The organism is Burkholderia sp. Bp9015, assembly GCF_003853505.1.
Lineage (GTDB): Bacteria > Pseudomonadota > Gammaproteobacteria > Burkholderiales > Burkholderiaceae > Burkholderia.
The window spans coordinates 1-57,671 of sequence record NZ_QTPZ01000042.1 but is presented as its reverse complement, the minus strand read 5'-3'; the positions used below and the strand labels follow the sequence as shown (position 1 = coordinate 57,671).

The 57,671-nt window shown below is 60.4% G+C and carries 51 protein-coding genes and 2 pseudogenes (1 of these 53 running past the window's edge); 16 read left to right on the top strand and 37 right to left on the bottom strand.

All coding sequences use genetic code 11. From position 1 onward, the window contains the following. From DIE12_RS38795 to DIE12_RS32130, 21 genes are all read right to left on the bottom strand, one after another. Positions 1 to 1,498, bottom strand: partial view of a conjugal transfer protein TraG N-terminal domain-containing protein gene (locus DIE12_RS38795; protein ID WP_260429061.1) — the beginning only. The gene continues 2,951 nt to the left of window position 1, outside the view; only the first 1,498 of its 4,449 coding nucleotides appear in the window; the start codon lies at positions 1,496 to 1,498; its stop codon lies off the left edge, out of view. A 12-nt stretch (positions 1,499 to 1,510) separates the two neighbouring features. Next, on the bottom strand, positions 1,511 to 2,992 hold the full coding sequence (locus DIE12_RS32225) for a conjugal transfer protein TraH (RefSeq protein ID WP_124551489.1): 1,482 nt from the start codon (positions 2,990 to 2,992) through the stop codon (positions 1,511 to 1,513). A 10-nt stretch (positions 2,993 to 3,002) separates the two neighbouring features. Beyond that, positions 3,003 to 3,959, bottom strand: a complete 957-nt coding sequence (gene traF, locus DIE12_RS32220) for a conjugal transfer protein TraF (protein WP_260429060.1) — start codon at positions 3,957 to 3,959, stop codon at positions 3,003 to 3,005. 34 nt (positions 3,960 to 3,993) lie between these two features. Further along, positions 3,994 to 4,521 (bottom strand): signal peptidase I, encoded by a 528-nt coding sequence (gene lepB / locus DIE12_RS32215; RefSeq protein WP_124551487.1) that lies wholly within the window; start codon positions 4,519 to 4,521, stop codon positions 3,994 to 3,996. Beyond that, positions 4,521 to 4,952 (bottom strand): hypothetical protein, encoded by a 432-nt coding sequence (locus DIE12_RS32210; protein WP_124551486.1) that lies wholly within the window; start codon positions 4,950 to 4,952, stop codon positions 4,521 to 4,523. Before DIE12_RS32210 ends, lepB begins: the two co-directional genes overlap by 1 nt. Further along, positions 4,949 to 7,531, bottom strand: coding sequence for a TraC family protein (locus tag DIE12_RS32205; RefSeq protein ID WP_124551485.1), 2,583 nt, complete (start codon positions 7,529 to 7,531; stop codon positions 4,949 to 4,951). The genes DIE12_RS32210 and DIE12_RS32205 overlap by 4 nt, the downstream gene beginning before the upstream one ends. A gap of 74 nt (positions 7,532 to 7,605) precedes the next feature. Beyond that, a complete protein-coding gene (locus DIE12_RS32200; protein WP_124551484.1) occupies positions 7,606 to 7,995 on the bottom strand; it encodes a hypothetical protein in 390 nt (129 codons plus the stop codon). A gap of 13 nt (positions 7,996 to 8,008) precedes the next feature. Continuing rightward, positions 8,009 to 8,722 carry a TraV family lipoprotein gene (locus DIE12_RS32195; RefSeq protein WP_124551483.1) on the bottom strand — a complete coding sequence of 238 codons (714 nt, stop codon included), beginning with the start codon at positions 8,720 to 8,722 and terminating at the stop codon, positions 8,009 to 8,011. Further along, on the bottom strand, positions 8,722 to 10,080 hold the full coding sequence (locus DIE12_RS32190; protein ID WP_124551482.1) for a TraB/VirB10 family protein: 1,359 nt from the start codon (positions 10,078 to 10,080) through the stop codon (positions 8,722 to 8,724). The genes DIE12_RS32195 and DIE12_RS32190 overlap by 1 nt, the downstream gene beginning before the upstream one ends. Next, positions 10,080 to 11,030 carry a type-F conjugative transfer system secretin TraK gene (locus DIE12_RS32185; RefSeq protein ID WP_124551481.1) on the bottom strand — a complete coding sequence of 317 codons (951 nt, stop codon included), beginning with the start codon at positions 11,028 to 11,030 and terminating at the stop codon, positions 10,080 to 10,082. Before DIE12_RS32185 ends, DIE12_RS32190 begins: the two co-directional genes overlap by 1 nt. A gap of 5 nt (positions 11,031 to 11,035) precedes the next feature. Then, positions 11,036 to 11,635 carry a TraE/TraK family type IV conjugative transfer system protein gene (locus DIE12_RS32180; RefSeq protein WP_124551480.1) on the bottom strand — a complete coding sequence of 200 codons (600 nt, stop codon included), beginning with the start codon at positions 11,633 to 11,635 and terminating at the stop codon, positions 11,036 to 11,038. Further along, complete coding sequence (locus tag DIE12_RS32175) at positions 11,628 to 12,014, bottom strand: hypothetical protein (RefSeq protein WP_124551479.1); 387 nt, start codon at positions 12,012 to 12,014, stop codon at positions 11,628 to 11,630. Before DIE12_RS32175 ends, DIE12_RS32180 begins: the two co-directional genes overlap by 8 nt. Further along, positions 12,004 to 12,489 carry a hypothetical protein gene (locus DIE12_RS32170; protein WP_124551478.1) on the bottom strand — a complete coding sequence of 162 codons (486 nt, stop codon included), beginning with the start codon at positions 12,487 to 12,489 and terminating at the stop codon, positions 12,004 to 12,006. Before DIE12_RS32170 ends, DIE12_RS32175 begins: the two co-directional genes overlap by 11 nt. A 35-nt stretch (positions 12,490 to 12,524) precedes the next feature. Further along, positions 12,525 to 13,022: a TrbC family F-type conjugative pilus assembly protein gene (locus DIE12_RS32165; RefSeq protein ID WP_124551477.1), complete on the bottom strand. Its 498-nt coding sequence runs from the start codon at positions 13,020 to 13,022 to the stop codon at positions 12,525 to 12,527. Positions 13,023 to 13,033: 11 nt separating this feature from the next. Continuing rightward, positions 13,034 to 14,059: a TraU family protein gene (locus DIE12_RS32160; protein ID WP_124551476.1), complete on the bottom strand. Its 1,026-nt coding sequence runs from the start codon at positions 14,057 to 14,059 to the stop codon at positions 13,034 to 13,036. Further along, on the bottom strand, positions 14,056 to 14,724 hold the full coding sequence (locus DIE12_RS32155; RefSeq protein WP_124551475.1) for a conjugal transfer protein: 669 nt from the start codon (positions 14,722 to 14,724) through the stop codon (positions 14,056 to 14,058). Before DIE12_RS32155 ends, DIE12_RS32160 begins: the two co-directional genes overlap by 4 nt. Further along, positions 14,724 to 15,248 (bottom strand): lytic transglycosylase domain-containing protein, encoded by a 525-nt coding sequence (locus tag DIE12_RS32150; protein ID WP_124551474.1) that lies wholly within the window; start codon positions 15,246 to 15,248, stop codon positions 14,724 to 14,726. The genes DIE12_RS32155 and DIE12_RS32150 overlap by 1 nt, the downstream gene beginning before the upstream one ends. Continuing rightward, positions 15,245 to 15,481: a hypothetical protein gene (locus DIE12_RS32145; protein ID WP_124551473.1), complete on the bottom strand. Its 237-nt coding sequence runs from the start codon at positions 15,479 to 15,481 to the stop codon at positions 15,245 to 15,247. The genes DIE12_RS32150 and DIE12_RS32145 overlap by 4 nt, the downstream gene beginning before the upstream one ends. 13 nt (positions 15,482 to 15,494) lie before the next feature. Further along, positions 15,495 to 16,265: a DsbC family protein gene (locus DIE12_RS32140; protein WP_124551472.1), complete on the bottom strand. Its 771-nt coding sequence runs from the start codon at positions 16,263 to 16,265 to the stop codon at positions 15,495 to 15,497. A gap of 10 nt (positions 16,266 to 16,275) precedes the next feature. Next, positions 16,276 to 16,533, bottom strand: coding sequence for a hypothetical protein (locus DIE12_RS32135; protein ID WP_049096374.1), 258 nt, complete (start codon positions 16,531 to 16,533; stop codon positions 16,276 to 16,278). Between the two features lie 147 nt (positions 16,534 to 16,680). Continuing rightward, a complete protein-coding gene (locus DIE12_RS32130; protein ID WP_124551471.1) occupies positions 16,681 to 17,013 on the bottom strand; it encodes a DUF5658 family protein in 333 nt (110 codons plus the stop codon). Between the two features lie 260 nt (positions 17,014 to 17,273). On the opposite strand from DIE12_RS32130, the gene DIE12_RS32120 reads away from it, so the two are divergent. Together DIE12_RS32120 and DIE12_RS32115 are read left to right on the top strand one after the other, a co-directional pair. Next, entirely contained in the window at positions 17,274 to 18,506 is a 1,233-nt protein-coding gene (locus tag DIE12_RS32120; RefSeq protein ID WP_260429059.1) for a zeta toxin family protein, read from the top strand. A 55-nt stretch (positions 18,507 to 18,561) separates the two neighbouring features. Then, complete coding sequence (locus DIE12_RS32115; RefSeq protein WP_124551470.1) at positions 18,562 to 19,788, top strand: DUF1173 domain-containing protein; 1,227 nt, start codon at positions 18,562 to 18,564, stop codon at positions 19,786 to 19,788. An 816-nt stretch (positions 19,789 to 20,604) separates the two neighbouring features. Here DIE12_RS32115 and DIE12_RS32105 read toward each other — a convergent pair. From DIE12_RS32105 to DIE12_RS32065, 9 genes are all read right to left on the bottom strand, one after another. Further along, positions 20,605 to 21,786, bottom strand: coding sequence for an SGNH/GDSL hydrolase family protein (locus DIE12_RS32105; protein WP_124551469.1), 1,182 nt, complete (start codon positions 21,784 to 21,786; stop codon positions 20,605 to 20,607). A gap of 251 nt (positions 21,787 to 22,037) precedes the next feature. Beyond that, entirely contained in the window at positions 22,038 to 22,484 is a 447-nt protein-coding gene (locus DIE12_RS32100) for a hypothetical protein (protein WP_124551468.1), read from the bottom strand. A gap of 10 nt (positions 22,485 to 22,494) precedes the next feature. Then, positions 22,495 to 22,956, bottom strand: a complete 462-nt coding sequence (locus DIE12_RS32095; protein WP_124551467.1) for a hypothetical protein — start codon at positions 22,954 to 22,956, stop codon at positions 22,495 to 22,497. A gap of 484 nt (positions 22,957 to 23,440) precedes the next feature. After that, positions 23,441 to 23,944 carry a hypothetical protein gene (locus DIE12_RS32090; protein ID WP_124551466.1) on the bottom strand — a complete coding sequence of 168 codons (504 nt, stop codon included), beginning with the start codon at positions 23,942 to 23,944 and terminating at the stop codon, positions 23,441 to 23,443. Positions 23,945 to 24,016: 72 nt separating this feature from the next. Next, a complete protein-coding gene (locus tag DIE12_RS32085) occupies positions 24,017 to 24,355 on the bottom strand; it encodes a hypothetical protein (protein ID WP_124551465.1) in 339 nt (112 codons plus the stop codon). A 62-nt stretch (positions 24,356 to 24,417) separates the two neighbouring features. Next, positions 24,418 to 24,675, bottom strand: coding sequence for a hypothetical protein (locus tag DIE12_RS32080; RefSeq protein ID WP_124551464.1), 258 nt, complete (start codon positions 24,673 to 24,675; stop codon positions 24,418 to 24,420). Between the two features lie 93 nt (positions 24,676 to 24,768). Beyond that, positions 24,769 to 25,119, bottom strand: a complete 351-nt coding sequence (locus tag DIE12_RS32075) for a hypothetical protein (RefSeq protein WP_185641252.1) — start codon at positions 25,117 to 25,119, stop codon at positions 24,769 to 24,771. 158 nt (positions 25,120 to 25,277) lie between these two features. Beyond that, positions 25,278 to 25,565: a hypothetical protein gene (locus tag DIE12_RS32070; RefSeq protein ID WP_124551462.1), complete on the bottom strand. Its 288-nt coding sequence runs from the start codon at positions 25,563 to 25,565 to the stop codon at positions 25,278 to 25,280. Positions 25,566 to 25,625: 60 nt separating this feature from the next. Then, the gene (locus tag DIE12_RS32065; RefSeq protein ID WP_124551461.1) at positions 25,626 to 26,816 is read right to left on the bottom strand and encodes a twin-arginine translocation pathway signal protein; all 1,191 of its coding nucleotides are present in this window, start codon (positions 26,814 to 26,816) and stop codon (positions 25,626 to 25,628) included. 484 nt (positions 26,817 to 27,300) lie between these two features. Between DIE12_RS32065 and DIE12_RS32060 the strand changes: the two genes are divergently transcribed. Beyond that, positions 27,301 to 30,234: a Tn3 family transposase gene (locus DIE12_RS32060; protein ID WP_124551460.1), complete on the top strand. Its 2,934-nt coding sequence runs from the start codon at positions 27,301 to 27,303 to the stop codon at positions 30,232 to 30,234. Positions 30,235 to 30,508: 274 nt separating this feature from the next. Here DIE12_RS32060 and DIE12_RS32055 read toward each other — a convergent pair whose 3' ends face one another. After that, the gene (locus DIE12_RS32055; RefSeq protein WP_124551459.1) at positions 30,509 to 31,819 is read right to left on the bottom strand and encodes a substrate-binding domain-containing protein; all 1,311 of its coding nucleotides are present in this window, start codon (positions 31,817 to 31,819) and stop codon (positions 30,509 to 30,511) included. A 260-nt stretch (positions 31,820 to 32,079) separates the two neighbouring features. Between DIE12_RS32055 and DIE12_RS32050 the strand changes: the two genes are divergently transcribed. The 6 genes and pseudogenes from DIE12_RS32050 (at position 32,080) to DIE12_RS32025 (ending at position 40,836) form a co-directional block, all read left to right on the top strand. Beyond that, on the top strand, positions 32,080 to 33,285 hold the full coding sequence (locus tag DIE12_RS32050; RefSeq protein WP_124551458.1) for a porin: 1,206 nt from the start codon (positions 32,080 to 32,082) through the stop codon (positions 33,283 to 33,285). Between the two features lie 18 nt (positions 33,286 to 33,303). Next, positions 33,304 to 34,647: an MFS transporter gene (locus DIE12_RS32045; RefSeq protein ID WP_124551457.1), complete on the top strand. Its 1,344-nt coding sequence runs from the start codon at positions 33,304 to 33,306 to the stop codon at positions 34,645 to 34,647. A 128-nt stretch (positions 34,648 to 34,775) separates the two neighbouring features. Then, entirely contained in the window at positions 34,776 to 36,269 is a 1,494-nt protein-coding gene (argH, locus tag DIE12_RS32040; protein WP_124551456.1) for an argininosuccinate lyase, read from the top strand. A gap of 188 nt (positions 36,270 to 36,457) precedes the next feature. Then, positions 36,458 to 37,930 carry a glucose-6-phosphate dehydrogenase gene (gene zwf, locus DIE12_RS32035; protein ID WP_124551455.1) on the top strand — a complete coding sequence of 491 codons (1,473 nt, stop codon included), beginning with the start codon at positions 36,458 to 36,460 and terminating at the stop codon, positions 37,928 to 37,930. 72 nt (positions 37,931 to 38,002) lie between these two features. Beyond that, a pseudogene (locus DIE12_RS32030) lies at positions 38,003 to 38,986 on the top strand (glucokinase); the annotation flags it as partial. A 180-nt stretch (positions 38,987 to 39,166) separates the two neighbouring features. Continuing rightward, positions 39,167 to 40,836, top strand: a pseudogene (locus tag DIE12_RS32025) (phage integrase family protein). Positions 40,837 to 41,173: 337 nt separating this feature from the next. Here DIE12_RS32025 and DIE12_RS32020 read toward each other — a convergent pair. From DIE12_RS32020 to DIE12_RS32010, 3 genes are all read right to left on the bottom strand, one after another. Continuing rightward, the gene (locus tag DIE12_RS32020; RefSeq protein WP_124551454.1) at positions 41,174 to 42,406 is read right to left on the bottom strand and encodes a replication initiation protein; all 1,233 of its coding nucleotides are present in this window, start codon (positions 42,404 to 42,406) and stop codon (positions 41,174 to 41,176) included. A gap of 1,137 nt (positions 42,407 to 43,543) precedes the next feature. Continuing rightward, on the bottom strand, positions 43,544 to 44,581 hold the full coding sequence (locus DIE12_RS32015) for a ParB/RepB/Spo0J family partition protein (protein WP_124551453.1): 1,038 nt from the start codon (positions 44,579 to 44,581) through the stop codon (positions 43,544 to 43,546). Next, a complete protein-coding gene (locus DIE12_RS32010; RefSeq protein WP_124551452.1) occupies positions 44,581 to 45,234 on the bottom strand; it encodes an AAA family ATPase in 654 nt (217 codons plus the stop codon). The genes DIE12_RS32015 and DIE12_RS32010 overlap by 1 nt, the downstream gene beginning before the upstream one ends. Positions 45,235 to 46,060: 826 nt before the next feature. Between DIE12_RS32010 and DIE12_RS32005 the strand changes: the two genes are divergently transcribed. Beyond that, positions 46,061 to 46,507, top strand: coding sequence for a hypothetical protein (locus DIE12_RS32005; RefSeq protein ID WP_124551451.1), 447 nt, complete (start codon positions 46,061 to 46,063; stop codon positions 46,505 to 46,507). A gap of 102 nt (positions 46,508 to 46,609) precedes the next feature. On the opposite strand, the gene DIE12_RS38290 is transcribed toward DIE12_RS32005, so the two are convergent. Together DIE12_RS38290 and DIE12_RS32000 are read right to left on the bottom strand one after the other, a co-directional pair. Then, entirely contained in the window at positions 46,610 to 46,771 is a 162-nt protein-coding gene (locus tag DIE12_RS38290; RefSeq protein ID WP_185641251.1) for a hypothetical protein, read from the bottom strand. A 242-nt stretch (positions 46,772 to 47,013) separates the two neighbouring features. Then, positions 47,014 to 47,457, bottom strand: coding sequence for a hypothetical protein (locus tag DIE12_RS32000; protein ID WP_260429058.1), 444 nt, complete (start codon positions 47,455 to 47,457; stop codon positions 47,014 to 47,016). 253 nt (positions 47,458 to 47,710) lie between these two features. Here DIE12_RS32000 and DIE12_RS38285 point away from each other — a divergent pair, with 253 nt between their 5' ends. The 6 genes from DIE12_RS38285 (at position 47,711) to DIE12_RS31975 (ending at position 56,885) form a co-directional block, all read left to right on the top strand. Further along, entirely contained in the window at positions 47,711 to 47,869 is a 159-nt protein-coding gene (locus DIE12_RS38285; protein WP_185641250.1) for a hypothetical protein, read from the top strand. 417 nt (positions 47,870 to 48,286) lie between these two features. Next, complete coding sequence (locus tag DIE12_RS31995; protein WP_124551449.1) at positions 48,287 to 48,595, top strand: hypothetical protein; 309 nt, start codon at positions 48,287 to 48,289, stop codon at positions 48,593 to 48,595. Between the two features lie 44 nt (positions 48,596 to 48,639). Beyond that, positions 48,640 to 49,611 carry an abortive infection family protein gene (locus DIE12_RS31990; protein ID WP_124551448.1) on the top strand — a complete coding sequence of 324 codons (972 nt, stop codon included), beginning with the start codon at positions 48,640 to 48,642 and terminating at the stop codon, positions 49,609 to 49,611. 94 nt (positions 49,612 to 49,705) lie between these two features. Continuing rightward, positions 49,706 to 50,518: an FRG domain-containing protein gene (locus tag DIE12_RS31985; protein WP_124551447.1), complete on the top strand. Its 813-nt coding sequence runs from the start codon at positions 49,706 to 49,708 to the stop codon at positions 50,516 to 50,518. Positions 50,519 to 50,531: 13 nt separating this feature from the next. Further along, on the top strand, positions 50,532 to 52,358 hold the full coding sequence (locus tag DIE12_RS31980) for a site-specific integrase (RefSeq protein WP_124551446.1): 1,827 nt from the start codon (positions 50,532 to 50,534) through the stop codon (positions 52,356 to 52,358). A 30-nt stretch (positions 52,359 to 52,388) separates the two neighbouring features. Beyond that, positions 52,389 to 56,885 (top strand): lipopolysaccharide assembly protein LapB, encoded by a 4,497-nt coding sequence (locus DIE12_RS31975; protein WP_124551445.1) that lies wholly within the window; start codon positions 52,389 to 52,391, stop codon positions 56,883 to 56,885. A gap of 398 nt (positions 56,886 to 57,283) precedes the next feature. On the opposite strand, the gene DIE12_RS31970 is transcribed toward DIE12_RS31975, so the two are convergent. Continuing rightward, the coding region (locus tag DIE12_RS31970; protein WP_221624285.1) for a hypothetical protein at positions 57,284 to 57,671 on the bottom strand (388 nt) is incomplete at its 5' end.

The window sequence follows — 57,671 nt, the reverse complement described above, 5'->3', positions numbered from 1 at the left end:
ATGCGACGCTCGTCATGGCGGACGACTCACCGAGGCTGAAGATGATGCTCATCAGAACGGGCAGACTCGCCATGATGTGCGAGCCGACACCGATCTGCAGGCTCAGCTCCTTGTAGGCGGCATAAGTAGTCGCTTGCGACAACCAACCTCCCTGGCGCAACGCCTGGAGGAAGTTCGCGATGTCGATCGAGATCATTCCGTTGACGATCTCGGCGCCGACGTTGTTGACCAGCAAGGGCCACACGATGATGTGCGCGGCGGTCTTGACCGACTTCCCCGCCTCGACACCGGCGAACATCATCAGCATGATGATGACCGGGCCGAGGCCGATGATGAGTGCGATGAGGTAGTTGCCGAACGCGCCGGCGTAGCGCATTGCCGGTATTTCGCTGGCGGCCGCCTGCAGGTTGTTCCGCTCAACCTCAGCGGCCTGCAGGACTGACGCCTGGCACTGGATCAACGTATCACCCGCGGCGCGAAGGCAGTTGAGATCACCCTGAACCATCTCGGAGAACAGCAGGTTCATGAACTCCGCGTTGGCCTGGCCAGTCCCGCCGGCGAATACTCCCCCGAGCGTGTTCGCACGGGAGACGGCGTAGTACTGAGACGCCAGCGAGCCGAAGCTATAGTCCGCGCCCGGGCGGGGAGCATCGAGTCCGTTCACGGCACCTTGCATCACACGCGGGAACTCGAGCGAGTTCAGCGCGTTTGTGATGTCATCCGCCACTCGATACGCGGCGTCGGAGCAAGAGAGGATATTGGTTGAATCCAGACCGATGTCGTTGACTTTCCCCGTGCTGTTCAACGACGCTTGGTAGAGCAGCGCCCCGATCGCAGTGGGATTCACACCATTGACGGCGATCGACAGGGAGCTGGTCGCACCAGTATTGCCGGCGTTCATGACCAGGCGCTGAATGTTGGAATAGTTCACCCCGGAGTCCGGGCCGAGGCAAGCAGCGAGAACCGTCTTCACTTCCGAATCGATTCCGCTAAGACGGGACGTCGCCGTGCGAGCGTTCAGCAATGCCTTCAACGGATTGAGGAACCCGTTCGAGCTGGCCGAGATGGTTGGGTATTCTGCACTGGCGCGCTGAAAGGCAGTCGAGACGGTGTCGTTCAGATCCATCGACAAGACACTACCCGCGACAGGGATGATCGAGACAGCGAGCGGTACGTTGTCGACCTGTGTGAGGCTCCCGTTCACCGTCGACTCGATCTGGATCGTGCTCTTCATCATGGGATTCGTGAGCACCGTGGCGAGAACGAACGGCATCATCGCGCTCAGTGCGCCGTTACCGAGCACCGCCCCGCCCTGCCCGGATGCAGATCGCAGTGCCGCCGCTGCAGTCGACGCGCCGAGTCGCCAGAACGCGACCATGACCGCGAATCCCCAGATCATCAGGTTGTTTTTGCAGATCATTGCGACGGCGTCGAAGATCGCACGCAACGTGGTCGGATCCGCGGTCGCCGAGTAGATGGTGAGAGTAGGAATTGCCATCGATGTCCCCGGTTACTTGATGTTGGTATTCACGAAGCGCGTCCCTTCGTTAATCTCGGTCACGATCCGGAGCAGCGCGTCGCTGTTGTTGCACGCGCTCTGCTTCGCCAGATAGTCGGTCCGCAACGTCTTGATGCGATCCTTTTGGTCGTCGGTGAGGTCGTAACCCGGCGTCGTCTGAATCAGGTTTGCGCCCTTGTAGAGCACCTCTCCAATTCGCGCCGCGACGCAGTCGACAATGTGAGGCGACAGCCGTTGCGCGATCGCGACCCGCGTCGACGTGTTCGAGGTCTTCGAGAGCAATGCGGCCAGCGGCACGCCAGCTTGTTGCATGAACGAAACCTGCTGCGCGGAGAACGTGGTCGAGTTCACGCTGTTGACCTGGCCAACGATCGAGTTGCCAGAGATGGAAAGCGCGGGATCGACGGTACCGAACATCATCGAGTTGACCCATCCTTGGATGCCGACGTAGTTGAACGGCACGACCTGCATCTGAGTGCAAATCTGGTTGTCCACCCCGCCGAAAACGCTTCCGCTGGGATTCACGCACTTGTAGAGATTCAGCGGGATATCGGGCCGGGGCGATCCGTTACCACCGCCCTTAACGAGATCATCGAGTGTCATCACGGCCGGCCCAGAGCACGTCACCTGACCGATCGTATTGTTCGCCGGCTTCGCGGACTGAACGCCCTGACCGGACTGGTTCAGGCTGTTGCACGGGGCGGCGTCGATGTTGTAGCCAAGGAACGCATACAGCACCATGTTGTTCAGGCTGTTGGGGTCCGATGGGTTGTCGCTGCTCCCGTCGACGTTCGGCAAGCCAGCCATGCCCATGATCGACGATGCGCCTGACGCAACGACTTTCTTCACGAGTGCGTTGCCCGCTTTGGGGTTGTTGGACGACTGATTCTTGAAATAGGAGTTGGCGTCCGACAGGTAGTTCTTCAGGCCACCCATCACGTCGGTGAACATGTTCGAGTTCGTGCCCCCGGTGTTCCCGTCACCGTTCACCGCGTTGGACAGCGCCTTGTCGATGGGATCGACAATCATGTGCGCCATCTGGCAAGAGTTTTTGGCGAGGTTGTTGAGGTTCTGCAGGAGCGTCTGGAACTCGGTAATCAAGGCATCAAGCGACGGGGAGATCGATTTGATGGCGGCCTTGAACGCGAGCCCTGCGGCGTCCGCTGCCACCTGGCGGAAGATCTGTATCAGCTGCTGGCTGTTGATGAAGCTGAACGACCCACCATAAAGATCGATGCCGCCGCAGCCGGCGTCAATTCGCGGCGGATCGAAGGTCACGAGGTTGACGGACTTGATCGGCGAACGCATGGTGAAGGCGCCCATGAACACGCCAACACGATCCTTAGTGCTCATGGTCCCCGGCGCGGTGCTGTTCGCCATCACCATCGAGCCAAGGTCGGCCAGGATGCCGGCGCTTGCGAAATGAGGCGCGATCGCGAAGGTAGCCGCCAAAAGGAATTTCTTAACGCGCATGGGCGCCTCCTTAGTTCTGGTACTGCTTCAAGAGGTACGGCTGCAGAGTCTCGCGGAACGAGCCCGGCTTGTTGGGGTCCAGCCGAAGCCGGTTCATGTCCTGCGTCGTCGCCACCCCACGGTCCCATACGTTGAGATCCCGCATCACGTCGACGCTAAGCAGCTTCGTGTCATGACCCGCGAACGCAATTTGCTTCACGAGCTCGTCCATGGCGTAGAACCCTTGGGAGACGACCAAATACTGGTTTGGATCGTCCGCCCCGACATATGCGCGAGGCCGCGGCACGAACACGACGGAGGGCGTGAGCTTCAGGCCGAGCTTGCGAAAGAGACCGTTGTCGGGGAGAAGCGGCCCTTTGAATCCCTTCGGCCTCGAGCCGTCGAGTGAGACGACGAGGTACTCAATGTTGTGGGCCTGCTTCAGCATGTCGAGTACCGGAAGCTGCATCGCGCAAAACCGACAAGTACTGTCGACGAACGCGACGAGCCCGCCGACGTGTGCGAGTTCGTCAACCGCCTTCTGCTGCGCCTGATAGTCCGCGTTGCGAACTGACAGCGCGCCAGTCGATGCATAGGGCACGCGATTGTTCTCGTCGAGCAAGGGGTCTTGCCGGAGCACACGAGCGACGCCCTGCGAGAAGCGTTGAGCTTTGTCGAGGATGATGCGCTTCGTGTACATGTAGGCCGAGATGTTCTCGTCGGTCGGATCGTTGATCGCTCGCTCCTCGAGCATCGGATAGACCTTTCGGAGAAAGGCGACGTCGACCTTTTGCGAGCCCTTCTCCGTGCTCGGCGCCGGCGACGGCGACGATGACTGGGTTCGGGCCGGTGTCGACGCGGGGACGGGGGCAGCGGGAACGACGTACGGTTGGTAATTGACGAACGCGTCGCCATACGCGTCGCCGCGCGAAGGGGCGGCCGCCGGCGACGCGACGGCATGCATCGTGATTGGCGTCAGCGCGAGCACAAGCCACCGACGGAGCGCGCGAGCGCGAGCCGTTTCAGAATAAGCGGAATGCATAGCCGGATACCTTCGATGCGTCGAGATAGCCCCAGTACCTGGAGTCGTTGGAATTCGGATGCACGCCGATCATGAAGTAAACATTGGGCGGGATTACCTCGTCTCGCTCGAACGCCTTGACGCTGCGCTTGTAGTACTGTGCGAGCGGGAAGCCCTTCGCAACCTGCTTTCCGTTGATGAACACGCCTTCGTCGCGAATCGTGAGGCGATCGCCTGGCGTGCCGGCAACCATCTTGAGGATGTACTGCTCTTTGAACCCAGCGAGCGCACCTTCAGGCCGCCAAAACAGCAGATCGCCGTCGTGCACGACACCGGGCTGGCGGTGGATCATCATCGCGAGATGCATGTCCGGCAGGCATCGCTCGCTTTGCGGATCGAAGCCGAACGTGATCGGCGGCTCGATCCAGAAGAACAGGACCAGTACCAGGATCGCGAAAAAAAACGCGGCGAACTTGCCGCGTTCACCTGGACGCGGAGTGTCCGCGTCGAGCATCTTGACGGTAGACATCACTTCGCTCCCTCAGTCGTGAGCGACGAGGCCGCGACGGCAGGCGCGGTGACGGTGGAGGGATGCTGGGCGGGCAGCTGGGCGGCCGCACGCAGGTCGTTGGTGATATCCAGTGTGTCTGCCGGCAATGCCGTGACGGTCATCTCCCCCTGATCATTCCGGCTGGTGTCGACAATGACAAAGCCCTGGGTGAGATAGCGTTGGATCACGCTGTTGATCGGGTCTGCGATGAGCGCCTTCATCTGCGTCGGAGTAGCAGTCGGATGGCTTAGGGCCGCCTCAAGGACGACGGCCCCCTTTTCTGCGATCGCGACCCGTGGGGCCGGCTTTGCGGTCTGGTGGCCGGCTTGATAGCCAATCGTGTAGACCGCGAACGAAAGAAGACATGCGACCGAGTAAGGGATCTTTCCGCCAGTCAGGAATCCTCTCATTTTTCCAGCTCCTTCAACTCCGTCATAATTTCGCGGAACGTCAATCCGTCGTGATTCGTGCACATTTCGAGGAAACTTCGCATCCATTCTTTGCGTCTCGCCTTCTTGTCTCCCATCACCTTTGTGACGGCTTCAATCGCGTCGACGCCTTCGTCCATCATCCGAAGGACATCGCCACGTTCGGCCCCCTCTGAGCTGAACAGCGCGTTCGTGAACTTGTCGACATATAGGCGCACCACCTCGTATGTGTCCTTGCCCATGATCAGAATCTCGCTCCAGAAGTGCTTTCTGGACTCGACGCTTTTCAGCAGCTTGTGGAAGTACGGATCGTCGGCAAAGGACGTGATGATCTTTTGATCGATCAAGGCGGTTATTTCCTCGGGCTTCTGGGCCATGATCATCTTCCAGGCAGACTGGCGGAGGATGACCTCGCCGGCCTTGAAACTTGCGAGCTTGAGAAGCGATTGCACAATTACCCATACGGAGACGGCGTCCTTGCGCCCTTTCAGGTAGAGCCCTTCAAAGGCTGACGCAGCTGACTCGACATCGAAGAGATCCTGTGCCTCATCAACGTAGATGCGCTTCCTTCCGGCGATGGCCTTGTTTCGAGTAATCAGTGTGTTGATGCAGCAGAACAACACCACACGTTTGAGGTGCTTGTCATCGCCGAGACCGGAGAGCTCGAAAACCGTGAACTGGGAGCGTGGATTGAGCGTGCTTTGGCCGCGAAAGTACGGTCCCCGAGTTGGCGAATCGACGAAGGCTCGAAGGCGTGGAATCAGATTGGCCGCCGCGACGTGCACCTGGTTCTGGATTTGGTTTTCGGCGGCCGACGAGACGATCGTTTCGAGGCAGGAAATGACGGTGAACACCTCCGCCTTGTCCGCTTTCTGACCCCACGCTGCCTTGACCGCTTCGCTCAGCGCGATGCGCGCAGCGGGGTCCGGGTCCTCTTCGTCGTAGGCCATCAACATGAGCAACGACGTGATGGTCTCTTGTTGTTCGTCGAACTCCTCGTCGGTCAGGTGTGAGAACGGAGTGAGCGACGGTCGCCATCCCTTGGAGCCCCCGAACTCGTTGTACTCGCCACCAACGGCTGCGCAGAACTTCATGCTGCTGCGCCCGTTGTCGAGCAAGACGATGTGGTCGCCTTCCGCAAGCTCCGCGACGATCCTCGCCTGAAGGCTAAAAGATTTGCCGGCGCCAGACTCGGCGGCCATCACGCCGTTGAAGTTCGAGTTGCTGACGTAGGAGTCGAAGTAGTGCATCGTCCCGCGACGGGTCGGATACGCCATCCCTGTCGACGCGAAGTCTGGGGTCACGTTGCCAAGGTAGTCGCCGTAGACAGGCAGCAATGAGCCTACTTCTGAGCTTGCCATCGGAGCTTCGCCGGCGATCTCGTCAGCGATTGTTGTCGAAAAGTTCAGCGGAAGCGATTGCGCAAGACGCACCAAACCAGTCCCGACGACGTCGCGGCCGTCGAAGCCAAGCTTGTCCAACGTGCCCTTAACTGAGGCGCCCGCGCGAATCGCGGCCTCGCGGGAGCGAGCGAACAGGAAGGCATTTGTCGAGACATGAACGAACTTCGTCCCGTCCTCGGCGCACTGTCTCTTGATTTCCTGAAGGTCAGCGAGAACGCGTTGTGTGTCTTCCACCCCGAGTTTGATCGGGAGTGGCTGATGCGTTTGTCGGGAGCGAATCGCGCTCTCTACGCGGGTCCATTCCCTGCGCTGATTGGCGACCCGGACCGTCGTGGTGATCATGTACGGTCCGTCAATTCTTTGTCCGCCGCCTTCTCGAACACTTCCCTTGTTGAAAGGCGCACCGCTGACCAGATTCATCATTCCGTGGAACGGCTCCTCCGGATAGCTCTTGACGGTGACGGTCGTGCAGAACGTGTCGTCGTTGATGACGCCGACGCGAGGATCCCGGAAGTCGAAGGTCTGGTCAGGGCCGAAGATTTGATAGCGAAGATCCAGAGTCTCATCGAGTACCGGTATCGTCGCAGGCTGATAGATGTTGGTGATCTGCCGGTAGACGCCGACCAGCTGATTGATGTTGATTTGTTCGACGTCATGGAATCCGCAGCCCCGAAGGCTCGTGAAAAACTCTTGCTGCAGGCTCGACGAACTTTCGATGGCATCGTCATCGGCCTTTCGATGAGGTACTGCCAACGAGATATAGACGGTTCGCTTGTTGATGCCCGGCAGGTCGGGCAATTCACCGCTGCTGAGTCCGCGCCGATAGAGTGCAGCTTGGCGACGCACCAGATCTTGGACAACGTGGCCGCCGAGCGCTTTGCCCTTGAGATACGCTTCCGGCGCGTCATGGTCGGGATAAACGAGCAGGCTCACCTGGATCACCGAGTGATCGGGCACGGCCTTGAATACGTTCTGGACAACGGTGCTGAACTCGCCCCCGCCACCTGAAAGCGGGCTCATCCGGTATACGGCACCAACGAAGGGCCGTTCGGGGCCCGGTGCCTTCGCGATCACGAGATCGGTATCGGACGTGTACGTCTCGAGGTTGATCAGATTGCTCGCCGGTGATCTGCGGACTTTCGGGGTGATGGCGGTCAAGGTGGACTCTCTTTCTGCTTGGGCGGGATGGGGCGCGCGTAGCGCGCGCCCCGGACCTCAACGGGGCGGTTTGCTTAATGCGCGAGGCCGAAGTCGGTCGCGGTGTTGCTCGACGTCGGTGCCGGGCCGTTTGCCGTCGCGACCGTCTGGACAATGCTCGGGCCGATCAGGGCGGTCGCGAGAATGCCCAGCACGACTGCCAGGTTCCGATAGCCTTGACCGTGTGCCAGTTGCCAGATCGTCACGAGCAGAACGAGCAGGATTGCGAACATCACGTACGTGCTGGCCAACATCTCCTTGATCGTGGTCTGAATCGCGTCCCAGGCGCTGCCAGTGAGGGCGGTACCGCCGTTCAATGCACCGATCGAGATGAGCATGACGCCCATCGCGACGACCATCACCATCGCCGGTTTGGACGACCAAGTGGGTGCGGCGGTCATTGTCGAAGCTGCTTTCTGTTTCATTGGTTTCCTCGTTTTACTGTGGCATGGACATTGGCATCGAAATGCCAGCGGGGTTTTCACCACCCGACGGCGAACCGCCGGGTTGAATGAAATCGGTGGTCGCGGGCGTCGGTGCACTCGGCGCGCTTTGCGCGGAAGCAACGGCGGCCGCGGATGCATCTTGTGCGGCGTCGGCAACCTTGTGGGGGTAGGCACCGCCCGCCGCACGACTCGGGTTGCCGCCGTCAAAGCCGGACCAGCGTGACGGTGTGATTTCCTTGAGCACGGTGAGGTTGCTGGTCCACATGTCGTTTTCGTCGACGAATCGCTTGATCCAGGTGCGCTGGATCACCGGCCCCATACGGACCGGCATGTCGGGTTGGGCCGCCGTGGGCAGAGCTGCTGCGCCCTGCGATGTAGTGCCGCCAGAACCGAGCTGAACCGGTTGTCCGGCGCCCGTGAGCAGCGGCGGGACGGTAAGGTCCGGCCGGCTCGGCGGGGCGATATCGGTGGCCTTGTCGTATTCGCTGAATTTCAGCGCTGTATCAAAGCGGCTGTCAGGGAGGCGTCCGTTGGTGGAGGCCTCCACTGCGCGGAAGCTGTGGCAATAGATGCTGGTGGGGTCTTGCTTCCGATTGCAGTCGTACGTGTTGCTTCCAATCGGGTTGAACGCTGACGAGCAAGCCGCAAGCGAGACGGTGATGGCCGGCAGCATGACCGAGCCGAAGAGTCTAAGGTGGCGGTTCATCATTGTTCCTTGGGAGGCGTCGTACGCTTCAGGGTGAGCGCTTGCTTGAGAATCCATGTCACTCGCGTGCCCGCCGTCACTTCGATGACCGGGAACGTTTCCTTTGCGAAGTTGAGGTAGAACTGCGAGAGCTCGGTTGCAGCCTTGTTCACGCCCGTGCCCACAGAGGTCCCGAGCAGAAAGCTCGGACTGGGATAGGTATAGGCGCCGGTCGTGCCGCTTCCGACGTTGCTGTTGTAGCTGGAGACAGCAGTGGGTGCGAGCGCCGACCCGAGACCCGCTGCCATACCCGTTAGTGCTGCCTGCATCAGCATGGAGCCTTGCTTGTTGACGACTTTCCCTGCGAGGCCGAGGTTGCCGTCGACGTCGAGGCCATATGCCTTGATTTCGCCCTCGTAGATTTCCCCGTTCTTGAAGATGCAGCTGATCTTGTCCGAGATCGTGTATGCACGCTCGGCTGAAAGGACGGCCGTCGCGGAGCCACCAATGAAGCAGTTCTCGAGATCGGACGCCTTCCAGGAGTTCGGCATGATCGTCGCTCCCTTGACACGCGATACGAACGGCGCGCCGACGTCGATCGCCGCGGTCACTGAGCCAGCGGCGCCGCCGTTCGATCCGCTTTGGCGGGCATTGAAGCCGGACAGCATGACGGCCTCGATCCCGGAGTAGATCGGAAAGGTGGGGGCCGGGCGGGAGTCCGCCGCGCTTGCCTTCGTCGGGGCAGGTTTGTCGATGACGAGCGTCGGGCGCACCGGTGCGGGGGGCGCGGAGGGCAACGGCGGAGCCACGCCGTTGGGGTCACCGATCGGCGCTGCATTGCCGTTCGCCGCCTTCGTCGCGTGGTTGCCAGGTTGGTCGAAGCTCACGGCGTCCGGCAGATCCTTTCCCAAGGCAGTAGCGGCCTGGTTGTCCGCTGCTGACCCGCCAGAAGCGGGGACCGGCGTGCTCGCCGGCGTCCACGACGTGGTGAGGTTGGCACCAACCGGTGCGCCACCGGTTTTCCCGTCGCCCATTGTCTTCTTCAAATCGCCGACCATTTCTTTGAGCGCCGCGACCTGAGCGGCCATGTCCTCGAGCCCTTGATTCCGGCTCGATGTCGGCAGAATGCCCACGGCCCCAGCGAACCCCGCAGCCGGCGCCGCGGGCTGTCCCGGTTGAGCTGCAGCGACCGGGGCGGGAATTTGCTGTCCCGGAAGCGCAGCTACCGGCGCGTCGGCCTTCGGCTCGCGGGTGAAATGCTGGTACAGAATGAAGGCAGTCCCGGTGACGGCGACGGTGATCAGCAGGTAGCGGAATTTGGGCTCCATGTCCCGCCATTCCTGCACACGATCGTCCAACCATTTAATTTGAATCGCCATTACCGTTCCTCACGCTTGCGCGCCATCACAATCACCAGCGTCTTTTCGCCGGGCATCAGGACGGGTTTCGGGAAAATCGAAACGGCGATGACTTCCGGCCCGTCGAATTCTTCTTCGCGAAGCACGACCCGACTTTGGGTCGGATTGCGCACCGTATAGACGTAGAGATCACCTTCCTGGCTGCTGTAGCGTGTATCGACCGTTGCGGAAAGACCGTTCATAGCGATCGGCGGCAACTGGATGTCGACCTGTGAGAACCCGTCCGGCGCCTTGCCCAAGGCGATCGCTGCCATGAGATCCTGGATATGGGACGTGTATTCGCTGCTGGTGGACGTCTTCGGCCGACGGCCGGACACGATGCCGGTGTCGTCGGTAACGATGATTGTTTGTGCGGGGATCTTCTTCGGAACGATGTCGAGCCCGAGCGACGAGCCACCATCGGGCGGCTCGACGTACAAATGGCGAGCCTGCGCGTCCGGATTCGTCCAGTAGACGTACACGTTGTTGCTCGACTCGCGCTTGTCGACCTGCACGTCGCTCGTGCGCACGATGTACGGATTCTTGAACGGCAGCAAAATCCGGTTCGGCTCGTCGGCGCTCAGATAGACCGTTTTGTTACCCGTGTTCGTCCACGAGATTTTTTGCCCATTCGAGGGATCCGGAACGCCGATCCCTTCACCCGGTACGGTCAGCACGCCGGGCAAGACTATTTCCTTCGCAGCAGTGTTCTTGAGCGCGATCGCCGGATCGACTTTCAGCGGGTCACGAGTCCGCTTGTTGTGGGTGCGAGGCTTGGACTTCTTCACCGGCGACGCAGCGGTAGTCTGGGCATCGGACGCGGCGACTGTTCCGAAGTCAACGGAAGGTGGTGCGCTGTCTGCAAGCGCGACCGTCGACAAAGTCGATCCGAGATAGACCGCCAAACAGGCGGAGAGGTAGCGGGTTTTCATCGGTATCACTTCTTCTGTTGGGCTTTAATCCAATCGGAGTTGTGTGCTTTGTCGCCGGGGTAGGCGATCACGTCGACCATGGTCATCCGATAGTTGCCGAATCGGACGGGATATTCGAAGACCCACGGCTCGCCGGTGTCTCGTGCTGCGTTGACGGTATGGACATCGCCTTGCACGAACACACGTCCAAGCTTTTCGTCCGCATCGAACCGCTTCAGCACGAAGTAGTAGCTTCCGAGCTCGCGCTGCGCTTTGAGCGTTTCAATCTTCTGGTCGATCGCCAAGCTGACCTTGGTATAGGCCTCCGGCGAAAGGAACGGCTGAATGAATCGCTTGGTCGATTCACCGTTGCTGGGGTTTACGGAGGCCAGGGCGTTGGTGACGGCGAACGCGTACGCCTGCATCGCGCCAACGTCCATACCGTTGCGTTCGATCTTTGCGCCGTCCGGCATACCCGGGACCTGCATCTGGAGGATGACAGTCTGAAAGACAACCTTCACGGCGAGTAGAAGAAGGGCAACGCCGAGGCAGGCGACCCCGATCGACAGGTAGCGATTGAGCTGCTTGTATTCGGCAACCGACTTATCTCTTGCTGTTCTATTCATGGGAGCCTTCCTCTTCCTTCAAATGACGGCGCAGAACTGCGTCGACCAGCAGCTTGGATCGCGGGTTGATCACGGTCGCGTCGCCGATATACAGCGTTCGCTGAGATTTGAATCCCCTCTTCCCGTACCTGGCCAACCCAAACCGGTACAGAAACGCTCGAACAAATCCGTCAAGCTTCGCGCTCCGCCACTCGATGTACTTCTTGTTGATGTGATAGCCGGCGAATGGGATGCCGAGATAGGCGAACGTCCCGAGAAACTTGCCCGCGACAAATGCGACGAGCACGGAGACGATCAGGATGTAGGTGTCTTTGAACTGGACACCGAGAAACGCAGCGTCGGCGCCACCGTATCTGGGGATGCGGAACTTAATCGACATGACGGCTCCCTCTGTCCCAACAGATCAGATGCTTTTGCCATTCGGGAGACGTAGCGAATTCGCGCGTCGGAACGCAGGTCTTTTCGCCGACCACAATCACCTTCGGCCAGTTCAAGCTCGGGCGCGATGCACGCTTCGCGTGGTGCCCGGCGCGCCGGGCGCGTTGCGCACGCTTCGCTTGCTCGGCCGCGACCATCGCCTCGCGGGTGTTCCACAGCGCGGCCTCTTCCTTCTCGCTGAATAGGTCGTAGTTCGGCCGGGGGGCTTTCCCAAGCATGAAGCGCTGCGGCCGTCGGCCATCGTCCGGGATGTCCTTCGAATATACGTAGTCCCCGCCTTGTGGCGATTCGATAACAGCGCCGCCTTCGACATATGGCGCGTGCGGTGCGAACGCAACGCCGTTGGTCGACGGCAGTGCGTGCACCGAAGACGCGACGAGTGACGCGAGCGCGAGGACGAAAATAGATGTCTTCATGCCTAAATTTTAATCAGTAGAAGAAGGGGAGACAATTAATATTTGCTCCCGTAGGCGGAGTAGTACAACTTCGACGCGTAGTCTCGTGCCGACGGGAGCTTCGACGTCTGCGCGAAGAACTTGAGCGCCTGCGAGAGACTCATCTCGCCGGCGACCTTCGAGAACTCGCCGGGGTCTTCGCTGCTTCCGTGTGCGACCACGAAAGACGGTGCCGCTCGTACTCCATACCGGCGCGTGAGGACCGGGTCGACGATCCAGCGTGCCGGTTGCTTGCCGCAGCAAGCCCGATTGATCTCGGCCGCATACTGCTGCGTGCTAGTCAGTGTTGACTCCCCTCCCCCAAACCCGGTCAGCACGACCACGGCACGGGCCTGGCTGGCTTCTCGTGCGAGTTCGATCACCGATTGCAGGGGCATGCGCGTCGAGACGAATACGTAGGTATTCCACGGCGCGGCGATCGTCTCGCTGAGCGAGGGCTCGGCTTGAGCGGCCGCGGCGGCGAAGAACGTGAGCGCGATCAGCGATCGATTCATGACTTTCTCCATTACTGAATGGTCTTCGTCGCGCAACAGTCCTTGCGCTGGAAGATGATGTAGCCGTACTCCTTGTCCTGAGGACGAGCGGCGCCAATCTCTTGGAAGGCCAGAGGCCGGCCGATCGGCGTGCACTTGTTGTCGGGGAACGGGAAGACACGGTTCGTCTTGTACTGGCGCTTGTCCATCACAAGCTGTGGGATGCCGAGTGCGCCACACGATTGAAGCGCGTCGTTGCCGGCTGTCGCCTGCGCCGCGCCCGCGGCATGCAACTTGGCGAAAAGACGCGCGATCATCAGATGCGAGACCTGTTCGGGCGTGTTGGCGATGGCCACGTTGCCGTTGAGCGGGTACATCGGTCCCCATGCACCCGCGACCCAGAACAGGATTTCCAACGGGAAGCCGAATGTCGCCGAGATCGCGTCAGGAAGTTCGGCGGCGATGCTCGGGATGCCAGCGAAGGGATAGGCGTACGGCGTGAGCATCAAAGAGAGGGCATCGTCGTTCCATGTCGGATCGGCCCAGCTCAGGAACGGAACATCGAACGCCCGGTTGTCCAGGCACGGGTTGTTCACGACTACGCCAAGCGCCGACATGATCGGGTTGACGTATTCGTTGACCTGCATGAACGCGGCCTTCCGCTTTCCGCCAATCGCGGCGTTCGTTGTCGTTTGGGCGCCGTATTCCGCGGCGTTGTAGGGCGTCTTGATATCGATGCCGCCCAAAAGGGGCATGCATCCCGGCTTCGTCGTCGTGTCGACCATATAGCGTGGCTCCCAGAACGAAACTGGCGTTCCGACGGCCAGGTTGTTTGCGCAGACGCACACCGGAAAGTGACTCGCGCCGGTGTCGTAGTCGTCGCCGGACACGCCCATGTTGATGAACCCGCCCATGATCGAAATCGGGAAGATGCAGTCGTAGCAAACGTCGGTGATGAGGTTCGGGAAGCTGCCGTTGCAGAGCGCTTGGGCGCGGGCACCGCCGGAAAGGGTGAATGCCACCACGGTGGTGGCCAAGAGGTGGAGGAAGCGTTTCAATTTGCACCCTCCATCCCGAACTGCACCGCCAACTTGTCGCCCTGTTGGAAGATCGCGGCCGGCACGGTGTTGATCTGGATGTTGTAGAGCTTGGCGAGCGTGCTGATGATCATTCGGCGCTGGTCGAAATAGAACGGCACGCCGGTACCGCCGTGCCATGGGACGTTTGCGTACCTGACGCGTAGTGCGTAAGGTGAGCCGGCTGTGAGGACGATCTTTAGCCGCTCGGCCTGGCTGCGCCTCACCGCATACTCGACCTGGCGAGCATCGGTGCCGTCGATGAACAGGAGGCCGTTGGTCAACGGCATCACCTTCAGTGGCTCGACGAGCGTGCCGCGCCGGACAATGACCTTGCCGGTCTGGTCGCGGTAGTCCTGGGGAATGATGAACCGTAGATCGCGCATCTCGGTCCGCGCGCCGTAGTTTGTGGCGATGCCGAGCGACGAAGGATTCTTGATGCTCGCGATTGTCCGGTCACGGTAGTTTTTCCAGAATGCATCGAGCTCGCCGCTTTGTTGCTTTCGACGCATGATGTCCTTGATCTGGTCAGCCGCGTCTTGATCGAGGGCGTAGGTCTGCGCCTTCGTACCAAGGTCTTCGGCGTGTGTCGAGGCGACTTGCAGCGCTAGCGCAAGTCCGAGCAGAAGTTTCGGGATATTGGTCATTAGTCCACTACCATCTTCGGGCGAGAGGGAACGGCAGGCGAAGGGGTCGCACGGGTCGCGACCGGCAGAACGGCAATCGGACCCTGGCGGGTTAGGCGCTCGAGAGACGCGCGAACGAGATTCGCGTAGCCGAGCCGGGCACGCTCCTTGTTTGGCGCGATTCCGGCGCCATAGGCGCCGACAGCGCGCCATGTCGGACCGAACATCCTGATCATGTCGGCGAGCACGAACGCTCCCACGTTGATGTTCGTGCAGCCATCGTAGAGATCGTCGCGGTCGATTCCGTACTTCCTGAGCCACTTCAGATGCACCGGCATGATTTGCATCACGCCGATTGCGCCGGATTCGGTATTCGTCACCCACGGTCGGAAGCGGGACTCGACGTGACCGATGGCGCGGAGCAAGTCGACGCTGATATTTCTCCGGCGTGCGGCGTTCTCGAAGCACGCATTCAAGTCGACGGCGTGCGCCGTCGAGCAAGCGAGTAGCAGTACTAAAAGTACAGTCGCAAGTCGGGAGGTCATGTATCGCGCCGGAGAGTGCGCCGCGCAATCGACCGGGTCACGGTGGCGACGCCAAGCGCAACCTCGGCGGCAACTGCAGCGAACACCAGGTAGAAAGCGACGGCGATTACGAGCGGTGCCATCGGTCCGAGATCGCCGGCCGTGAAAATGATGAATGCCGCCGTCGCGAGTAGCGTGAATGCGGTCACGTGGATGCCAGTATGTCGGCCGCGTGCCCCGAGAAATACGAGCATTTTCCGCGCCATGTTATTTCGATGCCGTCAGGTTGGAATGGGACTTCGCGAGCTGGGCCTCGATGCGGGGGGCGGGAACGAGGCCCGGGATCAGGGTGCCGTCCTCGAATACCAGCGCGGGAGTGCCGGCAATGTTCCATTGGCGGCCGAATTCCAGATTGCGCGCGAGTGGGTTGTCGCAGGTCGGGCGCGTCGGTTGATTGTGCTTGCGAAGGTAGTCCTGCCAAGCGTCCAGCAATTGCGGCTCGCGGGTGACCAACGTCAGGTCCTGGTACGCGCGCCATGCAGTCGCCCGGTCCTTCTGGCACCAGATGCCTTCCGAGACTTCTGCAGCATTTTGATGGCCGGCGAGCGGGAAGGGAAAGATGTAGACGCTGACGTCGGAGAGTTTCGTCAGTGTGCCCTCGAGCTTACGGCAGTACGGGCAGTCGGGATCGGAGAAGATGAAGAGGCGCCGAGAACCGTTGCCGAACTTGATTGCGTCTTTCAGATTCAGCTGCGTGACATCGACGCGGGGAGGATTGGCGTCGCGAATCGCCTGGGTCAGTGAGCGGTGCTGATTGAGATCGACCACTTCTCCGGAGATAAGTACCGACAGGTCATCCCGCACGAAGAAGACATCGCTTCCCTTGGCGACCGACCAGAAGCCGGGGAACGCGCGCTCGATCTTGGCGCCCTGCGCTGCCGGAAACCGCTTGACGAGCTCTTCGGGGAAGTCAGCGTGTGCCAGCGAGGCGATGCCGGCGAGGGCGAGTGTGAGAGTGAGTTTGGCAAGGCGACGCATGGATCCTCTTTCAATTGTTCGAGCGCTGAATGAGACGGATACGGACCTCGGGCAGCTCAGGTTTGTACTGCACGATGAATTCGAGCAGCGAATTCACGTTCACCCAGCTTCGCGCGCGCTTGCGTTGAGTGAAGAGAACGTGTTCGACGCTCGATCGGACAAAAATGGTGCGGAGGATGAATCCACCCTCCACTTCTTCGATGATGAAATCCTTGATCGTCCCAGCGATCGCGGCTTCCTTCAGGTCTTGCTCAACAATGGCTTTCATTCCCAGCTCCAGTCGTGAATACCGAAATGATACCGAACGGAGCCTGCCGGGCCTGACGGCTCCCCTTCTGGATGACCTTTCTTGGCATCGCGCCGCGCAAGGCAATCGACAGGGAGAGCGCAAAACATCAAAACATCGATATTGAGGTTATGCAAAGTAGTTGTTGAACACAACCCCGCTGTACACGAGAGCCACGACGCTCAGAACCAGGGTGAACTCGATTTCGTAGAGTCCTTTGTGCTTGCGCCAGAAGAGGAAGCCATACAGAAGCATGGAGAGACAGAACAGTTTGAAGGCGGAGACTACTGAGCCGAAGCTGACCCACTGGACGAGCCAGTTGATCATTTTGTTAGCTTCGCCGCGGGTGTGCGGTGCGTTCAGCGTGCTGTGCCAGTCCAAGATCTGGAGTATCGCGACGAAGCCGAGCAGGGTCGGTGTGCGGTATCTCGAGAGGATGGAGGTGCAGTGGTCGATCCTCATGTTTTCCCCGTTCCGGCCTGGTCGGGTTATAAAGTTGTATCAGGCCGCGAGGTGAGTATAATTTAATTCGCACCGTCATGCATCTGTCGCCGTTGCGCTTCGGCAACCGTTGAAAGCGTTCGTTCGAGTGAGTACGCCGAGGGAGTTTCGGTGGCGCAAAGCGTGTGTAGGAGCCGGGAAGCCGTCGCTTGAACCATCGATGCGCCAGGTCGAGCGCCGGCGGAACGGAGAGAAGAAATAGAATCAGCCGGGGTTAATCGATGAAACTGGAAGATATCCGGTACGTGAATTTCGCAGAGCCGGATCGGCAACGCGTGCAGGACCGAGCGATCGATGAAGTGAAGAAGGATCCGGGAAAGTTCTTGGAAGCGTACAAGTCCGACGCGCGGTCATTTGAAGGGCGGTATGTTGCAGCGGATCTGTTCAAGGAAACGTTTTCGGAGTTCAGCGCCTCACGCGAAGCCCGCAATCGTTACAATAATCCCGTCCACAATTCGGCTGCAGTGCTGTCGTCCGCGCTGTTCAGCGAGAACCTCGCGGCACCGCGGGTAAGTGATCGGGATAAGGTGTATTTCCTGACAGGTTCGCCTGGCGCGGGGAAGACGTCGATGGTCCTCAAGTCTGGCGAATTGCCGCGCGACGCGGTGATGGTGTTTGAGGGCCAGATGTCGAATTTTGAGACGAGCCGCGACAAGATCCAACAGGTCCTTGATGCGGGCTATCAGGCGCATATCATCGTAGTGCATGCCCGCGTCGAGAACGCGCTCGATAACACGCTGCAGCGGTTTTACGAGGAAGGCCGCGGTTCGAGCATTTCCACGATCGCCAACATCGTCGGCAGGCTTCCGGAATCGCTCGAGCAGCTTAACAAGGTCTTCGGCCAGAGCCTGCTTCTCGACGTGGTCGACGTCAGAGACCGCGCGAACCCCGTTCAGCTGCAAGGATTTGAGAACGTCGAAGTACTGAAATCGGAAGGCAACTATGAGCACATCCAACAACGACTCCAACAACGTGTCGAAGACCAACGCGAATTCGGACGAATCGACGAAGACGCCTATCGACAAGCCCTCGGACTCGCGCCGCGAGATCGCATCGGAATGGATCAAGCGGGGCATGAACGGGATCAAGGAGATGCACGAGAGCGAGTCGGCGCGGCGGGAAGTGGCGGACAAGCTGTTCTGAACGACTCTCCCTCCCCTGAGCAGAAGGGTCACGTGCCGCCCGGCCTGCGGGTCACCGAATCAGCGAGCCTAGGCCCCGACGTTGTCGTCCAGGGCAAGGTGGTCGATGTTTCGGAGAAGCACGTGCTGGTGCAAACGAGCCGGACCGACGCGGTTCGTTTTGGGAAGGATGAGCTGAGCGGGAATGTCCACCACGGGCAAAACGTACAGCTGAACTTTCAGCCCAACGAGCAGACGCGCAAATCCGAGCACGCACAAGAAATCAAGAGGCCGGCCGTCAACGAGAAAGGTCGCGGGATAGCCGATACCTGATCGACAGGCATTCGCCCGGTCCTGAGCGATCGGGCGATAGCAATACGGGGAAAACATGCTTCGCTTCGAAATCGACGGGAAAACCTACGCGGAAGACGATCCTGGGTTGCAGAGTGCGCTCGGGAAAATTCACGGTACAGCGATTCGCCCGCTCTGCCTTTGCGTCCATCCGCGGCCCGGCATTCCGATGTACGTCTCAAAGGTGCAGGGACAATACCTGATCAAGCGAATGCCCGACTCGGGTCCGCTGCATTCGACCGATCCGAATTGCCCGTCATACGAAGCGCCCGCGCAGCTTAGCGGCCTCGGCGAAGTGATGGGCCACGCGATCAAGGAGGACGTCGACGAGGGGACGACGAGCCTGCGGTTGGATTTTGCGCTGAACAAGATTGCCGGCCGAGCGCCGCCGACGCCGACCGATTCCGAGCAGGACAGCGTCAAAGGCGAAACGTCGAAATTGACCATTCGATCCCTTCTACATTACCTCTGGGATGAGGCTCGCCTGACCCACTGGCACCCCGGTATGGAAGGGCGGCGTAGCTGGGCGACTGTCCACAAGTACCTGTTGCTGGCGGCGCAAGGGAAGTTCACGAAGGGGATGCATTTGCCGTCCACTTTGTACGTGCCCGAACCGTTCTACGTCCCTCGGAAGCACGAGATCGAGCAGCGGCGCAGCGCGCTGCTGGCCGCCGCGGAGAGGGGCCGCGCCGGGCAGAAGCTGTTCATCGCGATCGGCGAGGTCAAGGCAGTGACTGCAGCCAGGTATGGACACAAGATCGAACTCAAGCATGCGCCGGGGTTCTTTTTCATGATGAGCGCCGACCTGAACAAGCGCCTGAAGGTGTTCGAGGCGGAGAAAAGTCTCTGGAATGCGTATCCCGATATTCACCTGATCATGATCGCGACATTCTCTGTCGACAGCGCGGGGGTCGCCGAGCTCGAGGAGATGGCGCTGATGGTCGTGAACGAACAGTGGATTCCGTTTTCGACCGTCGAGGAGAAGGGGTTTCTCGAAACGCTGGTCGCTGGCCGCCGGAGATTCGCGAAGGGCCTGCGCTACAATCTGCCCTCGACGCGTCCGTTGGCGTCCGTGATCCTTAACGACACGGAGGAGAAGCATACGGCCGTGTATTTGGTCCCAGGAAACGCGTCTGAGGCGTACAAAGTCGCGCTTGCAGAGCTGTTGGAGGATCGGCGGATGAATCATCTGCAGTGGGCGTCAGGCAACGCGATGCCGACTCTGCCACCTCCGGTTGCTCGCACCGTGCCAGAAGCGGCCTAACGCGGCCAGGAGCCTTTCGCATGCGAAAGGCTCTTTCCTTGGTTGTTGCATCCGCGAGCGCTCACCACCTCCCCTTCCTCAATGTTGCTCACGTCTGTGCTGCATTCGCCAGCTGCGCGCGCCGTGATGCTCTACCTGTTGCCGTCGATCGCCGGTGCCGCAGTTCTTCAGCGGTTCGCGCGCGGCGGTGCTCTTTCCGCCTTACTTTGCCTGCCGGCGACGATCGCGCACGAGCTCCTGCACTTTGTGGTCGGCCACCTCGTGTGTGCCCGCCCGACAAAGCTTTCCGTTTGGCCACATCGAGCACCAGGCGGGGTGTACGTCTATGGGATGGTCGAGTTTGAGAATGTGCGCTGGTGGAATGCCGCGCCCGCGGCGCTGGCACCGATCCTAGGCCTCCCTATTGCAGTGGTAGCAGCGTGGTGGCGGGTCCGAACGTCAATCGGGACAGGTGCTTGGGACTTTTTGATATGGCTCGCAATCGCCCAGGTGCTCGCGGGCTCTCCGCCATCGGGAACTGACTGGCGCCTTGCGGGACGGTCCTGGCCGTTACTCGCGGTAGGCAGTGTTGCAGCGGTCGTCTACTTTTGCTGCTCGATGCTGCTGCAGCGTTGAGGCCGCGCGCGCGGGCTGCCGCCTCAGGGCGGGCTGCGGCGAGTTGGTTAAAGAATGCGACCAACCTGCTGCGTCGGAAGGGACTTTAAGCAATCGAGCCCGCTTCAGAGGTTCGATATCCAGGTTTGCCGATCCGATCCTGTCCGAGCAGTGGCCCCCAAAGTCGCGTCGTGCGGCGTGGGGGCGAATCACAAGTGCCCGTTAGTTTGCGATGCCCGCGGCCTTCAGCTGCTGACCCACCTGTTCAGCGAACATCGCATGCAGTCGCGACGTCGGGTTGAACAGGTCGGCGTACATGTACGACTGGTCGGCGCCGGCGGCAATGTAGGTTTGCGGGGAACAGAAAAGAGCCGAGCCAAAAGCTTGCGGACTGGCTACGCCGGCCTTCGCGGCATTGGCGATCATCGAATCGATGTTGCACGCAGTTCCCGTGTTCCCGACCGCGAACCCTTTCGATTGGTAGCTTGCAAGTACGCCATCTTGCCAGCCGGCCAGGTCGACGACCGTCAGTTTGCTTGCGGGGATACCCAGCGACTGGATGGACTGGGCAACAATCGCGTTGTACACGGTGCTCAGTCCACTGAGCAGCTGCTGCGCGGACGCGCCGGATCGAACGGCATACGGTGTTTGGCCGAGATCCTGCACATTCACCAGCACGACATGCGTTGCGCCTGCTGCAACGATCTGCTGCACGGTGCCGGCGAGCGCCTGCGCGATCGGCGCGAGGGCCGCGGCAGCTTCTTTCTGGACGGCGGTTGCCGGGTCCGTTCCAGCGGCGACGTCGGTGGCGATCGCCATTTGCAGCGCGGGTGCGAGTGCCAGAATGTCGTTCATCCCGCCGTTGACCAGCACAAGTTGGCCGCCATTGAAGCTGCGATGAGCCGTGAGATAGTTCTGCAGCTGTTGAGTGACGGGCGTCGTGGTCGCTTGCGAGTAGTCTGCGTTCGGCGTCCCAGCGGCGGCATGGCCGATACCGATCGGCTCTTGGACACGGGCGCCCCCTTGAGCGTACCCGAGGCCAGTCGCTGCCGTGAGCGGCACGCCGAATCCGCCCTGATATGCCGGGGCCAGCGTACCGCCGTATGTGGCGGCAACCTTCTGCGCCCACACGTCGCCAGGGTTCGTGGTGTACTTGCCCCCGCCGAAGCCGAGGAGAATGTTCGGTGCGTACGTGCCAACGTCGGAAAGTTCGTCGCCGAAGGCGACGACCTGCAGCTTTGCGCTTGCTTGCGAATTGTCGGAAGAGGTGCCAGTCGGTGCCCCGCTGTCGCCGCCACCGCCGCCGCATGCGGCGAGAGTCGACAGGATCGCCGCTGCAGCAACGCTCGCAGTCATGCGCTTGATCGACGTGGTGACGACGGGATTGGTCTCGTTGCGTTTCATTGTTGTGGTTCCTCGTAGTGGTTCTTCGTTTGTCGTTCGCCCGGGGCATGTGCTCGAGATACTCAGCGGCCCGGGACGTTGCCCGTTGGATTAGGCCGGCCGAGCCGGCTGTACCGCTGGGCATGACTTTATTATATCAAAACATCGATTTTGATGTTTTGATTATGGAGCGCTTGCACTCGGAGGTGGCGTGCGTTTCGTCGCCGGCGGAACGCGCTCGGCGATCTCTAAACATCGACCTGCGTCGCGAGTCACTTGTGGTTCGTCGATCCACCATCGACAGCACTCTCACGGCGTAGGCCAGCGCGGTACGCGAGCCATACAATCGTGGCATAGGCGAGCATTGTCGGGCCTAGCCAGTAGTTCTCGCCCATGATTCCCCGCTTGATCGTCCCGTTTGACACGGCGAAGCCGCAAGCCCATGTGGCCCACGTAAGCAGGACATTCGCTGCGCTACCCCCCATCAGCGCAAAGAGATATCGCAAACCTTGGGTCCCGAGGGTCGATCCCGGTCGCGTACGCGCGAGCAAGAGGAAAGCGATGCCGATGCCGGCGACGAAGAAGGCGAGCACGTTGATCTCGCCTTCCATCGTTCCGGCCTTCCACGCAGGTGCGATCGTGAGAAGGCCGATGGCTTCTAGCAAGAAAAGACCGAACGCCGCATACCAGCATTGCCTAGCGGTGGGTCTACGGATCATGGGCGGGGACTCACAGTTCGGCGAATCGGGCTTCCGTGACACCGGAGAGAAGCCGGAAGAACTCAGCGCGGTTCCCGCTCGTCAATTTTTCAGCGGGGGACACGGCACTGAGGGTTCGCGTCGCGTCCGCAGGTGTCTGCGCCGACGTGAACGGGGCTCTCGAGGCGGCGAAGTAGACCTTCCCGCTCGCAACCGCCGCGTCGAGCACATCTCTTACTTCGAGATAGCGAGGTTTGCGCGCCGCGGTCAAGAAGACCCCGTCGAAGACCGTAGCGTTTCCGGAGCTCGAATGCGCCAGTGCGGAAAGCAGCGGCAAGTTCGTGTCGGGGCCGTCGCTTTGCGTGTATGACGCGTCCTTTGACGTCGGACTCGCAAAGAGCGTGACGGTTGCGATATTCGGATCGTTGATCGCGTCGATCAACCCCTGGGCATTTTGCCCGGTGTTCCCGTTGTTCCAGCGAGTTGCGGCCATGTTCGAATGTCCTCGTAGTTCGGAATGTTGTGGGTCTACTGCGTAAATGCATTAAGCGGGCGAGCGGTCGCCGCAGCCCAGGAAGAAAATCAACGCCGCGTCATGCCTCGCCAGAGGCGTTGCAGCGGCGAGGGTCACCCCGGCGAGCCGATACGCTTGGCTCGGGCCGCCAAATACGAGGGAAATCGATGCGGCGAAGCCAACGACGAAGCCGACCGCTGCCGCCACCCTTCCCCACCGAATTGCCGCCGCCCCCAGGTCTGCCAAAAGTTCATAATGTCTTCCGAGAATTGCGGTTGGATGGGTAACTGAATCCTGGTCTACCGATCCGCCGATAGCTGAACATATCGGTTCCATGCTCCACAACTTGAGCCGTTCGATCGGTAGATTTGTAATTTTATTCAGTATTCTGCGTGGTGGGGATGTGACGCGACCGGTGCCGCCAGGTCGGCGCCACGGGGCTACGGTGTCGAGTAACGCTGGCTCAGCGACGTCGACCGGATTGGTCGAACATAGAAAACTGGCGCCGGATGTAGCTGGCGATTGGGACGCGGCCGAGCTCGTCGAGCTCGCAGAAGAAATAGACGGCCGCGTGCATTATCGAAAGCAGCACGGGAGTCAGAAGTAATGCATCGAGATGCCCCCCACCGCCGATTCGCGCGACACCCACGGCCCGGCAAGTGAGTGCACCGTACACGTCACCGGGCAATATCGTGATCAGCGTGGCACTGAACACGGCAGCTGCAGGAATCTGTCGACATTGGCCACGGCCGCGGCGCAGCCAGGTCACGAAGCAAAGGAGATAGATGCCTGGCACGACGTGCACGGCTTTGCTGTCGCAGAAGGAAAATGTCGCGGAGATCGCAAGGGAGCCGGCGAACAGCAACCAGGTCCATACGTCGAGTGACCTTAGCAGTCGCGGGAGATATCCGATTGCGAGCGCGAGGGGAAGACACGCCCCTATGAGGTCGAGGGAAATGGCGTTCATGCGCGGTTGATTCGCGACGCGAAGGCGCGCACGAGGGGCTTATTTGCGGGCGGAATCGTCACGCTGTCGGGTCTAACGCTCGATTCGCCCGAGTTTCACGAGGCGTGACTTAATTGCTCCGGGCGTGCGCCCGTGCTTCCGCGCGAGTTCCTTCGGGGTGACGCCGGCGTCGAAGTCTGCCAGCAAGCGGACGTCCTCTTCCGGCGGCCATGCGTGCCCAGCGTTCGACGGCCTGGGGTTCGCTTCTGCATTCGGCTGGCCAGGTGCAGCTGTCGTGCGAAGGGCGTTTGCTGCTTCGAACAGCGCACGAATTACCGCCGGATCGTTGAGCGGCCCGTGCTCGGACAGAATCTCACCGGTGAGCGGATCAATACCCTTCGCGAGACATTCGACGATTTCGAGGGCGGTCATGGTGCCAAGTTGGTTCATACTGATTGGCCGCAGCACTGTGCCGCGGCCGTGTTGGACGGGAATTACAGCGAGGGAGCCTGTTTCGCCTTGAAATGCGCTTCCGCTCGACGGCCAACGATCATCGCGAGCGCGACGCCGATCGCCAATACGACGCCAGCTCGAGCGAGATTATAGGGAGTCGCTGTTGTCGACCAGCCAAGCGTGCGATTGAAGATGAGGTCGCAGGCGATCCCCCAAATAACGAAGAAGGCGATTGCGCGACGAAGTCCGTATCGGGAGGCCTTGATGTCGAGCGGATTTCGAGATTTTTTGAGTATCAATTTGGATCTCCTTAGGTGACGGGGCTGTTCCCCCGATGACTGATCTTTCACATTCTGGTGCCGCTTAGACCCGACCCGATCGGGGCATGCCGCTCACGCCTTTCCGCGCGTGGATGCGCGGCTGCGAGGTTGGCCGAAGACGCTGATCAACATGCATAGAGCGATCGAGGTGACCGACACAACGATCACGAAGGAATCGGACATGAAGATGTTCGCAATATCCGCTAGTGCAGGGTTTGGCGCCGAGAGAAAGGCGGTACTTCCGGAAATCGAGGTCAGCATGCGTGGCACGACAAGCATGAGGATGCAGCAGACGCCCTGAAGTTTGGCATGTTCATCCGCCGTGATTGCGACGACCGTGAGCATGACAAGGGCCACCAACGGCAAACCGAGAGCCAGCGGCATGTCGGCCACCAGGGCGAGGAGGCATAGAAGGAGGGTCATCCCCGCTGCGACGTATTGCATATCCCGTTCTCTCAGGTCGGCTATCGGCCGACGTCCGATGCATCTGCGTGCGATTTTGGTCTCGGGTCAGTTCACGTTTGAAGACGTGATTGCCATCTCGTTTTTCGACATTCGCCAAATATAGTACCGCAGCGGTACTATGTCAATGAATCGACGATGGTACCAATGACGTCCAGCGGAAGAACAACGCCGCGCGCCGTCAGTTCGGCAGGCAAGACGCGCAGCATCATGTAGCGTCGGACGGAAACAGGGATGCGTTCTAGCGAGTATCCCGATTCGGCCATCTTGGCAGGCCAGTTGTGTCGATACGCAGTGCCACATGCCTCATTGATCTCCGCCAATGTTTGCTTGAGCGGCTTGCCAGCGGCCGCCTCGATTGCGAGCCAGCGCTGGAAGAGACCTAGGGTGTGTTCGGCTAGTACCATACCGGGACTATACCATTCCACATCGACTTCATTGCTCCGTCGGACGTTTGCACTCTTCGGCTACGCGGCGTGCACCTGCCCTGCCGACGACGTTACGAGCGTCAGCCGGCGCTCGTCAATCGCCGATGCCGCGAGTTCGGCCGGGCTGCGCGATGCATCGCAGACGTCGTCAAGAAATTGCCGACGTAGTTCCATTGCGCGCTTTTGAGAGCAGTGCAGGAATTCACGGATTTCTTTGACGGTAGGCCGCAGGCGCTCTAGCGCGATAGCGTGCGTGATCTTCACGAGGTCCTGGTCGGTCTCGGGAGTTGGCGCGAAGGTAGAGGCTTCGACATTGTCGCGGGTCGGGGCGATGTCGGCTGGGGTCAGCTGATCACCCAAGAGCAATTCCGAGTGGGTGGCGACCGTTGCCGTCTGCCCGGCGAGGCCGGCCAATTCGATCGTCCGGTTCGCATCGGCACGTGCTTCATTCAGGGTGGAGCTGGCCGAACTGGCGAGCGCCAGCATCCAGCCCAGGCAAGCCACGCATTCGAGCAGTCCCCCGAAGGTGATCGCGATGGCGAGGTCGATGGAGTCCCGTGAAATTCCCAGCGCGTCAGCGGCGCGCGCGGAAACCGGATCCAGCCGAGCGCGCTCTACGCGCAGGCGCACCGCTTCGGTTGATGCGCGAACTCGATCGGCCGCATCTTGATTCCGCCGCGCCTCCTCCGCCTCGACGTCGAGTGCAGCCAGTTGAACGGACAAGGATTCGCGCCGGGCCTCCAACAAGCGGCAGGAGGTCGCGCAACGCGTCGCTCGGGCCGCGATAAGGGCTTGCTTGACGCGTGCCTGGTCGGCCGCGACCGCGGCCGGTGTTCGTCCGTGAGGAACCTGCTGTTGAGGTGTCGGGAGTGAGCTTTGCACGGTGGCAGCTCGAACGTCCCCTGCGTGGCCTTGTGCGGTCAGGAAAAAAGTGGCGTGGCCATAACCGGTGCTCAACATGCAAACGGCCCAGACCGTCATCGCGGCGATGCGTACCTTGGGAGGACTCTGACGGATCACTGCGGGGATCAGGTGGGCTCCGAGCAAGAGCACAACGCCGACTGCCGCCCACGCGATTTGTTCGTTGATTCGGCCGCCACGCTCGATGCCGGCGACAACGGTGATCCAGGTTGAGGTGCCGGTGGCCAGCGCCGCAAGCAATAGCCCAAGAATTTTCGACGAACGAGAAATGACCTTAGGCGATGTCGCGCCCGGTGCGATGCTTCGCATTGAATGTGGCCTCTTTGGTTTGGGTTCAGCCCGTTCCCCATCGCCAAATGGGGTGAGCGGGCGCAAGGCAGGGTTGGCGAACCGGAACCAAAGAAACCGGCAGACCCGAAGGTCTCCCCACCAAGGCCCGCCCATAGAAAACCGGCATGCAGAGGCCATCGGCACAAAAAGAGCCGCGGTTGCGGCTTGTGCGCTTTGATTTCTCGGGTCGCCAAACCCGACGCCTGCTGTTTCAGGCGCTTGTTGAGTATATCTGGCCGAACCGCCGTTTACAAATGCCTCCGAAAAACGCAACTAACGGTCAACGCCTTAGTTCGGTACGGGGTAATCGTCCTTTTCGTGCAAAATCTGGCGGTTTCGCTTGAAAGCCTTGTGTAGCAAGGCTTCACGGCAGCTTCCGACTATCGTCGGCAGTTCCGACCTTGATCTGCGGTAAGCTACCTGCCCGCAATTTCCCATTGCGACCGTGACGGGGAGGCACCTGATGCCAAGCCTGGAATTTCGGTATGTGGGGCAGGATCGCTTGCCCGCACGACTGTCGGAGTTCGACGTCGAGCGTTACTTCGCGCTGAGCGACAGCGACGTGGCCGCGATCAACGAGCATTTCCGGCGCGATCGCCGTGCGGGCGTCGCCATCCAACTCGTTTTTCTCCGGGCCAGCGGCCGCACGCTGGATCATGTCGGGACCCTGCCACGGCAACTGTTGCGATATGTCGGCGAGCGCCTCGGTTTGCCGACACCGTCGATCGCGTCGCTGCGCACGCTGTATCAGCGCTATAAAACGCAATACGACCATCAGGTGTGGGCGTGCGAATACCTTGATCTGACGTCGATGGGCACCGACCAGTGGGCCGGACTCGGAGCGTGGATGCGGCAGGATGCCGCCGAATCACTGACGCTCGACGAACTGGTGCAGCATGCGCATCACTGGCTATATGAGCGGCGGCTTTTGATTCCTGCCGAGCGAACGCTACGGCACCTGGGGCGAGCGATCTGGTCGGAAGCAGAACGCGGCCTGCTCGCGATGATCCAGGCGACCGTCAGCAAGGCCCAACTGGTGCAAGCTGATGCGGTCTTATCCACGCAACATGGTACGTCAGGGATGACCGTGCTCGAATGGCTCAAGACGCCCCCGGCACGGCACAGCCCGTCGACCATTACTGAGACTCTGTCGAAGGTCCGCTTCCTGAAGTCGCTCGGCGCACACACGTGGGATCTGAATGCGGTACCGATCGAAAAACAGCGCGCCTATGCGCTGCGCATTCAGGCTCGGCGGCCTGCCAAGGTTCGTGAACTCAAGGCGTCGACACGCACGATCGAGCTGATCTTCTTCATGCACGTTTCGTTGCTGGAGCTGACCGACGCGCTGTTGTATCAAACGGGACGCCGTGTCTCCGATCTCGTTCGACACGCCTACGATCGGACGACGGTCAAACAGGCGCGGTCCGCTGTCGAGTACCGGCAGCAACTGATCTCGATCAAGACGCTCGTCGACGATGCGAGCCGTTCCGCAGAGGAACGGCTCACGGAGATCGGCAAGCTGCTCGAAGATCTGTCAGACAAGCCGCCGACGAGTCACGCTGCCAGCGTCCGCGAAACGCTGACCGATGATCATCATCGCATCCGAAACCTGCTGGTACCGTTACGCGAACTGGATCTGTCCGGCCGGGTCGCCGAGCCGAGCCTACGGCAGCTCGAACTCCTTGGCACGCTGCGCGAGCGCGGCGCGACCGAACTGCCCGTCGACTGCGAGGTACCGGTGAGCGCAAGCTGGCGGGACCTTGTCGAGGGCGAGGATCGCGTACGCGCGATGCGGGCGCTCGAAGCGTCGGCGATCATGGGGTTACGGAAGGGTTTGCGACGCGGATCGGTTTGGATCAGCCATAGTCTTTCGTTCCGCGCTCGTGATCAATTGCTGATCCCGCCGGCGCAGTGGGATCGCGAGCGCGACCGGCATCTCTCATCGCTTGGCCTCCCCCACAAAGCTGAGCCGTTTCTGGTGGGTCTGTCGAGCCTCCTGAAGGCTGGGCTCGCGGCACTCGAGGAGGCGCGGCAGGCTGGGCGTGTCACGGTCGGAACCGACGGTGCATTGCATCTGTCGGCGCTCGAGGCGACGCCTACCGACGGGATCCCGAGACGCACGCGCGACTTGATGTTCAAGGAAATCGGCACCACGCAGTTGGCCGATCTGCTCATCGAGATGGACGTCCATACCGGCTTCAGTGAAACGCTGCTGGCACGACGCGCGCGTGATGCGAACGAACTAGTCTCTTTGTACGCGGCGCTGATTGCACACGGCACGGATCTCGATGCGAAGAGCGTCGTGGCGATGGTCCCGCAACTCGATTTGCCGCCGATTGCGACGGCGATGCGGGCACTCGAGATGCCTGGTCGTCTGTTGCGTGCGAACGAGCGTGTGGTCGAGTTCCAGCGCACACATCCGATTACCGAACTTTGGGGCACGGGGCGACACGCATCCAGCGATTCCATGAGTCTGGACACGTCGCCGCATCTCTTCTATGCCCGGGTCGATCCGCGGCGCCGAACCCACGCGGTCGGTATCTATACGCATGTGCTGGATCAGCATGGCATCGTCTATAACCAGCCGATCGTGCTGAACGAACGGCAGGCGGGTGTAGCGATCGAAGGTGTATTGCGGCATAACGAAAGCCGCGACGACGGTGGACTGCTTCGGCTCTCGGTCGATACGCACGGGTACACGAGCGTCGGGATGGCCGTGTCCAAGCTGCTCGGCTTCGACCTGTGTCCAGGCCTGCGCAATCTAGCCGAGCGTAAGTTGTATCTGCCGCGCGGATTTGCCGTCTCCGAAGGTTTGGCGCCCGTCGCGGCCCACGACGTTTCGCTCAAAGCCATTCGCGACCGCTGGGACGAACTGCTGCGGCTCGTTGCCTCGATCCAATCGGGCCGTGTCAGCGCGGTGATCGCGCTGCAGCGGTTCGGCAGTGCTGCACAGGGCGACCCGGTGCACCGGGCCGCCGATCAACTCGGCAAGTTGCTGCGCACGCTTTTCCTGTGTGATTACTTCAGCAACGCTGCGTTCCGCCGGGAGCTGCATACGCTGCTGAATCGCGGTGAATCGGTACACCAGCTTCAGCGTGCGATCTACACCGGCCGGGTGGCCCCCGAGCGCGGTCGGCGTCGCGATGAAATGGTCGCCATCTCCGGTTCGTTGACGCTGTTGACGAACCTCGTGATTGCCTGGAACACGCAGCACATGCAGGCGACGGTCGACAACTGGCGCCACAAGGGACGGCAAGTCGACGACGAGTGGTTGCGCAAGATGGGTCCAGCTCATTTTGCGCACGTGAACTTCAGGGGTACGTTGAGCTTTCCGATCGACCAATATGGTGATGTCCTATTGGAAGCCCCGCCCTGGCAACGCGAGACGGCGTCATGACGCGCTTCTGAAAGAACCCGGCAGCGCATCGTATCCACCCGGCGAAGACATCCTGGCGAAACCCGAGCCCAGCACGCGTCGCACAACGCGACAGGATGCCGTCGTTGCGAAATGCCGAATACGTCGTCCGACATGTCAGTAGGTTGTCGACGCAACGGCACACGTGGTCGCACCGCGCCATGTCAGGATTCTTGAGGCGCACCGTCGAACACCGCAGCAGCCGAGATCAGGTTCTGCGTCGCAGCACAGACTGTGGGTGTGCTTGGTACCGCATTCAAATGTTGGCTCCCGCAATCGACTCCCGAACGATCAACTCGACGGGCGTTACTTCATGCCACGAAATGCGCGGCGCTGCAGGATTGACGATTTGGTCCACCAGGATGTCCGCAAGGAGTTCGCCGGAATGCCGAATCGCAACCTCTGTCGCCGACAACTGAGGATCAAACGATGAAGCCTGAATGCCCCGAAGCTTGTCGTCGTGGCCGATCACGGAGACATCTCGACCGATCCGGAGTCCACGGTCCTGCGCTGCGCGATACACGCCTTGAGCAAGAAACACCGACCCGCACAGAAACGCCGTAGGAGCGCGATCCGCAGCAAACATTTCACTCGCGATCGCATGCCCCGACTCCTCGGTCATCGAGACATTGAATTGATAAGCCGGATCAGGCGCTAATCCTTGCTCTTCATATGCCCGCAGAAAGCCTCGAAAACGCGCTGCGGCATAGCTGAATTCGGGCAGCCCGTTCAGCATCACGATCCGTCGGTGCCCCAGGCTGAGCAGCAGCGTTGTCGATTTGAAAAAGACAGCTTCATTGTCGATGTCAACAAAGGCGTAATCCGCGCACGTAGACGCGCGGCCATGTACGACGAACGGTATGCCGAGCGACTTTAGCAGTGGTATCCGTAGATCATCCACCCGGGCGCGGGTAATGATGATTCCGTCGATTGAGCGTGCTGCTGCAAGGCGCCGAATGACCGCCTCCTCACCTTCTTCATCGAACGGGGCAAGCACAAGGTCAAAATGCTGACGATTGAGGGATTCCGTGATACCGGCAAGCACGTCGACGAAATTGGTTTGCGCTAACAGCAGACGCTGCAGCGGAAATACCAGCCCCACGGCGTTCGTTCGCCCCGTTGCCAATCGGCGTGCCGCTTCATTGGGGCGATAGCCGAGCGCTTCGGCGGCTTGAGCCACCCGGTGGCGGGTTTTTGCGCTGATCTGGGTATGGCCTGCCAGAGCGCGGCTCACCGTCGCCTGAGAGACCCCGAGGTGGTTCGCGAGTGTCTTGAGGTCGACTCTTCCTTTGGTCATGGGGGCGTGTACTCGGATTGTCAGTGCATATTGTAATCGCTTTAAACAGTGCGAGCGCTTCCAACCAAGCTTCTCGTCACGCGCATGCGAGCTGCGCCCTGCGCTCGAATTGATCGCGGAGACGTTGCTCCAGGGATTTCCCGTAAATCCTTGATTTTCAACCATTACCCCTCGCAAGCCGATATCGAAGCGCGCGATGCGCCGGCTCGACATGTCGCGCCCTAGAGGAAAGCGCTTTAAATTCACCGTCCGGCGTCTCGCGAAGACCACGTTCTCCAGAAGGGAAAACCCCTATATTCCGGCGGCAAAGTCAGCATTGACAGCCGATCCTCACGGGAACAGTATACGCAAGCGCTTTAAATTTAAAGCGCGATGAAGGCCTGCTAGTGCCCCAGCAGTAGAGCATCAATTGGGGCTCGAGCATGTGCGCCCGTCATATTAGTACTACCAATTGAATCGACCGCGGAATGAGCTGCCGTCTGCACCCGCCAACGGAACCGGTCGAGCTAATCACATTCGGAGACACCGAGATGTACTTACTCAAATCGACTGCGGCAATGGCGACCGCGCTTGCTGCACTGCCTTTGTATGCGCAAAGCAGCGTGACGCTATACGGCGTTGTGGATACAGGCATCGTCTACCAGAGCAGCCAGAGTACGCTCGGCGCAACCTCGGGCGGCCATTCCGCGCTTAAGTTTGCATCGGGAATCTGGAACGGCAATCGCTTCGGTCTGCTGGGTTCCGAAGACCTGGGCGGCGGCACCAAGGTCATTTTCAAGCTCGAATCCGGCTTCAACCTCAATACCGGCGGCCAGCAATACACAAACGCGCTGTTCGGGCGGCAGTCATACGTGGGTGTCACGAACCCACATTTCGGTACGCTGACCGCTGGACGGCAGTACACGTCGTACTACTCGATGCTTTCCCCCTATAGCCCGACCACATGGCTGACTGGCTATTTCGGCGCGCACCCCGGCGATCTGGACTCACTCGATACGAACTACCGCGCAAACAATTCGCTGGTCTACACCTCACCGAAGCTCAACGGATTCACTTTCAGCGGATCCTATTCCGTCGGCGGCGTCCCCGGCAGCCTCAACAGCGGCTCGACATGGAGCGTCGGCGCCCAGTATCAGGTTGGGCCGATGGGGATTGCTGCGGCCGTACAGCGGGTCAACAATTCGATCCCCGGCGGGGGCGCATGGGGCTCAGACTCGACCACGACGTCGGGCGGCCAGGTCGGTGTTTCGTCGGTGACGAACGGTTATCAAACCGCTGCGGCGCAGCAACGCATTGCCGTCACCGCGGGCTACGCGTTTTCGCCGCGATGGGACGTTTCCGCGTCGTACTCCAATGTGCAATACATTCCCGGCATTCGCTCCAGCTTCACCAACACGGCGACGTTCAATACAGCAGGTGCGGTTCTCCATTTCAAGCCGGCTGTCGCGTGGGATCTCGCCGCCGGCTACAGCTTCACCCGCGCCACAAAGGCAAACGGCATAGCTCACGCGGCGCAATATCAGCAGTTCAGCCTCGGCGAGTATTACAGTCTGTCGAAGCGCACCGCTGTTTACGCACTTCAAGCCTTCCAAGCCGCGAACGGACAAACACTCGGTACAGCGGGTGTTGGCCACATCATCGATGCAACAGCGACCGTCGGTGATGGCACCCAAAGTACACCCTCGTCCGGTCGTCGCGTCTTCGCGGCCGGTGTGGGCATCGTCCACCGTTTCTGATTGTGGAGAGTGGCAGACATGAACTCATCCAATTCTTCCTCCCGGCACACGGGATCGATCGAGACGGCACAAATCGCACCACTGCCCGGCAATGGGGTGAGCGCCCACGGGCTACAGGCAAAGAGAGGTGGTGCCTATGCATGGTTCGTTCTCGCACTCCTATCGGTCGTATCGTTCCTCAATTACGCCGATCGAACTGTCGTAACGGCAATCATGCCGACCCTGCAACACACGTTCAATCTCACCGATCTTCAGCTCGGCTGGCTCAATGTCGCGTTCAAGATGTTGTACGGTGTCGGCTGCATATCGACCGGCTATCTCGCGGATCGGCTCGGACGCGGCTACACGATCCTGTTCGGGCTCGTGTTCTGGAGCATTTGTATTCTCGTCAGTCCGATGCAAGCCTCGTTCATCGGTTTTCTGACGATGCGGGCGTTGACCGGTTTCGGAGAAGGGTCATATTTTCCGTCCGGAACGGCGCTGATCAGCGGAATCCACAATGACCGGTCACGATCCACAGCCCTGTCGATTCACCAGGCCGCAACGTTCATCGGCGGACTTGTCGGCGCGGTGTCAGTAGCCTACCTCGCCGAACATTATTCATGGCACCTCGCGTTCTATGGCTACGGCACGTTCGGCATCGTCTGGGCTGTCGTCCTGTTCTTTGCCATCCAGCGTTACATGCAAAACGGCAAGGCGACGCCAGCGCGCACCGCAGCGCACGGTGCAACTCCCGTGAATACCTACCGTGTCGTCCTCGGAGTCCCATCGGCGCTTATGCTGATCGTTGTGTTCTTCTGTGGAAACTTCGTGGCCGATGCACTGTGGACATGGGCCCCCACCTACTTCTATCGCCAATTCAACACATCGTTGACCGTCTCTGCGTTCTTCGGGAGCATCCAGAACGTCTCGGCGCTCGCGGCCGTGCTCGTCGGAGGGGTGATGGGCGACTTGATATCGCGCCGATTCGTGCAAGGTCGCTTCATTGTCCTCGGTGCAAGCCTCCTCATCGCGACCGGTTTCGTACTCGGAGCGGGGCTATCGAGCAATGTCACGGTCGCTGTGTTGTGCCTCGTCGGCGCAGGATTCTTCAAAGGCGCGTACGACGCGAACATCTATGCCGCTTTGCACGATGTCATTCCATCGTACGCACGAGCCACGGCGACCGGCATGATGCTCGCGATTGGCGTCGTCGGCGCGAGTGTGTCGTCGATCACATTCGGCGCGCTCGCAAAGCCATTCGGCCTCGGCAACTGTTTCGCAATTTTCTCGAGCCTGTTCTTCGTCGGGGGCCTTCTGATCTTGACGCGACTCGGTGCGATCCGACGAGACGTGGAACAGGTGCGCAGCATCGCGTCCTGACTCGTCTGACGTAATTGGGCTCCAGTTCGATATCGAGAGTTCGTAGCGGGGTGACAAATGCCACCGTCGCCCCAATTTCTTCATCGTGTAGAGCGAGCTGCGGGCCGCAGCTCGTATGAGGCAACATCATGAATATTCAAGACGCTAGCCGTTTTCCCGCGCCGGTCTATACCGAGACGGTGCTTTCGCCGCTATTCGAAGGCGCCAAACAGCATCATCGGAACTTTCAACTTGTCGATCGCGCGCATCTGGTCATGCTGACGGAAACAGGTGTCGTTGAACGCGAGACGGCATCGTCGATCGGACGTGCGCTGCAGCAAATTGAACGCGAGCTCGATATCGATGCGCTGAAATATACCGGAGAAGTCGAAGACTTCTTCTTCCTGATTGAGGGGGAGCTGAAAAAGCGGCTCGGTGTCGATATCGCAGGCCGCCTGCATACCGCTCGTTCGCGCAACGACATGGATCACACGCTGTTCAAGCTCGCGATGAAACCCCGTATCGACGAGCTGCTGGCCAAAGCACGATTGCTCGCGCGATCTTTGCTCGAGACCGCACAGCGAGAAAAGGCGACCTTGATCGTCGCCTATACGCATGGTCAACCAGCACAACCAACGACGTTCGGTCACTACCTGGGAGCCGCAATCGAGGTGTTGCTGCGTGATATCGAACGTCTGCAGGGAGCTCGCGAATTGGTTGACCTGTGCCCGATGGGGGCTGCTGCGATTACGACCACCGGTTTTCCGATCGATCGGCATCGCGTAGCAGAGCTACTCGGCTTCTCAGCTCCCCTCAGAAACTCCTATAGCTGCATCGCGGCCGCCGACTATGTGACATCGACTTACTCAGCGATCGAACTGATGATGCTTCATCTCGGCCGACTGGTGCAAGACTTCCAGTTCTGGTCGAGTTTCGAAGTCGGTCAGCTCTATGTACCGAACGCGTTCGTACAGATCAGCTCGATCATGCCGCAGAAGCGCAACCCCGTACCGATCGAGCACCTGCGCCTGCTGGCATCACACGCGATGTCGCGTTCTCACGCGATGCTGACTGTCATGCACAACACGCCGTTTACAGACATGAACGACAGCGAAGGCGAGACCCACACTCAAGGTCATTCAGCGTTTGACCTGGCCGGACGCGTCCTCGATCTGCTGGCAGGCTTCGTGAGAGTATTGACCGTGAACGAGAGCAAGGTTCGCGCGAATATTGGAAGAAGTTGCATTACCGTGACAGAGCTGGCCGATTCGCTCGTGCGTGCCGAAGGGCTATCGTTCAGACAGGCTCACGAGATCGCCGCTCATACAGCAAAGGCTGTTGTATCCATTGAAAGCAGCCTACCCGAGCGCGGCTACTCATTCTTTCGCGCTGCATTTTGCGAGACTTGCGGTCGCGCGCCACGAATCGACGAATCGGCGTTCCGGGAAATCGTGTCACCGGAGCATTTCGTCTCGGTTCGCGATCGTTTTGGCGGTCCGGCGCCGGCCCCACTCGATGCGGCCTTCATCGCGTACGCAGACAGGCTGACCGAATTTGACGACATCGCCACGGCAACGGCCGACCGAGAGCGCCATGCCGTAGCGAAACTGCGATCCTCCTTCGCAACGCTCGTCGAGGGCTGACACCAGTCCACCATTTTCGTACGCCCCGCATGTTTCGATATTCAACCAGTTCTGCTGCTACCTACGGTCAGTAGCAGAAAACCGCGGCATGCCAGATCAACACTAACGATCTGGAAAGCGAACTATTTGCGCGCCGGATGTAAATCCGGCTCGGATACCTCTATCGCCACTTCTGGCACGCTCCTGTTATGCAAGACTGCTTTCCTCGCGCCTTCACGTTCATTCTCTACGGTGGCACCGGCGATCTCGCCATGCGAAAGATCTTGCCGGCACTCTATCAAGCACACCGAGACGACAAGCTCGCGAAGACGGGGCGGATCGTCGCGGTAGCGCGACCGGAGCTGACCAGCAAGGAGTATGCGGCGTGGGTGGATGAACACGTCCAGTTGCATGCGCAAGTGACGCGCGATGATGAAGCATCCTGGTCGATGTTCCTCGCGCGTTTATCCTACGTCAGCATCGATCTCGCGAGCGAGCGCGATTTTGGGAAGTTGGGTGCCGCACTGAATCACGAGGACATGAAGGACGCCGTCCGCGTGCATTACCTCGCTACGGCTCCCTCGCTGTTTGTCTCAATTTGTCACGGCCTGGCAGCAAACGGACTGAATGTACGGGCGCGAATCGTATTGGAAAAGCCGCTCGGCCATGACCTTGCTTCTTCTCGAGCCATCAACGACACGGTCGGCGAAGTCTTCGGCGAGGACCAGATTTTCCGAATTGACCATTACCTCGGGAAGGAATCGGTTCAGAACTTGTTGGCTCTTCGCTTTGCCAACGCGCTGTTCGAGCCGCTATGGCGCCGGGAATGGATCGACAACATTCAGATCACCATCGCGGAAAATCTCGGCGTCGAAGCACGCGGCTCGTTCTACGATCAGACCGGAGCGCTGCGGGATATGGTCCAGAATCATCTTCTTCAGCTACTTGCCATTACCGCAATGGAACCGCCGAGGAATATGACCTCGGATGCTATTCGCGACGAAAAATTGCGAGTCCTCCGTGCGTTGAGGCCCCTCGACATACACGACCTGCGGAAGCAAGTGGTGTTTGGTCAATATCAGTCCGGTTTTTCAAAAGGTCAGTCTGTCCCCGCATATTCGAACGAGCCAGGTGTGGCGGAGGACACCCTGACTGAAACCTATGTCGCGCTCAAGGCAACGATTGAAAATTGGCGGTGGGCCGGTGTCCCGTTCTACCTCCGGACGGGAAAGCGCATGCCTGAGCGGGTCACGGAGATCGTCGTCAACTTCAAACCAGTTCCGCTTTCCGTTCTAGGCCCATCCGCACTGTCGTCCGGCGCAAACCAACTGGTGATTCGCCTGCAGCCCAATGAATCGATTCGGCTTTACTGTCTCGCCAAGCAGCCAGGCGACGGCATGCGTTTGCAACGTGTATCGCTTGACCTCGCGTTTGACAGGGTATTTACCGGGCGAAGTATGGACGCATATGAAAGGCTGCTACTTGATGTCATTGAGGGACGTCTCTCGCTCTTCGTGCGGCGGGACGAACAGGAGCAAGCGTGGCAATGGGTCCAACCGCTTCTTGCAACGCTTGGAAGCGGTCAACGCCCACGGCCATATGCGGCGGGCACATGGGGGCCGGCGGCCGCAAGTTCGTTGCTCGCTTCAGCTGGGACCTGCTGGCGAGACGAAGAGAACTGACACTGATCAGTTTAAAAGGTGTGCAGCTATAGCATGAGAGTCAATATGATCGACCGAAAGTCACCGCACGAAATGAGCATCCACGAGGCACATACCTTCGACCTACCACGATTGCTTGCGGACATCGGTGGAACCAATGCGCGTTTCGCGATCGAAACGCGACCGGCACGCTTCAGCGACGTTCGCGTGTATCCCTGCGACGATTTTCCCGGGATTAATGACGCCATCGTTGCGTATCTGACGGATGTGGGCGTCGAACGTGTTCGACATGCGGCTGTAGCGATTGCGAACCCGGTAGACGGTGATTGGATCGCCATGACCAACCACGGCTGGCAATTTTCGATCGATGCCACGAAACGAGCAATGGCTTTCGATAACCTGTGTGTCGTCAATGACTTCACCGCGCTGGCGATGGCATTGCCATTACTGCGCAAATCTCAGTTTCGCCAGGTTGGGGATGGCACGGCCCATTCTGTCGGCCCCATCGGTCTTATCGGGGCCGGCACCGGACTGGGTGTCTCAGGGCTGATACCAGCAAATGGACAATGGACCCCGCTCGCGGGTGAGGGCGGGCACGCGACCTTTGCGCCGGCGGACGAACGCGACGTTGCTGTCCTTCAGCATGCATGGACGGTCTGGCCTCACGTATCGTTTGAGCGCCTCGTGTCTGGCCCGGGCATCGAAGTGATCTATCAAGCGCTCAACACCCATATCCGTGGCGACAAAAAGGGATTGTCCACCGCTGAAATCGTTGAGCGTGCGCTGAACGGCGACCCGCTGTGCATCGACGTGCTTGATTGCTTTTGCGGCATGCTCGGCACGGCCGCCGGCAACCTTGCTCTGACGCTCGGTGCTTCAGGCGGGATTTACATTGGAGGAGGCGTTGTGCCTCGTTTGGGTGAATATTTCGATCGTTCGACATTCCGGCATCGATTTGAAGGAAAAGGACGCTTCACGACGTATCTGCGAGGCATTCCGACGTTTGTCATCACCGAGAGGTATCCAGCCTTCTTGGGTGTGTCCGCCATTCTGGAATCCTACCTCAGGGGCGGTGCGCACGTTCATGATGCAAGCTGAGCAACGGCGTCGAGATCCACTGGTGGCAATCTGACTACCCACTTCAATAGGGCCGATTGGCTTCTCGGCAAATGTCGATCACGGAGTCTATTGAGGTGAGTGGCGGACAGATAAACAGCATTATCTGTCCATATCTGTTTTTGATCTAAACTGGCAATCATGAAAACGCGTCAGACCGAACCCACCACCTTCCCCGACGACGCCGAACTGGCAGCGCTGCGCGCTTGGTACGCCGGGCTCGACGCTCGAGCGGCGTCGCGCGCTATCTGGGCGACCGTAAGGTGCCCGGGGCATCCGCGCGCGGCGTGCTCGGCCGCATCCGGCGGACCCTGATCGTATACGCGACAAGCCGCCACCGGGACGATCTTGCGGAGGTATTCGGTGGGCGGTCAGCCGCGCCGGGCGACACTGTCACGCGCGCGATCGAGACGTTGCGCAGCCTGCCTGCACCGGCGCCGCACATCGCCGACGCGATCGATCAATGGTTGCCCGCGCGCGTGGTGGTCGCGCTGCAGACGCACGGCATCCGGACGCTCGCCGATCTGACTGTGCGGATTCCACGTCGGCGCCGCTGGTGGACGGCGATCGACGGGCTCGGCGTCGCCGGCGCGCGCCGCGTGGAGGAGTTCTTCGCCGCCCACCCGGCGCTGACCGAGCGGGCACGAGCCTTGATTGTCGCGTCGCCCGCCGGCGATGTCGTGCCGTGGGAGCAGTTGCGCGTCCCGCACGAAGTCGACGGCTCGCAGGGACAGTTCCGCGCACCGCGGGCCGCCTGCCTGCTGAATGCGTCCAACGACTACGAGGCGATTCAGTCCTGGCTGTCGTTGCACGAGTCGGCGGCGACGCAGCGCGCCTATCGCAAGGAGGCGGAGCGCCTGATTCTGTGGGCGATCGTCGAGCGCGGCCGCGCGTTGTCGTCGCTCACCACCGACGACGCGATCGCGTATCGCGCATTCCTGCGACGCCCCACGCCGCGCGAGCGCTGGGTCGGGCCGTCGCGGCCGCGGCACAGTGTCGAGTGGCGGCCGTTCATCGGCCCGCTGTCTGCACGATCCGCAGCCTACGCGCTGAACGTCCTGTCGGCGCTGTTCCGCTGGCTGATCGAGCAGCGCTACATACTCGCGAATCCGTTCGCCGGCGTGAAGGTCAAGAACCATGCGCCACGCGCTGGATTAGACGTGTCGCGCGGTTTCTCCGAGGGCGAGTGGCTACTGATCCGCACGCTGGCCGACGGCCTCGAATGGTCCTACGGTTGGAGCGTGCCGGCCGCTCAGCGCCTGCGCTTCCTGCTGGACTTCGGGTACGCAACCGGCCTACGCGCGAGCGAGCTAGTCGGCGCGACGCTCGCCGACATCCGCCGGGACGAACACGGCGATCACTGGCTGCATGTGCTCGGCAAGGGCGGCAAGCGCGGGAAGGTGACGTTGCCGGCACTGGCGCGGACGGCGCTCGACCAGTATCTCGTGCAGCGAGGCCTGTCGGTTACGCCTGCGCGCTGGAATCCGGCGACGCCGCTCGTCGCGAGTCTTGAAGAGGATAGCGCCCGCATCGAAAGCACGCGGCTCTGGCGTGTGCTGCGGCGATTCTTCGTGCTGGCGGCCGACGCGATTCAGGATGAGCGGCCCGCGACGGCGGAGAAGTTGCGTCGCGCGAGCCCGCATTGGATGCGGCACACGCACGCGTCACACGCGCTGGCGCGAGGCGCCGAGCTGATCATGGTGCGCGATAACCTGAGGCACGCATCGATCTCGACGACGTCGACCTATCTGCATAGCGATGAAGTGCAGCGGGCTTGGCAGTTTGATCAGGCGTTTGCTGCGCGGAAGTGAGCGGCAGGCCACGGAGCGTCAAGCTAAAGCGCCAGATTCTGCACCCGAAGGACGCAATTCCACGAAATCGACGACTTTATAAGCACATGATTTTTCGATGAATTCTTGGCGAAACCGCCAGATTTTGCACGAAAAGGACGATTACCCCGGTACTAACTCACTCCCCTCTCTACACGCCCCGTCAGCCACCAGAACGTGGGCGGCTTCGACGACTGGCCCACAAGACACGCCAGTAACCTTTGGAGCACCTGAGGGTGCTTCTCATGGTAAAAAAAAGCGGGCCTGGTAGGCCCGCGGTCCGCTTCGAAATCTGGTACTGGCGCTTGTCCACGCTGCTTCAATTCCCGGACAACGTCTCCCCAATCTTGCTGGCAAGCCAGCCGGTAAACGCCACTTTCTCGAGAACATTCTTGAAGGTCCCGTCGTCGCGAATGTACGAACCAACAGCACCGCCTGATTCTGCGTATTGCCGTACAAACTCCGCGAGCTCCTCAGTCGACAGCCCCCTGATTGTGGTAGCGATCAGTTTCGACCGCGCATCTGCTGCGGCCTCAGCTTTGTCACTCGAATTCTTCTCTGCACGACGGGCCGACTCAGTGATTACTTCAACCGTCTCGATGTCACCGCCGCCTTCGAAGACTGTTCGCGCGTAGCCGCCGGCGTTCCTTTTAATCTTCTTGTTGCGAATCTGTTGCTCGACGTATTGGGCGGTCTTGGTCGCTCGTTCCGGGTCGTGCTGAATCCAATCGACCGCTAGTCGACCGGATATGCCTAACTTAACAAGCCGTCGGTACGTCTCCGAGTCACGGATCGCGGCTTGCTCCTCGCTATCACCCTCGTCGTACATCGATCGTTGGGGATTGTCCTCTACGAGAAAACGGATTTTGACAACGCGGCGATTCAGCCTTTCATACTCTGGGGAAATAAGGATGTTCGAGACCGTGTTCACTTCCTTCACAGCCTTCTTGATCACTTCCGAATTGAAGTGTTTGAACTCATCGTATGTCGAAGCCTCCGCGCCCAGAAGCTTGCGCCAGATCTCGACCGAGATCCATCCCGTAGAGCCAGTGCGCTTGAAACGCAGGCAGTTTTCGTAGAGCGCAAGCGCATACGCTCCACTGAACTGCTTCTGGACGTTGATGTTGATAAGGAGGTAGATCTCTGGATTCGCAAGCTTGTTTGCCAGGGTGCTACTGTACTCGTAAGTGACGATCCCATTCCGGATGTTCGCCGAGCCTAGCAACGTAGTGACGCCCCACTCCTCGTCCCCTGCCGCATGCAAAATATCGAACTCGATTGGCGTGGTCGATATCTTCTTGAGCGCTTCCTTCAATGCCTTTGTGTTCTTGCTGTCAAAGCCGAGCATTTCGCTCATGATCCCAACTGGAATCTCGTGAACGGTCTTGGTTAATAGGTTGTCGTAGGCATTCAGCAAAAGGACGTTCGAAAGCTTGCGTCCGAGCAACCCGAGATCGCCGCCCACATGTACGGTACCAACGTGCTTTCGAAGTTCACTCGACGGCACGTTTGCTACTACGGCGCTACCGGACTTTTGCTTTGCTCCTGCCATACGCTCCTCGTTGGTTGAGGAGCATTTTAGGTGGCTAAAGTCATGTCGGCAAGAAAATCGGGATGACCTTTCCTCGGCCGCCCCATAAACCATGACCTTTCACCGCAGGCGTTCGATCGAGGTCTCGCCGGCGATCGACGCCCCACAAACCATGACCTTACCTCCTGCGGCACACGCCCCACAAACCATGACCTTTGAGGCGACTTATTTTCCTCGGCCTGTTACCGAGATCCGGTTCTGGACGGACCTGGTCCCCCACCTTTTTGCATCTCCCCCACAAACCATGACCTAAAGGCTGGATGTTTCGCCCCACAAACTACGACCTTTCGCAACGCGAGCGCTATGTAGCACGCGCCGGGCCGACTGCCTCGCCCCACAAACCATGACCTTTCAGCAACGAATTCAACGTCTCTACACTTGTGCCCCATAAAGCATGACCTTTCCGGCGCTTTATGGCCCGGTTGCAGTGGGACGGCCGGTATTTGCTGGCGCTCCACAAGCTACGACCTTATCTGGTGGGCGCTGACAGGCGGATTCTTGCCCCCCCACAAAGGATGACCTTTGGCTTCGACCGAACGCGAGAGCGCCCCAGAAACCCCGACTTTTGCTGACTGGATGTGATTTTATTCAGCAAATTCAATGAGTTATTTCGAAGTGAATACTCGCATGCGTTGGGGATGGCCGCCCCACAAACCATGACCTGACGTTGAGGAAATCCCGGAGCAAGCGATGTCCGGCCGCCTGTGCCCCACGGACCATGACTTTCTGCCCCACAAATGATGACTCTCGCCCCGCTAAGGTGGACGAACCTAGAATAAATACCGTTGAAAATCAATGCGTTACGGTTGATATCGAGAATCGATGTGAGGTTCCCCATAAAGCCTGACCGTACCCCATAAAGCATGACCTGATCGGCCCATAAACCCTTACCTTTCGCCCCATAAAGGATGACCGATCCGCCCGGAAAGCGCCGTGGATAAAGGTTCTGCGGGAGCCAAATGTTTTAAAGTAGTTGTTCTTTTAAAGCAACCACAGGTGTTGTTCCCGAGATAGATCTCCGAATGGATCAAACCGCCGCGGGTAACGACACCTCGATGCTGGTCCCGTCCCCGCCGCGCACTGAACTAGTGAGTTCACCTATTTCAGATTGTGGCCATCTTCCTCGAGGAGCTTTCTCAGCGCAGAAATGTACGCTTCGGCCCGCTCCGGAGTTCCGAGCGCGAGATCGACTTGGATCTTCCCATTCCCCCACTCCTTGATGGCCCCAATGGCCGTTCCTGAGGACCCAGAGACTTTGTACTGTCGCGAGATCGACTTGCGAGGGGCTCGTTCCTTCGCTGCGGACTCCCGGATCGCCTTAACCTTCGAGGCAGACAACTGCTCGTCGCGAATCCGCTCGGCCAGGGCTAGAGTTTGCTTTTCGCTTGTCGATTTGAAATAGAGAGTCAGCTCGTAACCCGTGACCAAACCGAATTGTTCGGGATACGAAGCAATGACATCTAGGACACTTTGAGGCAACTCTAGGATTGCAAGTGTCTTACTGACTTTTGACTTGCCCTCTTCCACTAAGGCGGCGAGATCGTCATTTGACTTCGCGTGACCGAGCTCGAGCAGTTTTTTGTAGCCATAAGCCACATCGAGAATAGTTTCTTGCTCGCGTTCGTTGTTCGCCGCGCGCGCCAATCGATAAAAATCGATCGGCCGAAGCCCATCGAGAATCTTGAGCTCGAGGCTCTCCGAACGATTTCGGAGGGCTCCCTGCTTGCGGTAGTGGCCGTCGATCAAAATGACTCGGTCTGGATTGTTCGGATCGACACCAGCCAACGCCGGCTGTAGCTGCCCGTCCCGGGCCATCGAAGCGGCTCGTGCCGCGATCTTTTCCTCTTTGTAGATAGTGCGGCTGTTCAAGGGGTTGTCGGTGATCGTGTCGATGGGCATCACTGCGTACCGAGACTTTACCTTCCCCGATTGTTCAAGTTCAGCGACCAGCAATTCGGCCTTCGACGGTACCGGGCCAGCGAGACTCTGCGGCCCTTTGGCCTCTTCGAGTAGGCTTGTTCGGCCTTCCAACGCATCCCCTACCCTTTCGAAGCGCGACGCAACAGAAGTTTCTCGCAGGGCTTGATCTCGCTTTACGCCCGATTGCAACATTGCGGAGAAGTCTTTCTTCGCCATCATCCCTCCAGGACTTCGAGAATTTCGTCGACCAAAGCGTTCAGCTCCTTATGAGCGGCCTTCGCTCCCTTCATCTGCAGAACCGTTTGACCAGAGACTTCGGCCTCTTTGTATGCCGCGCGGAAGCCAATTCTTGTTTTGAACATCGGAATGTCTTCGTCGCCAGCTGCGGCCTCGAAAATTTGCTGAACGATTTTGACGTTCTGGTCCATATTCGCGAATGAACGGATTTTAAGATCTGGGTTGGTAATCTGGGCCGTCATTGCCAATTTTTTGGCCTCTTGAACTGCCCATAAATTCCCCCCGGACGCACCGACGGGAATCAGTCCCAGATCAGCAATCAGTAGCGCTACCGACGGTGCGGTGGAGCGAATGGCCGGTGGGCAATCGATGACAATGAAATCGTAGTCGTTGACGTGCTTAATAATTTCTCGATCGGGTCTGGGACTCTTAGCGAGGTTCGAAATGTTTGCCGGAAATGGACTTTCCTCAGAAGCGGCGCCAACAGAAAGCGTTGCTGTTGCCTGTTCATCAAGATCGACGAGGAGAGTTTTATGTCCCCTTAACCCGAGGGCACCCGAAACGTTTGTCGACGTGGTGCTCTTGCCCGAACCGCCCTTCTGATTGAAGACTGCGATGATTTTCGCCGCCATGGTTTCTCCTGGACTAGAACGGCAGTTTCATCGATGAAACTGCCGAATGGAAACATCCGAATATTGGACTAAATATTATTAAACTTCAAGAGAAAATAGTTTGTTGACATCAACGCCGCTGCAGTTTCATCGATGAAACTGACCTTAGAGATTTGGGCAGCCACCCGCCCCATCGGGATGTTGATCCTCCGCGCAGTTTCATCGATGAAACTGCGGCGGATAGCACGAAGACTTCGCTCTGATGATCGTCACATTTTTCCTGGATGTGTATATGCACTTGATCTCAGTTTCATCGATGAAACTGGCCTTTGCTGTGTGCTTAGGATGCAAAGTCTATCGAGAGAGGCGTCCGGTTTCATCGATGAAACTCCACCCGAAGCCACGTGCTCCTAGCCAGTAGCGGTTGAACTGCGGCGAGTAGCGGCGTGACTCAAGTACCAAGAACGGCGGACGCACAAGGCTCTGCCGGGTAGTGGTATCGCGTTCCAAAGTCGTAGTCGCGACCAACAGTCACGCCATGACTGAGACCGCCGGTGCGGTAGCGACACCAGTAGCGGCGGGGTAGTAGGTGAGTTTATGTTTGTCCTGATGGATAAAAGGCGTTAGGGGTCGACGGCAGGGGAGGGATAGGCCGCTCGCCGAGGCAGAGCTGGAGCGGCGGCCCCATGCTCGTGCTTTTCAGATGCTCGATACACGTGATAGCATCGGCCCGTAGTAAGTCAGTCTTTGTCTTGTTTGCGCGCGGCGCAACGTCTTGTGGCCACTCGGCCACAGCACCCGCGCGCAAAAGCAATTCGTCGCGGGTGCTCCAGCAATCGGAGCTTTTATGGTTTCTACCCACGACTTTTACCGTATCGATGAAAACCCGCCCGGCGCATGGATGCTGACCTGGCGTGGTGCGACCACGATAAGAGGTTATTCGGGCTACCCCACGCCTGCTCATGCGGTTGCAGACGTGCTGCAACACAACTCGCATGCCGACTTCGAAGTTCACGTGCGCGCCGACGACATGACGTCGCCGGTTGAGGTTCGTTGCGCGTTGCTGAAGTTGCGCGAGGCCGGATATGACCAAGCCCGCCGACCTTACGAGCTAACGGCTGATCAGTACACTCGTATCGGTTTGACCGATCACGATGTCAGGGCACTCACGGTCGCTTGTCCGTTCTTCGGGACGTCCGCCGCGCGGGTGCTCGAGCGGGAGGCCGACGGCAAGATCGCGCTGGAACTGGCGATCATGGTGCTGGGCGATTTGCCGGGGCCCGGCATCCGGTGAGGCGCCATCGAAACCCGGCTTTGGCCGGGTTTTTTATGTTTGCGGCTGGGCGATCCTCTTCAAACCTGTTCGACCTCGGCGACGTACCGCGCCGCGAGCAACTCAATGGGCACGAATGGCCCGAAAGCGCGGGCGGCGGCCGACGGTCATGTCGGCGAACACCCGCTGCGATATGCTCTTGGCGTCGCGCAGGTTCAGGTGCAGTTCCGCCCAGCCAGGATGCAGTCGTCGGGTGAACAGGGAGACGATCTGGGTTGGATCCACGTAGGTGTGGGCGGTTTCATATGCCGCAGGCGGGGAATGAGTACGAGCGCTATGGAGTCGGTGTCCCGGAAGGGGGGAGCGCCGGCGCAACTACGCCGGGCCTATCCGGAATGATGGCCGCCTCGACGGTTTCTGGAGGGGGCGGACCAGGGCAATCCAGCGCATCGACGCGGTCGCTCTAATGCTGTATCAAGATATATCTCTGAACAACATCGAATAGATCCGCCACTGGACGTTGCCGCTCAGGCCTCGCCGCGCCGTTCCGGCCGGCTGGCCGTGCGGATCTCGCCGGCCGCCGCCGTGAACTGCTGCCAGGCGATCTCCAGCTCGACCATCCGGGTCTCGGCGTCGGCCGCCAGCCGCTCCCGGTGGAGCGCGAGCCAGGCGACCAGCGCGTCGGGGTCGGCCCGGTCGTTGGCGCGGCGCCCCGGCGTCGCGAAGTGGCGGTGCAGATCGTTGACCGACACCGCGTGGCCGAACAGCGTGCGCATCAGCTGCCGGGTGGTCGCGATCGTCGCATCGGGCGGGGGCGGGGCGATCGCCTGGACGAACGCGATCACCGCGCGCGCCCGCGCGCGGCGCTTGATGCCGCTCAGCAGGCCGCGCAGGTGACGGCTGCCGATCTCGGGGTGGTCGAGCATCGCCTGCACGGCGTCGTCATGATCGGTCGGCGTGAAGAACGTCATGGTCAAACCGTGTTGTATGGAGATATATCTTTATACAGCACGGCATTGCGGCCGTCGAGCCGAGTGCAAAAGTGCTACTTCTGATAACTCTGCTTAGCAGCGGCGGACTGCTTGCCAGATGACCCGCCGGATATCAGGTGTGGCTTGACCTGCCCGCGGCATCGCCTAAGCTTGCTGATGGCTTTCCGTCAGACGTTTGCCGGTAGGGGCGCGGACGGACGGGGGCCCAATCCACCACCCAGGAGAGCGCATCATGCGTCGCATCAAGAGGGCCGTGCTGGGCGGGCTGGCGGCCGCCACGCTGATCGGGGTCGCCGCGCCGGCGGGCGCCGAGGAATTTCAATTCCAGTGCACGTCGGACCAGTGCCTGGTCACCCAATGCTGGGAATTCTGGTGCTTCTGGGGCGGCTAGCGCCGTCGTGACGGCCTCGAGCCGACACGCGAACCCGGCCGCGGCCGGGTTTTTCTGGCGCGCCGTCAAGTCCGCTAATCCAAATTAGCGGACTTGCAGTTAATGGCCTAGAATGCCGTAGGGTCGAATTACGTCATGGTAGATTAGGGGTAAACCCTTATTTTGATGGCGCGTCGCCCCGGCGCTGTATGCACAAGTTGAACGCCTGTCGCTTCACCTCGGATGAACCGAGGGTGGAGCGCCTCATGATTCGACCGCGACATCGGCGGTGGCTCCGGCGGATCCGCGTAGTCGGGTGGCTGCTCAGGCTGATCAGCCTGAGTCACCTCCTGGGCCACGCGATCGGCTGGCTGATCCATCACCTGCCCACCTAAACCCATACCCGCCCGAGGAGGGCGGGCTTTTGAGGGAATCTCGATGCTCTACTGCACGGCTACGTGGTGTGGGATCGTCGCCTGGTGGTGCGCGGTCGGCGGCCTGCTGGTCGGCCTGGCCGCGGCCGGGGCGTGGGTGTGGTCGACGCGCGCACCCTGGGACCCGCTTGGCGGGGACCCGCACGCGATCCTGTCGCCGGACCCCGAGCTGCAGCAGGGGCAACTGAACCTGGCCGACTGGACGCAGGCCGCCGAGGCGGGGCGACGCAACCGCATCGCGGCCGCGCTGACCGCCGGCGCGGTCGTCCTCAGTGCGACCGCGTCGTTGCTGAGCCTCACCGCCCACGGATAGATTTTCGATAACCCATAAAACGCCGGTCGCCGGCGACGAGCGAGATGAGAGACCAGATCAAGGCCATTGTGGCCGCCAAGAAACGCGTGACCGAAAAGGAAACCTCGGTCATTGAATTGGCTCGCGAGCTTGCTACCTCGCTGCACGAAGAGTGCGCCGGGTTGGAGGTGTTTGGCGTGAGTAAGGTGGTCGTGGTCGACCATCCATCGGCCGGGGACCCTCGTCGATTGGGTGCATTTCTCCAGTTCGGTCGTGGGCAGTTGCTGGTGATGTGGAACCCGAGGGGCCTGATTCGGACGGACGGATTCGCCGGGCAGTGGTGGCGGGGAAACTTTTCGGCATCAGCCCTGGAAGATTGTCCGCTATCGTGGCTGCAGCAGTTGCTCACGAAAACCGTGATCGACTCGTTGCTCGACAGTATCCGCGGCGATGTGGATGAACGAGAGAGCCGGGTCGATGCCACGCTCGCCGAGGCGCGTGTCCTGCTTTCGGCTGAATCCGCCGTGCTCGACGCCGAGATGGCGGAGAGCCTCACAACCACCGGTGACGAAAACCTCACCGGCCTTTGGCAAGACGCGGTTGAGGCCACTCACAACGACACCGCCGATGCACTAACGCGTTGCAGTCGTTTCCTTGAGGCGGTGTGCGCGAAAATCCTGCGGGAGCGCGGTGAAGAGTTGCCGGCGGAAAAATCGATGGGGCCGCTCGTCAAGGCGTGTCAGAAAAGTCTGCCTTGGCCGGACGCAAAAGAGGCCGTAGGCGATGTGCGCCAGCTGCTCGGCGGGATCCAGTCGGTCTGCGGCGGCATCGGCGCGCTGCGCACCCACTTCGGTACCGCGCACGGCGCGTCAAGCCACCTGCCGCCGCTCGATCGCGGGTACGCCGTTTTCGTGAAGCAGGCGACCGTGGCCGCCGCGACCTTCTTGCTGGATCGTCATCAGGCGAGCCCGTTGGCGACGCGCGCGGACGACGCGTCGACCACGCCGAGCGCCCCTCGTCCGGCTCCGACGTCCTGAGCCGCGACGTCGACGCGTGCACGCTGCGTGGGTGCAGTGAAGTGCCGCATGCCATACCTCCAGTGCCGCAAACCATCCATCACGGGAGTCACCGGTGACCGTTACCTTCAAAAACAAGCGCACGGCAAAGGGTTTCGGCGAGGCCCGCGACCTTGCGACGTTCCTTGACCTCGTCGATCGCTGGACCCAGGGGATCCCGGATCTCGGCTATACGATTTCGCTGTTTCGCGGTCAGGAAGACGAGTCCTGGTTGTTGAAGCCGGGGATCGCGCGCCCCCAGTATGTCAACCGGGTCCGGTCCGGTACCGAGCAGCGCATGCTGCGCGAATTCAAGCAGCGCGGCATCCCGCACCTGGAATCGACGGTCGAACTCGCGGATGCCGACTGGCTGGCGATCGCGCAACACCATGCGATGCCGACGCGGCTGCTCGACTGGACCGGCAGTGCGCTGGCCGCGCTGTGGTTTGCGATCAAGCGGCCAGCCGTCAAGGGCGAGGATGGCACGTCGAAGGCGGCCGCGGTGTGGCTGCTGGCGGCGACCGACGCGGACATGATCGATCCCGACGAGCGCGCGAACCCGCTCGAGATTACCGAGACGAAACTGCTGAAGCCACGGCACGTGTCACGACGGATCGCCGCGCAGGACGGCTGGTTCAGCGTGCATCGTGGCGTTGAAGACGGTCTGGGAATGAAGTACATCTCCCTCGACACCAACGCGAATTTCAAAAAGCGCCTGAGCTACATCCGGATCCCGCCCGACGCGTTCGGTCCCATGCGCGCGCAGCTGCAGACGGCCGGCATCAATCGCGGAGTGTTGTTTCCCGATCTCGACGGGGTCGCCGGCCGGATCGCCGACGCCATCCTGTATCCCGACGATCAACCGACGCCGGGCGCCGGCAACCTCTGAGGAACCCGACTCCGTGGCCAACCGTCCTCAGCAGCTCGACCTGCCACCGCCGCGCACCTACACGCGCACGGAATTCACCGCGCTGCGCGCGCGCGTGAAAGGCCTGCCGATCGCGACGATCGCGCGGCTCTACTTCGACCCGGACGAGCACGAACCGCTCGACGTCGAGCGCCTCTTGCGCACCATGCGCGACGACCTGGTGTCGATCGCGCTGCGCGAAGGCTCGGCGGTGCTGGTCGAGCACCTGCAGGTATCGATCCGCAAGTACGGCGAACCGCGCCTGACGCCGGTGTCGCTGCAGATGATCGAGCGGGCCGCCGGCGACTGGGCCAACGCGGCGCCCGCGTCCGGCCACGCGATCGTGCGCTGGTTCCGGCCGCTCATCGCGCAGCGCCTCGCCGACGTCGGGGTGCGCACGCTCGGCGACCTCGTCGCGTACTGCAACCGGCGCGGCGGCAGCTGGTGGCGCTCGGTGCCGCGCATCGGCGTCGGGCGCGCGCGCGCCGTGGTCGCGTGGCTGCGCCGGCACGCCGATACGATCGGCGAGACGGTCGCCGTCGATGTCGACGCGGTCGATCCCCTGGTGGCGCTGCCGGGCGCGCGTGTCGTGCCGCGCCGCGACCAGCTGGTACCGATCCACCGCTTGCAGATGCCGCAGGATCTGGCGGGGGCACACGGCACGAACCGCGCGCCCACCTTTCCATACATCACCGCGGCCCACGACCTCGACGCCGTGTTCGCCTACCTGCACCGCTACGACGGCCAGGCTGCAACGCAGCGCGCGTACTGGCGCGAGCTCGAGCGCTTCGTGTTGTGGTGTCTGCTCGAGCGCCGGCGACCGCTGTCGTCGATCCTGGTCGACGACTGTGAAGCCTACAAGGCATTTCTCGCGTCGCCGTCGGCGGCGTTCCGCGGCCTGCGGGCACCGCGCGGGTCGGGACGCTGGCGGCCGTTCGCGCTGGAACCGCTGTCGCTCGACAGCCAGCGGTATGCGGTCCGCACCTTGCGCGCCGCGTTCGACTGGCTCGTGAAGGTCCGCTACCTGGCCGGCAACCCGTGGATGGGCGTGACGGATCCGAAACCGCTGAAGCGTGCGACCAAGCTGCAGGTGCAGCGGGCGCTGCCGATCGACGTGTGGGCAAGGGTGCGGGTCGAGCTCGCCGAGCGCGGTGAAGGGCAGGGCCCGCAGGGGCCGGACTGGCGGATCGCGCGCGCGCTGATCCTGTTGATGGGCGACGCGGGGCTGCGCATCGAAGAGGCCGTGACGGTCCAGCGCGATGGCCTGCAGTGGTGGCCGGCCCAGGACGCGACGCCGGCGACGTGGCTGCTGCGCGTGATCGGCAAGGGCAACAAGGAACGCTTCGTGCCCGTCACCGATGACACGATCGAGGCCTTGCGCGCGCATTGGCACGATCGCGGCCTGAACTTCGACGCCGGCACGGCCGGTGGTCCGCTGGTCGCGCCGACCGTGATCCCGCCGACGCCCGCCGGCCGCGACAAGTTCGGGGTCACGGAGACCGGTGAGGTGACGCGCGTCGCGGGCTATACGCCGCGCGCGGCACGCCGCGTCGTCGCGCGTGCGCTCGCGCGCCTGATCGAGCAGCTGCCGGAACTCGACGAGGCGAGCCGGCGCCAGCTGGCGCGGACCTCGCCGCACGCGTTTCGCCATACGTTCGGCACGCAGTCCGCGGCGGCCGGCACGGCGATCGAGGTGCTGCAGCAGGTACTGGGTCATGCGTCGCTGCAGACCACGACCATCTATGTGAATGCGGAACAGCAACGGATGCGCCAGGAGGCGGCGAAGTATCACGCGCGACTGGCAGCGCGACGCGGCGAGTAGCGGCGAAGCAATGCGGGCAGAGATCAAAACATGAAAACGAACACGAAAAAACAGACGCGTCGGCCGGGGAAGTCTTCACAACGCAAGTCCTCTACACAGGGAAAGGCCAAATTGGCCGCGAGTTCAGCGTCGACCGGAGGGCAGGGAGTCACTTTTGAGAATCGTGCCCAGGCTGTCAAGCTGATCCACATGTGTTTAGGTGCGCCCTCCCCGGGAATTGCCGAAGGTTGGGTCATCGTGGAGCTGCGCTTCCAGGCCCGGGCACATGGACCGCAAACGGATGATCTGGTTTGCACGGTCGAGAACTCAGCGGGCCACCGGCATCGCGTGTTCTTCCAAATGAAATCAGGACTGACAGCAAGACCGTCGACCAAAGCCTTCCAAGATGCAATCGGGGGGGCTTGGCTTGACTATCAGCAACAGGATCTATTCTCAAGAGGTGAGGATCGAATCGTTATCGTTCACGACGCCGACGGTCGACATCACATGAGCGGTGCGACGGCGGTCGCGAAGGCGGCAAGCCTGTCGCTGTCGAGCCGAGAGTGGCTCGAAAAAATCGATGCGGTGGGGGTTGGCAATACACGGAAGAGAAACGCCGTTTCTGCATTCAAAACCGTTGTAGCGACTTTTGCCGAGAGACCGATTGACGATGAGGAACTCTACACGTTCCTTCAACATGTGAGCTTCCTCGCGCATGACTTAATGGAAGACGGTACAGCGGAGCACGTGCAACTCGTCAACCTGATTCGCACGAGCTTGCTGTCCTGTGGCTACACTGCCGACCCCAATCACGTTTGGTCGAAGTTCGTGACAGCGTGTATGTCACTCAATGCGAGCGCAGGCGGGATAGCGCTCGATTCCTTGGCCGAGGTGATTGGCGATGACCTCGCGCGCACGTTCAAGATCATCCGCGACGCAAGCGCTCAACAATTCACGATCGGCGCGCCCGCTGGCGCGTGGAATCACGGTACCTCTCCCGTTGGCGTGGCGGTCGGGATCTCAACGGCGACGCTACCGCCGGGCAATGCAGGAGGCCAAAGTGCGATTCCTGCTTCGCGCGATTCATCCGAAAACAAACTCATCTCCCGACAGCTCGATCAACTCAATACTCGAATTCGGGAAGGCCGGTATCAAGATGCGTTGAATGACCTTGGAAAGCTCGGGGAGGATCTGGGACCGTTCGATGCGCATCAGCGCGCGCGTTGGTACCTCATGCGCGGGACATGCCGCTTCAATCTCGATCGTGACCAGGACGCCGCGGCTGATTTTCTGAAGGCCGCTGCCTTGTGCGATGACGACGACAAGCTCGCCGCTGCGCGGGTGCGCGGTTTGTTGCTAGCGAACGATTTCGCGGCAGCGGAAAAGGCTGGTCACGACGCGCTCGAGCGATTCCCGCAGTCGCTTTCGGTCTGGTTGATCGCCAAAAACGCGGAATTGGTGCGAGGCGGATCGCTAGCGGAGGACGCAATTCCTTGTGAGTACCGCCAAGAGGCCGACGCGTTTCAACTAGTTGCCTTTAGCCGCTACCGGGCCGGAGATATCAATGGAGCAGCCGCGGCAGCTCGGAGGGCGTTGGACCTTCACGACGTAAGCTTCTTCAACAGGGATAGGGCGCTGGGATATACGCTTGAGTCGGTGGCGGCTAGTCCGCTCAACATCGCCTTTCGCATGCTTGACACGGCGGAGTTGAATGCGCTGGGCGACGTCGCAGCAGCGTTCGAGCCACGGCACGAAAAGCTGTGGACGGTCCAGTCAACAGCGATACTGAAAGCGACGGTGGTCAACCTTGGCTACGTCTATGTCCTTCTGAAGCGGACCGACGACGCGTTAGACCTGCTGCGTGAGGCGCGCGCGAGATCGATTGACGGTCCGGAATTTATCCGTTTGGAGATCGAGGCCCATCGCGGTGCTGGTGATATCGATCGCGCTTTGGAGGTGGGGCTGTCCTCGCTCCACGCGATGCCCGCCGATGCCCTGGTCACATTCGCCCAGACATGTGCCAACGTAGGAAGACTCGAACCGATCGAGCGAGCGATCGAGGCCGCGGCTAACTTACCCACCGATCGCGAACGCGCGGTCGAATCGATCAGAGTATTGCTGTGGCAAGCGCTTGAGAAGGACGGACGTCACGATGAGGTTATGCAACAGCTGGACGCCCAGGACCTATCGACATCGACGTCTATTGCTGCGCTTGCGGTCGGATCGGACATGCTTCGTCGCGCCGGTCGCTTGGAGCAGGCAGATAGTCTGCTCGCCCGCGCGGCCACACTCGTGAACCAAACGGGCGTGGAGCAGGAGCGCTATATGCTAGCGATGGCCTACTTCCAAGCAAGACGGTTTGAGGAATGTGCAGAGATATACGGTGCGATGCTAAGGCCTGGGGTGCACAGTGAGCTTCATAACGATCTGCTATTTTGCTACATGCGTCTCGGTGCGTATGCGAAGGCTCGGCAACTTCTCGACTCCCTTCACGAGAGCTGGATCGAGAACGACGGTGCGCGGCACTTGGCCATGGAACTCGGTCAGGAAGTCGGCGACTGGGCGCTGCTCAAGGAGCTCTCATTGGTTCAACTGAGGCACTACCCCGGTCAAGCGATGAGTTGGTTGTTTCGGCTGACCACGGCAGCTCGGGACTCGGATGGGGAGCTGTTGTCCGTGCTGGATCAAATTCCCGAGTTGCTCGAAGGCACCTCTCGAGAGTTGACTCAAATTGCCACATGTGAAATGAGTCATGGATTCGAGGAACGCGGCCTCCGACGTCTCTATCGCATGCGCCGGTTGAATATGGCGGACGTCGATGTGGCGGCAGCGCACTTGGCTGGCCATCTCGCCGTACACAAAGCGCTGCCGCACCTCGAGGTTAGTCGACCCGTGATCGAGGAGGGGACTTACTTTACGGTGGTCGACAATGCGGGGCGACCCTTTACCCGAGCTATCGATCCTCTCGGATTCGACGGACTTCCAGATGCCGGCGAATTCCGTTCCGCGTCATCAGCGGACGTTGCCCCTTTTATTGGCGCAATTGTTGGAAGAGAGGTCGCCGTTGCTCAGACATTCGATGAGCCGAAGGTGTTCAAGGTCGTGACGATCGGGTCGGCTTATCGACGCCTGCTCGACACCACCCATGAAATGCTGAAGAGCTCAATTACCCAGTCATCCTACGTTTCGGTGATCAACCTGCCCGAAGACGAACACGGGGCTCTGGATTTTTCCCAATTGAAGGCGCAGCTCCACCGAAGCTCGGAAGTCGGTCGACAAGTCATGGAGGGGTATCGAAAGGCTCCCTTTACTATCGGAGGGGTGTGCCGAATGATGGGGCGCGGCGTTGTCGACGCAGTCTGTGGATGGCCCAACCAAGAAGCAAAGTTGGATGTCGGCGGTGGCTCGGAGGCACATCGTGCCGAAGCGGAAAGTTTGTTGTCTCGGAGTAATGCGGGTTATGTCATTGATGCTGCGACTTTGATCGAACTGGGGCGGCTCGATTGCCTGCATTCGTTGTCGAGCCTCCCGAAGCTATATTGTTCGACGAAGACCTATGGGCTTCTACGTGATGAGCTTGAGGAGTCACAACGGGTGCGCGCCTCGGGTACCGCGATCGAACACAATGGCGAACTGGCGATCGTCGAAGTGACCGAGCAGGACTGGGCTCGACGCACCGCAATGTTGCAGGATGTGGTTGACGCGATCGAGACGTATTGTGAAGTTCGACCGTCGTACGGCCCAGCAGATTGCCGCAGAGTTCCACATGGACTTCGCGAAGTGATCTCGGCCGAGGAGGCGGCGACGCTGGGGCTGGGCATGGAGGTAGACGCTACTTTGGTGTGTCTGGACGCGAGACTTCGGCTGATTGGGGCAAGTTGCGGACTCGCGGGCGTATGGCCGCAAGCACTCCTTGCGTCGTGCAGAGCGTCAGGCCGAATGCGTGATCGGGAATACTCGGCGGCATGCATGAAAATGTTCTGGAGTGGTCGTAACTTCATCTCGTTGACGGCCGACGACTTGATCAGTGCACTCTACCAAGGCACGGAATGGGCCCGCGCCACAGTCACTTCGCTTCGAACACATCTGGCGGAGGACGACATTGACTTCGGTTCTGCGCTCCGTGTCTCCTTGGATTTTCTCAGTAAATTGACCAACTCGGGGCGCGGGCAATTTGGCTTTCTGATAGAAGTGACCGGATTTGTCATCGAAGGACTGGCGCGACATAAGCGTTGCCCGGAGAATCTGGCGGAGATTGCCAAGAACGCATTGCAGAGCGCACCGGCAATTCACGCTCAAGGCGAAGCCGCACTCGAGTTGCTATTTGGCGTTATTGATAATGCGTGTGCACGAGCGCGAACCGAGGCGACGGCATTAGAGTTCAAGGGGCAGATCCTTTATTGCAGCGCGCCACCCTGGTTGTTGAACGGGCTGAGCTCGCATGACACTGCAGCCCTACGTAATGTCGCTTCAGACGAAATGCCGGTGGAGGACGTTGGCACGTCTGACCGTAGTTCGACGTCGGGAATCGATATAGAAAGCGCGTAACCGCGAACGCGGGGAGGATCACTTTCTGTTTGACGGCTCGCGGCGGCTGTAGCGAGCACGTCTGTTTCTACGGAAGCTGACGCTGTTCATGGTTTGCTCGGCCTCTGTGATGCGACACAGCAGCTCTACCTGAATCTGCCACCACTTCACGAGGATTGGCTAAGGTGAAGCGAACAACGATGGGCACGCCGAAAATCACTTCGTGAGGCAGAGTAAATCTGCCAGGACCCACATCATCCCGGATGCCTCCGACACCAGAGGCATCCTCTCAAACCCTTCGGCCAAGCCCACGAACACTACTTCTGATCTTGGAACACGACGGATTCCGCGCCATCGGGGCGCGGCCCGTCCGTGCGTCCACAGGACGGACAATGCAGCGTCAGGCTTGGCATCGTGACCTAGACCCGTCCGCCAAGCGCCCGAACGTCGGCAAGCAACTGTTCGGGGGTCAGTCGCTCGATAGCTGCAATGCGCGGCGCATAGCCTTCGCTGCGCCGGTCCACAGGCACGAGAACCGTTTGCAGCGCGACCAGGGACAGGCGAAGCCACGCGGTCGAGTCGCGGTGTCCGCCGCCGACATTCCACGCGAGCGACGCAAGTGCCTGTGCGAACGATTGCTTTTCCCAATAGCCTAGGGCGTCGCGACGCTCCGCAATCATGCGCCCGGCCAGGTCGGCGATTGCAAGGCGCAGCGCGTCAACGTCCGGGTCAACGTCGATGCGTGCGGCCAACGCTTCTATTTCGTCCACTGTCCGGTCCTCATGTTTCCGATGAGTCAGTTTAACC

Coding starts and splice junctions, on each gene's coding strand:
- DIE12_RS32225 (WP_124551489.1), bottom strand. CDS start 2,992: ATGCGCGTTAAGAAATTCCTTTTGGCGGCTACCTTCGCGATCGCGCCT.
- lepB (WP_124551487.1), bottom strand. CDS start 4,521: ATGTCTACCGTCAAGATGCTCGACGCGGACACTCCGCGTCCAGGTGAA.
- DIE12_RS32210 (WP_124551486.1), bottom strand. CDS start 4,952: ATGAGAGGATTCCTGACTGGCGGAAAGATCCCTTACTCGGTCGCATGT.
- DIE12_RS32200 (WP_124551484.1), bottom strand. CDS start 7,995: ATGAAACAGAAAGCAGCTTCGACAATGACCGCCGCACCCACTTGGTCG.
- DIE12_RS32195 (WP_124551483.1), bottom strand. CDS start 8,722: ATGAACCGCCACCTTAGACTCTTCGGCTCGGTCATGCTGCCGGCCATC.
- DIE12_RS32190 (WP_124551482.1), bottom strand. CDS start 10,080: ATGGCGATTCAAATTAAATGGTTGGACGATCGTGTGCAGGAATGGCGG.
- DIE12_RS32185 (WP_124551481.1), bottom strand. CDS start 11,030: ATGAAAACCCGCTACCTCTCCGCCTGTTTGGCGGTCTATCTCGGATCG.
- DIE12_RS32180 (WP_124551480.1), bottom strand. CDS start 11,635: ATGAATAGAACAGCAAGAGATAAGTCGGTTGCCGAATACAAGCAGCTC.
- DIE12_RS32175 (WP_124551479.1), bottom strand. CDS start 12,014: ATGTCGATTAAGTTCCGCATCCCCAGATACGGTGGCGCCGACGCTGCG.
- DIE12_RS32170 (WP_124551478.1), bottom strand. CDS start 12,489: ATGAAGACATCTATTTTCGTCCTCGCGCTCGCGTCACTCGTCGCGTCT.
- DIE12_RS32165 (WP_124551477.1), bottom strand. CDS start 13,022: ATGAATCGATCGCTGATCGCGCTCACGTTCTTCGCCGCCGCGGCCGCT.
- DIE12_RS32155 (WP_124551475.1), bottom strand. CDS start 14,724: ATGACCAATATCCCGAAACTTCTGCTCGGACTTGCGCTAGCGCTGCAA.
- DIE12_RS32150 (WP_124551474.1), bottom strand. CDS start 15,248: ATGACCTCCCGACTTGCGACTGTACTTTTAGTACTGCTACTCGCTTGC.
- DIE12_RS32145 (WP_124551473.1), bottom strand. CDS start 15,481: ATGCTCGTATTTCTCGGGGCACGCGGCCGACATACTGGCATCCACGTG.
- DIE12_RS32140 (WP_124551472.1), bottom strand. CDS start 16,265: ATGCGTCGCCTTGCCAAACTCACTCTCACACTCGCCCTCGCCGGCATC.
- DIE12_RS32135 (WP_049096374.1), bottom strand. CDS start 16,533: ATGAAAGCCATTGTTGAGCAAGACCTGAAGGAAGCCGCGATCGCTGGG.
- DIE12_RS32130 (WP_124551471.1), bottom strand. CDS start 17,013: ATGAGGATCGACCACTGCACCTCCATCCTCTCGAGATACCGCACACCG.
- DIE12_RS32120 (WP_260429059.1), top strand. CDS start 17,274: ATGAAACTGGAAGATATCCGGTACGTGAATTTCGCAGAGCCGGATCGG.
- DIE12_RS32115 (WP_124551470.1), top strand. CDS start 18,562: ATGCTTCGCTTCGAAATCGACGGGAAAACCTACGCGGAAGACGATCCT.
- DIE12_RS32105 (WP_124551469.1), bottom strand. CDS start 21,786: ATGAAACGCAACGAGACCAATCCCGTCGTCACCACGTCGATCAAGCGC.
- DIE12_RS32100 (WP_124551468.1), bottom strand. CDS start 22,484: ATGATCCGTAGACCCACCGCTAGGCAATGCTGGTATGCGGCGTTCGGT.
- DIE12_RS32095 (WP_124551467.1), bottom strand. CDS start 22,956: ATGGCCGCAACTCGCTGGAACAACGGGAACACCGGGCAAAATGCCCAG.
- DIE12_RS32090 (WP_124551466.1), bottom strand. CDS start 23,944: ATGAACGCCATTTCCCTCGACCTCATAGGGGCGTGTCTTCCCCTCGCG.
- DIE12_RS32085 (WP_124551465.1), bottom strand. CDS start 24,355: ATGACCGCCCTCGAAATCGTCGAATGTCTCGCGAAGGGTATTGATCCG.
- DIE12_RS32075 (WP_185641252.1), bottom strand. CDS start 25,119: ATGACCCTCCTTCTATGCCTCCTCGCCCTGGTGGCCGACATGCCGCTG.
- DIE12_RS32070 (WP_124551462.1), bottom strand. CDS start 25,565: ATGGTACTAGCCGAACACACCCTAGGTCTCTTCCAGCGCTGGCTCGCA.
- DIE12_RS32065 (WP_124551461.1), bottom strand. CDS start 26,816: ATGCGAAGCATCGCACCGGGCGCGACATCGCCTAAGGTCATTTCTCGT.
- DIE12_RS32060 (WP_124551460.1), top strand. CDS start 27,301: ATGCCAAGCCTGGAATTTCGGTATGTGGGGCAGGATCGCTTGCCCGCA.
- DIE12_RS32050 (WP_124551458.1), top strand. CDS start 32,080: ATGTACTTACTCAAATCGACTGCGGCAATGGCGACCGCGCTTGCTGCA.
- DIE12_RS32045 (WP_124551457.1), top strand. CDS start 33,304: ATGAACTCATCCAATTCTTCCTCCCGGCACACGGGATCGATCGAGACG.
- argH (WP_124551456.1), top strand. CDS start 34,776: ATGAATATTCAAGACGCTAGCCGTTTTCCCGCGCCGGTCTATACCGAG.
- zwf (WP_124551455.1), top strand. CDS start 36,458: ATGCAAGACTGCTTTCCTCGCGCCTTCACGTTCATTCTCTACGGTGGC.
- DIE12_RS32020 (WP_124551454.1), bottom strand. CDS start 42,406: ATGGCAGGAGCAAAGCAAAAGTCCGGTAGCGCCGTAGTAGCAAACGTG.
- DIE12_RS32015 (WP_124551453.1), bottom strand. CDS start 44,581: ATGGCGAAGAAAGACTTCTCCGCAATGTTGCAATCGGGCGTAAAGCGA.
- DIE12_RS32010 (WP_124551452.1), bottom strand. CDS start 45,234: ATGGCGGCGAAAATCATCGCAGTCTTCAATCAGAAGGGCGGTTCGGGC.
- DIE12_RS32005 (WP_124551451.1), top strand. CDS start 46,061: ATGGTTTCTACCCACGACTTTTACCGTATCGATGAAAACCCGCCCGGC.
- DIE12_RS32000 (WP_260429058.1), bottom strand. CDS start 47,457: ATGACGTTCTTCACGCCGACCGATCATGACGACGCCGTGCAGGCGATG.
- DIE12_RS38285 (WP_185641250.1), top strand. CDS start 47,711: ATGCGTCGCATCAAGAGGGCCGTGCTGGGCGGGCTGGCGGCCGCCACG.
- DIE12_RS31995 (WP_124551449.1), top strand. CDS start 48,287: ATGCTCTACTGCACGGCTACGTGGTGTGGGATCGTCGCCTGGTGGTGC.
- DIE12_RS31990 (WP_124551448.1), top strand. CDS start 48,640: ATGAGAGACCAGATCAAGGCCATTGTGGCCGCCAAGAAACGCGTGACC.
- DIE12_RS31975 (WP_124551445.1), top strand. CDS start 52,389: ATGAAAACGAACACGAAAAAACAGACGCGTCGGCCGGGGAAGTCTTCA.